Genomic DNA, 56,842 nt, shown 5'->3' on the forward strand with positions numbered 1-56,842 from the left:
CAACGGCACCTGATCGACGGGACGGGCGCGAACCGCCGACTGCGTCGGCGGCCCCTCCTCGGGGTCGGGGCGTGCGGGGCCGGGTCATGCGGTCATGGCGGTCTTCGGGGCTCGGTGTGGTCACGTCGGTGTTCGTCTCTGTCGGTGGGTGTCCCTACACTCATTCGGGTGAGTTCACCGACGACTGCGCAGGCATCGACAACGACCACTGCTCCCGACGGCGAGCGGCCTACGCTGCTGCTCCTGGACGGGCATTCGATCGCCTATCGCGCGTTCTTCGCGCTACCGGCGGAGAACTTCAAGACCGTCACGGGTCAGACCACCAACGCGGTGTACGGGTTCACCTCGATGCTGATCAATCTGCTGCGCGACGAGAAGCCAAGCCATGTGGCCGCGGCATTCGACGTCTCGCGCAAGACCTTCCGCACCGAGGCCTACCCGGAGTACAAGGCCAACCGCAGCGCCACCCCCGACGAATTCCGTGGGCAGGTCGAACTCACCAAGGACGTGCTCGGCGCGATGGGCATCCCGGTGATGGCCATCGACAACTACGAGGCCGACGATGTGATCGCCACCCTCACCACCCAGGCGATGGCCCAGGGTTACCGGGTCCTCATCGTCACCGGTGACCGCGACGCGATCCAGCTGGTCAACGACGACGTCACCGTCCTCTATCCGAAGAAGGGTGTCTCGGATCTGACCCGCTTCACCCCGGCCGAGGTGGAGACCAAATACGGCCTCACCCCCGCGCAGTACCCCGACTATGCGGCCCTGCGCGGCGACCCGAGCGACAATCTGCCCGGCATCCCCGGCGTGGGGGAGAAGACCGCCGCGAAGTGGATCCGCGAATACGGTGACCTCGCCACCCTGGTCGACCGGGTCGATCAGGTGAAGGGCAAGGTCGGCGACTCGCTGCGGGCGAACCTGTCCAGCGTCGTACTGAATCGTCAGCTCACCGAGATGGTGCGCGAAGTGCCGCTGCCGTATACCCCCGATCAGCTGATCAAGGCGCCGTGGGATCGCGACAAGATCCACCAGCTCTTCGACGACCTCGAGTTCCGGGTGCTGCGCGACCGTCTCTTCGACACACTCGGCTCACCCGAACCGGAAGCCGAATCGGGTTTCGAGATCAGCGGTGCCGCCCTCGAACAGGGCGCGGTCGCCGACTGGCTGGCCGAGCACGCCAAAGCTGGTGCGCGCCACGGTCTCTCGATCGCCGGCACCGGCACGCCCGTGCACGGTGACGCGCGCGCCCTGGCGATCGCAGCCGCCGACGGTGAGGGTGGTTACATCGACCTGACCGCGCTCACCCCCGAGGACGAAACGGCGCTGGCCGCCTGGCTGGCCGATCCCGAGGTCCTCAAGGCCCTGCACGAGGCCAAGTCCGCAGGCCACGCACTGCGCGGACGCGGCTTCACCCTCGGCGGTCTGGCCACCGACACCGCCCTGTCGGCCTACCTGGTCCGCCCCGGCCAGCGCAGCTTCAACCTCGACGACCTGTCCCTGCGCTACCTCAAGCGCGAACTGCGCGTCGAAACCGGCGACACCGGCCAGCTCTCCCTGCTCGACGACGAGGACACCGTCGCCGCCGACATCGCCCGCGAGGAAATGCTGCGCGCCCGCGCGGTCGCCGACTTGGCCGTCGCCCTCGACACCGAACTCGAGGCCATCGAATCCACGCCGCTGCTCACCGAGATGGAACTGCCGCTGCTCGGCGTGCTCGGCCAGCTCGAGGAAGCGGGCATCGCGGTCGACGTCGCGCAGCTCGAAAACCTGCAGCAGCAGTTCGCCGACCGTGTTTCCGAGGCCGCGAACTCCGCCTACGAGGTGATCGGCAAGCAGATCAACCTCGGTTCGCCCAAGCAGCTGCAGGTGGTGCTGTTCGACGAACTCGACATGCCCAAGACCAAGCGCACCAAGACCGGCTACACCACCGACGCCGACGCGCTGGAATCGCTGTTCGAGAAGACCGGCCACGCCTTCCTGGAACATCTTCTCGCCCACCGCGACGCGACCCGGCTCAAGGTGACCGTCGACGGCCTGCTCAAGTCGGTCTCCGACGACGGCCGCGTGCACACCACCTTCAACCAGACCATCGCCGCCACCGGTCGCCTGTCCTCGACCGAGCCGAACCTGCAGAACATCCCGATCCGCACCGACACCGGCCGCCAGATCCGCGACACCTTCGTCGTCGGCCCCGGCTACGCCGAACTCATGACCGCCGACTACAGCCAGATCGAAATGCGCATCATGGCCCACCTGTCCGGCGACGCGGGCCTGATCGAGGCGTTCAACTCCGGCGAGGACCTGCACACCTTCGTCGCGTCCAAGGCCTTCGACATCCCGATCGCGGAGGTGAGCCCCGAACTGCGCCGCCGCATCAAGGCCATGTCCTACGGCCTCGCCTACGGCCTGAGCTCCTACGGTCTGAGCGCGCAGCTGAAAATCAGCACCACCGAGGCCAAAGAGCAGATGGACGTCTACTTCGACCGCTTCGGTGGCATCCGCGACTACCTGTCCGACGTCGTCGACCAGGCCCGCAAGGTCGGCTACACCCAAACCCTGTTCGGCCGCCGCCGCTATCTGCCCGACCTGGACTCCAGCAACCGCCAGCGCCGCGAATCCGCCGAACGCATGGCACTCAACGCCCCCATCCAGGGCACCGCCGCCGACATCATCAAGGTCGCGATGATCAACGTGCAGAACGCGATTCGCGAAGCCGGGCTGAAATCCCGCATGCTCCTGCAGATCCACGACGAACTCGTCTTCGAGGTAGTCGACGGCGAACGCGAAGCCCTCGAAACCCTCGCCCGCGAACAGATGTCAGCCGCCATCGAACTGTCGGTCCCGCTCACCGTCTCCGTCGGCACCGGCCGCAGCTGGGACGCGGCCGCTCACTGAGCCTGGCAACAATCGAGCGCGATTAGCTCCGGCCGACCCGCGCAGCACGATGGGCACCATCCCGAGAAGGGTTGGTGCCCATCGTTTGTCAGGTAACGCTGATTTACGCGTTGACCGTCACTGCCACTGCATCGTCGGCGATCGAGTAGCTGATCGAGCCGTTCTGGAAGTGGCTGATCTTGCCGCCTTCGATGTCCTGCTCGTCGGAGGTCGGGTAGCCCAGACGGCCGCCCGCGCCGCCCTCGGCCTCCCAGGCCTGACGGATGGCGCCGTAGACGGTCCAGGTGCCGGTCGGGAGCGAGAAGTAGATCACGCCGCCGGTGAACTCCTGGAACTTGCCGCCGTTGGGGGCGTCCTGCTCCGCCGAGGTCGGTTCACCCAGCGGGCTGGACGCGCCACCGGCTTCGTTGTAGTGATCGCCGATGGTCCCCGTGACTTCAAATGCCATGTCGAACAATTCCTTTCACGCAGTAACAATTGGCCTAGCGGCCGCGACGCTACCGTGTTTCGGCCCGTTCTGGGCGGCGACTCGCGGGAGGTTCACGATATGGTCACATGATGTTAGCCAGAGAGTTGCTCGCATTCAAAAGTGGGACAACCGCACCACTCAGCTATCAACCAGCTGTATTCTCGTGCCGCTCAGGCATTTCGCACGCTCACGATCTCGCCCGCCAATGCCGCGACCGACCCGATGATCTCGCCGACCACCTCGTCCGGCACGCCCGCCGCTGTCAACGCCGCGACCAGATGCCCGGCCACCCGATCGAAGTCGTCCTGCGAAATCCCCAGCCCCGCATGGGCGGCCCGCATCGACTTCCCCGCATACGCCGCAGGCCCCCCGAGCGCTTCGGCGAAGAACGCCATCTGCTGCTCGACGATCCGGTCGCTGTCCACCTCGGCGAAGTACTCCCGCAGCACCTCGTCGGCCAGGATTCGTTCGTACAGATCGTCGACAACGGCCACCAGGGCCGCTTCGCCACCGATCTGCTCGTAGATACTGGTCATCGAAATCTCCTCCCGCAGGACCGATCCCACTCGGTCCCAGACCATTCACGCTAGGGTGCAAGGAGACTCGTGTGCGGCTCGGAGACCTGAACGAGTCCGGGTGGTAATCCGAAAGACGCTGGTCCACGCACAGCGGTGCGCCGGGTCGAAGGGATTCGCGACGGACATCCGATCTGGTGACTTCGCCCGTCGTCGGGTTCTCCAGTCCGGCGGTCTGTGACCTGGACAGGGTTGCGAGCAGATCCCGGCCGATGCGGCGAACTGTGGCAGCATCGGGCGAATGACCGAACCCGTCATCGCGACCCCGCTGCCCGACTGCCTCGATATCGAGCAGGCCTTCGCGAAGTCGTGGCCGGTGCGCCTCGGCGACACCGACGGCGACGATCGGTTGCGCCTGGACGCGGTGGCGCGGTATCTGCAGGACATCGGGTTCGATCATCTCGACGCGGTCGAAGACGGCGACAAGCATCAGGCGTGGATCGTGCGACGCACGGTGATCGATGTGTACGAGCCGATCATGTTCGGCGACCGGGTGCAGTTACGTCGCTGGGCCGACGCGCTCTCGAATCGCTGGTGCGACATGCGAATTCAGTTGCGCGGGGAGAACGGCGGCCATATCGAGGCGGCGACCTTCCTGATCCATATCGACCCGGTCGCGGGTCGCCCGGCGCGGATGAGCGACGCGTTCATGGCGCCGATGCTGGCCAGCACCACCGAACACCGCCTGCGCTGGAAGGCCGCGCTGACCGAACTCGACGACCCGGATGTGGAGACGGTGCCGTTCCCGCTGCGCGTCACCGACGTCGACCGGCTCGGCCACGTCAACAACGCGGTGTACTGGGAGGCGGTCGAGGAAGCGCTCGCCGCGCACCCGGACCGCCACCGACTGCCGTACCGGGCGATCGTCGAACACGTCGGACCGGTGATGATGCGCGACAAGGTGGTCCTGCGCACGAGTTCGCAACCCGACAGCCTGCGCGTCCAACTCGACGTCGACGGATCGGCGCGCGCCCTCGCCTCGGTCGTGCCGCTGCCGGGAGTATGACCCGTCACCAACGGATGCCCCATCGCCGCGCCCGCGCCCGGCGTTACCGATCCTGAGCTGCGGGGATGATACTCACGGGTAGACACTCCGCGCGGTGAACGAGGTTGCGGTTTCGCGACGATCGACCTATCCTCGACAGCGTGCCGAATCCCGCCCGCTGTGCCGCGCTGCTAGTCGCTGACCGCGACCTCGCGGTCGCTGCTGCGCAGACCGCGCAGGTAGCTTCACGGCGAATTCTTCTCGTAGTAACCCGCCGTAGCGGGGTCTGATTCGGACCAGCCCCTACGCTGCGGGCTGCTTTATTCTTTTTTCTGCTGGTCCCACCCTGCCAACGAAGACACTCTTCGGGAAGACCTCAACTGCAATGACGCTGACACTGGACCATGCCCTGTTCGCCGCTGCCCCCAAGGGCCTGCGCGCCGAGCTCACCGACCTCGACCCCGCCGCTTTCCTCGATCGGTACACCCGCGCCGACGGACCCATCACCCTGCGTGAATGGTCTTGCTCCGGAACGGATTTCACCGCAACACTGGAATTCGCCGACCACCTGCGTACCGTCATCGCCACCGGCAGCCCGGTCGCCGCGATGACCTCGGCGCTCTACGACGAGGGCTACCCCCTCGAGATCCTGCACTTCCATCAGCGCCCGACCGCCGACGGCACCGCCACTTTCGTGCAGTGCGAGTTCAACGGTAGGCGCGCTTGGGCCGTGGCCACCGCCGCGGGCAGCGCGGAATCGACCGTGCGCGCCATGATCGCCGGCGTCAACCTGCTCGCGGGCTGACACCACCAGAACGCTTGCACCACCGGAAACACAGTGGGCCCGTTCACCTCGAAAGGTGAACGGGCCCTTTGCTTTTGTTCTCTTACTCCGCGGGAGAGGACTCCTGCTGCTCGGCGATCTGCTTGCGCACCTCGTCCATGTCGAGATCCTTGATCTGGGTCACCAGATCCTCGAGCGCGGCAGGCGGCAGCGCGCCCGGCTGGGCGAACACGAGCACGCCCTCGCGGAAGGCCATGATGGTCGGGATCGACTGGATGTTGGCGGCAGCGGCGAGCCCCTGCTCGGCCTCGGTGTCGACCTTGCCGTAGACGACGTCGGTGTGCTTCTCCGACGAGGTCTCGTAAGTCGGTGCGAAACTCTTGCACGGTCCGCACCAGGAAGCCCAGAAATCGACGAGGACCACGTCGTTTCCGGTGATGACTTCGTCGAAGTTCTGCTGGGTCAGCGTCTGGGTGGCCATGACGTCCTCTCCTTGTCGGTGTCCTCGGCTGTAACGCCGAAGGCTTCCTCTATCTTCCCCCGATCCCGCGACACACAAACTGTCCCTGCCCACCCACGCCGTGAATCCGCACTACAACCGCGAGAAATTCGGCATCGGCCGCGTGTCAGAACGGCCCGCTGGACCACCGCCGATCGGGCAGGCGCGAAGATGACGGGGTGAATGCGACGAAGGCAGGTCTGCGGCTCGGAGTGATCGACGGTGACGGCATCGGCCCCGAGGTGGTGGCCGCGACTCGCGCGGTGGTCGACGAGGCGATCGGCGCGGCCGGGCTCGCACCGGTGGATTGGGTGCCGCTGCTGATCGGCCACGACGCCATCGCCGCCTACGGCAACCCGCTGCCGGAACAGACCCTGGTCGCCCTCGAAGACCTCGACGCCTGGATTCTCGGCCCGCACGACAACGCCTCCTACCCGTCGGACATGCGAGTGGCTCCGGGTGGTGTCATCCGCAAACGCCTCGAGCTCTACGCCAACATCCGTCCCGCCGCCGCGTTCGCCGGGGTGCGCGCGATGGCGGCCGACATCGACCTGGTGATCGTGCGGGAGAACAGCGAGGGTTTCTACGCCGACCGCAATATGTTCGCCGGTTCGGGGGAGTTCCGCCCGACCGAGGACGTGGCGATGGCGGTCGCGGTGATCACCCGCAAGGCCTGCGAGCGGATCGCGCACCAGGCGCTGCGGTTGGCGCAGGGTCGGCGCAAGCGGGTCACCATCGTGCACAAGGCGAACGTCCTGCCCATGACGACGGGGCTGTTCCGTGATGTCTGTTACGAAGTGGCCGCGCAGTATCCGGATGTGACCGTCGACGACGAACACGTCGACGCGATGGCCGCCCACCTGGTCCGCGACGCGAGCGGCTTCGATGTGATCGTCACCGAGAACCTCTTCGGCGACATCCTCTCCGATCTGGCCGGTGAACTCAGCGGTTCCCTCGGCATGGCCGCCTCCCTCAACTGCTCCGACACGCGCGCCATGGCCCAGGCCGTGCACGGCGCGGCGCCCGCCCTGGCCGGCCACAATCGGGCCAATCCCGCCGCCCTGCAATTGTCGGCGGCAATGTTGTTGCGCTGGTTGGCAGTTCGTGACAACGACCGTTCCCTCCGCGATGCCGCCGACCGTATTACCCGCGCGGTGGCAGCCACTCTGGCGGCCGGAATCGCGACCGCCGATCTCGGCGGTCTGGCTTCCACCAGTGAATTCACCGAGCAGGTCAGAGCCCGCGTCCACCGGAGGTGAATAGACCCCTTTCACATCGGCTGATTAATCTTCGGTTACTGTCGCACCACGCTGTGTCCGGTTCGCATACATTGCCAAACAGGCGCTGACACGTGGCCGGCGTCGACGTGAAATGTGGAGGCTCCTTTGTCTGTTCGTATTGTTCTCGGCCGTGGTGCCGTGCGGCTGATGTGTGCCGTCGCCGGCGGTGCCCTCGTGCTCACCGGCTGCGCCGACAACACCGAGGGCGACGGTGCCACGGTGAACAAGGTGTCGGCGGAGAAGGTCGACGCGATCGCGGCGACCCTTCCCGACAAGGTCAAGCAGGCAGGCAAGCTCGTGGTCGGCGTGAACGTGCCGTACCAGCCCAACGAGTACAAGGACGCCAGCGGCAAGATCGTCGGCTTCGATGTCGACCTGCTCGACGCCGTCGCGAGCACGCTCGGGGTGAAGGTCGACTACGTCGAGTCCTCGTTCGAGAAGATCATCCCCGCCATTCAGGCGGGCACCTACGACGTGGGTATGTCGTCGATCACCGACTCGAAGGAACGCGAGCAGCAGGTCGATTTCACGACCTATTTCTCCGCGGGCATCCAGTGGGCCCAGCAAACCGGTAAAGCGATCGATCCGAACAATGCGTGCGGCAAGAAAGTCGCCGTACAGTCCACTACGGTCGAGCACACCGAAGAGATTCCCGCCAAGAGCGCCAAGTGTGTCGCCGAGGGCAAGCCCGCCATCGATATGAAGGCTTTCGATGAGCAGAGCGCCGCGACCAATGCACTCGTGCTCGGTCAGGTCGACGCGATGTCGGCGGATTCGCCGGTGACCGCGTACGCGATCAAGCAGAGCGAAGGCAAGATCGAGTCGGCGGGCCCGCTGTTCGACTCCGCGCCCTACGGCTGGGCCGTGCAGAAGACCTCGCCGCTGGCGGTGGCCCTGCAGAAGGCGCTGCAGCACCTGATCGACAACGGCAAGTACGCCGAGATCACCACCAACTGGGGTGTGCAGGACGGTCAGATCAAGACTTCGGTGATCAACGGCGCAGTGAGCTGACGTGACCGACAAGAAAGACACGGTGGAGGTGCCCGGACCGGGTACCGAACCCGAACCGATCAAAGCGGTCCCGCTGCGCAGGCCGGGCCGCTGGATCGCGGCGGCAATCATCCTGATCCTGGTCGGATTGTTCGTCTACGGCGCTGCCACCAATCCCGCCTACCGGTGGGACACCTACGGCAAGTACCTGTTCGACAGCCGCATCACCCAGGGCGCGATCGTCACCCTCGAACTCACCGTGCTCGCGATGGCGATCGCGGTGGGTCTCGGCACGGTGCTCGCGGTGATGCGCCTGTCGCCGAACCCGGTGCTGCGCACGGCCGCGTGGATCTACCTGTGGATCTTCCGCGGCACCCCCGTGTTCGTGCAGTTGGTGTTCTGGGGCCTGGTGCCCTCGCTGTACAAGCAGATCGACCTCGGGGTGCCGTTCGGTCCGCAGTTCTTCCACTTCGACGTGCAGAACCTGCAGGCCGCGTTCCTGTTCGCGGTGATCGGTCTGGGCCTCAACGAGGCCGCGTACATGGCCGAAATCGTGCGCGCGGGCATCAACTCCGTCGGTGAGGGTCAGCGCGAGGCATCGGTGGCGCTGGGCATGTCGTGGACGCAGACCATGCGCCGCACGGTGTTGCCGCAGGCCATGCGGGTGATCATCCCGCCGACCGGCAACGAGCTGATCGGCATGCTGAAGACGACCTCGCTCGTCACCGCGATCCCGTTGAGCACCGACCTGTTCGGCCGGGCACGTGACATCTACGGCGTGAACTTCCAGCCGATCCCGCTGCTGCTCGTCTGTGCCACCTGGTACCTGGCGATCACCAGCATCCTCATGGTCGGCCAGTACTACTTGGAACGCTATTACTCGCGCGGTGCCACCCGGCAGCTGACGGCCAAGCAGCTGCAGGAACTGGCCACGGCGCAGGCGGCGGTGAAGGCGAAATGACCGAACCAGAAGTCGCAGTTCCGCCGATGGTGCTGGCGGATCGGGTGTGCAAGAACTTCGGCGCGCTGCAGGTGCTCAAAGGCATCTCCCTCGAGGTGAACCGCGGCAAGGTGCTCACGCTGGTCGGGCCCTCGGGCTCGGGCAAGTCGACGTTCCTGCGCTGCATCAACCACCTCGAGCAGGTCAACGCCGGTCGGCTCTACGTCGACGGCGATCTCGTGGGCTACCGGGAGAAGAACGGCAAGCTCTACGAGATGCACGAACGCGACGCCGCGCTGCAGCGTCGCGATATCGGCATGGTGTTCCAGCACTTCAACCTGTTCCCGCACCGCACGGCGCTGGAGAACGTGATCGAGGCGCCGATCCAGGTGCGCGGGATCTCGAAGTCCGAGGCGATCGCGCGGGCCGAGGAACTCCTCGAGCGGGTCGGTCTGTCGGCCAAGCGCAATGCCTACCCGGCGCAGCTGTCGGGCGGTCAGCAGCAGCGGGTGGCCATCGCGCGAGCGTTGGCCATGGATCCCAAGCTGATGCTGTTCGACGAGCCGACCTCGGCGCTCGACCCCGAACTCGTCGGCGAGGTGCTCGCCGTCATGCGGGAGCTGGCCGATTCGGGCATGACGATGCTGGTGGTGACGCACGAGATGGGCTTCGCCCGCGAGGTCGCCGACGAGCTGGTGTTCATGGACGCCGGTGTCGTGATGGAGTCGGGTCCGCCGCGTGAGCTGCTGGCGAATCCGCAGCACGAGCGGACGCAGGCCTTCCTCTCCCGCCTGCTCTGAGATCTCGGCCACGACAAGACGGCCTCGCGAATCGGCGGATTCGCGGGGCCGTCTCGGCGTTCAGGAGGTGGGTTTGAGCCGTTCCATCGAAACCTGTGCCTGGGCGATGCGGCGGATGATGGCCAGCGCGGTGTCGCCGAGGACCGTGAGCACGACGACCGCGTCGACGATATCGTCGCGGTCACCGGCCGACAGCGCGGCCGACACGTCGCTTTCCGCGACCACTCGCGCGCCGTCGAAATAGCTCGGCATCGCGGTGGTGGCCCAGTCTCCGTACCCCAGTTGTGCCAGCCGAGCGACCACACTGGCGAGATTGTCGACGGCCTCGAGGCTGTGGTGCTGGCTCCAGCCGCGCCGGTCCATCTCCGCGCGCACGGCCTGGAGCGCGCGATCCCATTCGGCATCGTGCACGGCGGGCACGGGGGGCGACACGCTGTCCTGTGCCACCCCGAGCACGCGGAACAGCGGGGTCTCGGGGGAGTCGATCGCGTCGAGCACATCGGAGATGGTGGCAACCGGAATTCCGCCCACTTCGATCAACGCGCGGATCAGGCGCAGCCTGCGCAGGTGGTCTTCGCCGTAGCTGGCCTGGTTGGGGCTGGTGCGAACGCCTGGGGGGAGCAGGCCCTCACGCAGGTAGTACTTGATGGTGGCCACCGCGATGCCGCTGCGTTCGCTCAACTCCGAGATCCGCACTGTTACCTCCGATTTCGTTCGTACCCCTTGCCTACGCCTCCCATAGCGGATAGCCTAGCTATCCATAACGGATAGTATAGCTATCTATCTCTGGGAGATTCGCATGTCAGTCCTGACCGCCCCTTCGCTGCCCCGCCCCAAGGCCCCGCTCCATCGACCGCTGATGTATTTCGCCGCCGTCAACGCCGTGCTCGTGGTGGTCGGCGTGATCGGGATGCTGGTCGATGACCGGGTGATCGCCGGGTCGACCGCCTGGTTCAAGCCGACCAAGTTCGCGATCTCGTTCGTGCTCTACAGCGTGGCACTGGCCTGGTTGATGTCGTTGCGGCCCAATCCTTCTCGGCTCGCCTCTCGGATGGCCACAGTGATCGTGATTGTCGGGGTGATCGAACAGGTGATCATCTTCGGGCAGGTGATCCGCGGGACGCGCAGCCACTACAACACGACCACGACCTTCGACGGGGTGCTCTGGGTGATCATGGGATCCAGCATCGTCATCCTGTTTCTGGCAACCCTGGTGATCGGCATCGGGCTGATGCGCACACGTCTCGGCGACGCGTCGATCACCTGGTCGATTCGTCTCGGCATCGCGATCACGCTGGTCGGGTTGGCGCTGGGAAATCTGATGCCGCAGCAGGAATCCGGTGTCGAGGGGATCGTGGGCGCACACACGGTCGGAGCTCCCGACGGCACGCCCGGCATGCCGTTGACCGGGTGGAGCACCACCGACGGCGACCTGCGGATTCCGCACTTCGTCGGCATGCACGCGCTGCAATTGTTGCCGCTGCTCGCCGCTCTGCTGGTCTTCCTGTCACCGCGGATTCCGCTGCTGCGGTCGGTGCGGGTTCGGCTGGGGTTGGTCATCACCGCGTCGGCGGGTTACGCAGCAGTCCTCGCGCTGGTCACCTGGCAGGCATTGCGCGGCCAGCCGCTGATCCACCCCGATCAGGCCACGTTGACCGCCGCGGCGGTGATCGTCACCGGAGTTGTTGTCGGAGTATTGATCTCGGTCGCGAGCGCGGCCGGTGCCCGAAAGGCAGTGACCGCATGAGCACCCTGTTCGATCTGTCCTTCGTTGTCACCGTGCCCTTCTGGGCATTGATGATCTTCGCCCCGAACTGGCGCTGGACCCGCACCATCATCTCGTCCCCGTGGATTGTGCTGGTGCCCTTGGTGATCTGGGCCGTAGTCGCGATCCCGGTCCTCGGGCCGATCTGGTCCCTGGTGACCTCGCCGTCGCTGGCCGCGATCACCGACGCCACTTCCGATCCGGCTGTGCTCACGGCGCTGTGGGCGCAGATCATCGCGTGGGATCTGTTCCTGGGCCGCTGGATCTACCTCGACAGTCGAGAGCGAGCCATTCACCCACTGCTGATGGGACCGGTGCTGGTCGGCACGATTCTGTTGTCGCCCATCATCTTTCCGGTCTACCTGGTGGTGCGTGAGGTAGCCGAGCGCGGAAACGCGGCGGTACCGCGGACGAGTTCGGTCAGCGCGTGAGCCGGACTCCGGCGAGTCCGGCTCACGCGGTTCACCGTCGGCGGGTGAGCACTACCCGATCGGCCAGGCGTTCCGGTTCGCCGGGCGGGGTGAAGTAGAGCTCCATGACCGTCCGGTCCGTGGACTCCAGCTTGATCAGCGTCCGCATCGGCACCGTTTTGCCGACATTGGCCGGGCCGGTGATGCCGGGATCGGTGAACTGTCCCGCCATGGACAGCTCGGGTGCGTCGGCCTTGCCACCGCGGTAGGCCATCGTCAGCGGGGTCACGCTGTCGAACGTCGACCATTCGTAGCGGTCGTCGACCGGCGAGTAGCCGAGCAGGCCGAGCCGGTAGTAGGGACGATCGCCGAAGATGCCGGTGACCTCCTCACGCAGGAAGTTGCCGCCGGTTTCGCCGACCCAACTCCACCGTGAGACGGCGTCCCGGGTGATCAGTGGGTTCTCCGGGGTACCGCCCGCGACGAAGGTCGACTTCTCGGCAGTCCATTCGCCGACCAGTTGATTCAGCCGGGCATGCCCGGCGTCCTGCGGGGCGGTGGCGATCGACGCGGTGGTGGTGGGTGCGGCGGTCGTGCCGACGTCACCGCACGCGGTGGCGAACAGGGTGGCCGCGAGCAGCACTGTCGCGGCAGCGGTGCGTATCGGGCTGGTGCGCATGTCTCAACTCTCGTCGAACGAGGTTGCGCGGGTGACCTTTTCCCACGCCAGAACGTCATCACGGACGGCGTCGAGGTGGGCCAGGACGGCGTCAACGGAATCGCCGCCGAGTGGCAGGCGCAGCGGCGGCTTCTCGGCGGACAGGGCGGCGCGAATGGCGGCGGCTGCCTTGGCCGGGTCGCCGGGCTGGGTGCCGTCGCCGCCCTCGACCATGCGGCGGGTGGCGCCCGCGGTGTCGGCGTAGACGTCGGACTCGGGGCTGAATGCGGCCGCGCCCGGCCCGAACAGGCCCGTGCGGAACGCGCCGGGTTCGACGATCAGCACCTTGATGCCGAACGGCGCCACCTCTTCGGCGAGGGCCTCCGACAACCCCTCCAGGGCGAATTTCGTCGCGCTGTACGCGGAGAAGCCTGCAAAGGACAGTTGGCCGCCCACGCTGCTCATCTGCACGATCGCACCGCCGCGCTGGGCGCGCATGTGGGGCAACACCGCGCGGGTGAGGGCGGCGGGGCCGAACAGGTGCAGGTCGAACAGTGCGCGCAGTTCGTCTTCGGTGGTCTCCTCGACGGCGCCGACGTGGGTGCGGCCCGCATTGTTGACCAGCACGTCGATGCGGCCGTGGCGAGCCACGACATCGGCGACGACCTCGTCGATGCGGGCGATGTCGGTGACGTCGAGGGCGATCGCCTCGAGCTGATCGGGGTGGGCGGCGACCAGATCGTCGAGGGCGGCGGTGCGGCGGGCGACGGCGACGACGATGTCGCCCGCATCGATCGCCGCCTGCGCGATGGCCCGGCCGAAGCCGCTGCTCGCACCGGTGACCAGCCAGATCTGCGGGACGCTCATCAGGTTCTCCTTGTGTCCGTTGATGTTTCGTCCTCGATCCTGCCGTCGCGTCCAGATGGAAGTCCAAGACCCGCTGTGATAACCAATGGTTATGGATGTGCACGGACGCGACCTGCGGTACTTCGTCGCGGTGGCCGACCACCTGAGCTTCACCGCCGCCGCCGAGGCGCTGTACGTCTCGCAGCCCGCCCTCAGCAAACAGATGCGCAAACTCGAAACACAGCTCGGCGCGGAGCTTTTCGTTCGCGATTCCCGCTCCGTCGCGCTCACCCCGGTCGGCGCGGCGTTGCTGCCGCACGCGCTGCGCCTGCTCGCGACCTGGGAAATGGGCGAGGCGGCGGTGGAGTCGGCGAAGGCCACCCAGGGCGCCGCACTGGCGATCGGGATCAGCACCAGCCCGGGCCGTGGCATCCTGCCCGCCGTGCGCTCCCGGTTCACCACCGCGTTTCCGCACGCGAAACCGGTGCTGCGGCTGGTCGGTTGGGACGACCCGACGGCGGGTCTGGCCGAGGGATCCGCCGACGTCGCCTACGTGTGGCTGCCGTTGATCGACAGCGACCGCTACCACTGGCTGGTGGTCGCGAGTGAACCCCGGCTCGTCGCGCTGCCGCAGTCGCATCGCCTCGCCCGGCACGGCGAAATCGACTTCGCCGACCTCTTCGCCGAACCCTTTCTCGCGCTGCCGAAATCAGCGGGGGTGTTACGTGACTACTGGCTCGCACTGGACGCGCGCGCAGGCCGCCCACCGATCATCGGCGCCGAAGTGTCGAGCACCGAGGAAACCTACGAGGCGCTCGTCAACGGCGACGGCGTGGTCCTGCTCGCCACCGGCAACGCGCCGCTGGTCGCGCGCGACGGCGTGGTGACCAGACCGGTGACCGGCATCAGCCCCTGCGAACTCGCGCTGGCCTGGCGCCGCGACGACAAGCGCCCACTGGTCCGTGGCTACGCGCAGGCGTGCGCGCTTGTCGTCGGGGAAAGGCCTACAACGGCATGAGCCGGTGTTTGCGCGGGGCTTGCTCGACATGCTTGTCGCCGAGCAGCCGCATGGCCTTGCGGATCTCCAGGCGAGTGGTCGACGGCTCGATCACCGCGTCGATGTAGCCGCGTTCGGCGGCGATCCACGGGGTGGCGACGGCGGCGTTGTAGAAGTCGACCATCTGCTGGCGCACCACGGGCCGCTCGGCCTCGGGCACGGCGGCGAGCTGCTTGCGCTGGGTCAGGCCCACCGCCGCTTCGGCACCCATCACGGCGATCCGCGCAGTGGGCCAGGCGAGGTTGATATCGCCGCCGAGCTGCTTGCACCCCATCACCGCGTACCCGCCGCCATAGGCCTTGCGCACCACGACGGTGACGATCGGCACCGTCGCCTCGACCACCGCGTAGAAGAACCGGCCACCGCGCTTGATCACGCCGATCTTCTCCTCCTCGACCCCCGGCAGCACGCCCGGAGTGTCGACGACGAACACCAGCGGAATGTCGAACGCATCGCAGAGCCGGATGAAATGGGCGGCCTTGTCCGACCCGCGCGCGTCGATCGCACCGCTGGCCACCAGCGGCTGATTGGCGACGACCCCGACACTGCGCCCGTCGACCCGCGCGAAGCCGGTGATCAGATTGCGGGCCGCACCGTCGCCGACCTCGTGGAACTCACCGTCGTCGAAGATTCGCAGCAGCACCTCGTACATGTCGTAGCCCATGCGGTCGGAATCCGGGATGAGCGAATCGAGTTCGCGATCGGAGTCGGTGATCTCCGGTTCCAGACCGGGGTTGACCACCGGTGCCCGCTCGTAGCAGTTCGACGGCATGAAGCTCAAATACGTTCGCGCCCACTCGAACGCGGCCTTCTCGTCGGTCGCCACGTGGTGGATGTTGCCGTTGTGGGCCTGGTTGAACGCGCCGCCGAGCTCGTCGAGTGTCACTTCCTCGCCGGTGGTCTCGCGGATGATCTCGGGACCGGTGACGAACATGTACGCCGACTCGGTCGCGATCAGCACATCGGTGTTGATCGGCGAATACACCGCGCCCGCAGCGCATTTGCCCAGCATCACCGACACCTGCGGCACCAGCCCGGACAGTCGCCGTTGTCGCCTGCTCATCTCGGCGTACCAGGCCAGCGAGGTGACCGCGTCCTGCACCCGGGCGCCGCCGGAGTCGTTGATCGCCACGAACGGGCACGCGATATCGGCCGCCAGATCCATCGCCATCGCGACCTTGCGCCCGAACATCTCACCCACCGACCCGCCGAACACGGTCTGGTCGTGGGCGATCACCACCACCGGGCGCCCGTCGATCCGGCCGTGCCCGGTGACCACGCCGTCACCGTAGAGGCCGTCGGCCGCGCCTGGTTGCTTCACCAGTGCGCCGATCTCGGTGAAACTGCCCTGGTCGAGAAGTATTTCGATGCGCTCGCGCGGACTGGGAATTCCTTTCGCCGCCCGCTTGGCGACCCCCGCACCCCCCGCCGGTTCCCGCGCCGCCGCCAGATTTGCCCGCAGCTCTTGCAGTTTCGCAGCTGTAGTCGACTCCACCACGCACGCCCTTCCTCGTCCTGGTCGAGCTCTCCTTCATCGGTTAACCGAAGCGTAGCGCTGACGCCCGCGCCGCCGTCAGCGGCACGGCGACAAGACCGCTGACGAGTCACGGGTCAAACGTGCGCGCCACTACCGAAGGCGATGCGCAATTGGCCGAGTAGCACCTTCGCGGCCGGGCTGGGGGCGGGGTCGGTGCGCCAGGCGAGGGCCAAGCGGCCGTGGATGGTGGGGTCGACGATGTCGAGGGTTCGGACGGCGAAGGCGTCGGCTTCGGCAGGGGTGAGGGCGGGCACGATCGCAGTTCCGAGGCCGCGTGCGGCGAGCTGGAGCAGCAGTGGGGGAGCGGCGGCTTCAAAGGCGACGTTCGGTGTGAAACCTGCTGCGGTGCAGGATCGTTCGAAGACGCCGCGCAGGCCGGTGCCTCGGGTGAGGCAGATGAGGCGGTGGTCGGCCAGGGCCGTCAAGGTGATCGTGCCCGCCGGGTCGATCGGGGCCTCGCGTGAGACGGCGGCGACAAGCGGAGTCTCCAGAATCACTTGTAAGTCGATGCCGGAACCTGTTGCCGCGCCGGTCAATCCGGTGAGCGCGATGTCGAGTTCGTCGCGTTCGAGTGCGGCGATCATGCGTTCGGTGGTGTCCTCGGTGAGGCTGATACCGACGTGTGGATGATCGTGGTGGAAATCGGCGAGAACCCCCGCTACGTCGAAGATTTCGGACGCCGCCCCGGAGATCATGCCCAGTCGCACCTGTCCGCGCAGCAACCCCGTGAACTCCTGCACCGTCTGGCTGATGCGGTCGGTGGCGGCCAAGGCGGTGCGCGCATGCGTGAGTACGGCGGCGCCGATCTCGGTCAGTGTCACGCTTCGGGCGCCCCGATCGAGGAGAGGTTGTCCGAGTTCGCGTTCGAGTTGTCGAATCTGGGTGCTGAGCCCGGGCTGTGTGAGGTGCAATCGTTCGGCGGCGCGAGTGAAGCCTCCTTCGTCGACCACTGTCACGAAGTAGCGCAGCTGCCGCAGTTCCATAACTGATGATTATAGTTCTCAGAACAACTATCTGTTGTACTTATCTCAGGGCGCGGAGCACAGTCGAAGCATGACCGATACCGCAACCTTCACTGGTCCCGTGTTCCGCCCTGACGACGCTGGTTATGCCGAGGAGATCGCCGGCTTCCAGACCGCCTATTCGCACGCCCCCGCGCTGGTGGTCGGCGCTGTGCACGCCGAGGACGTGCGTGCTGCGGTGGAATACGCAGCGCGACAAGGCCTTCCGGTGGCCGTGCAGGCGACAGGCCACGGTCTGTCGGTGGCTTCTGACGGTGGGGTACTCATCACGACCAAGCGGATGGATGTCATCACCATCGACCCGCGGGCACGCACCGCCCGCATCGGTGCCGGGGTTCGCGCCGGCGCGCTGGTCGAGGCGGCCGCTCGGTACGGGCTGGCACCGTTGAACGGGTCGTCGCCGTCGGTGGGGATGGTCGGGTACGTACTCGGCGGTGGGCTGGGGCTGTTGGCGCGTGAATTCGGTTATGCCGCAGATCATGTGCGGTCGCTGGACCTGGTGACCGCCGACGGCAGAATGCGCACCCTCACCCCCGCGGACGAACTGTTCGGGGCGGTACTGGGCTCCGGCGGCAACTTCGGGGTGGTGACCGGGCTCGAACTCGATCTCGTGCCGGTCGCCGAAATCTACGGTGGTCAGCTGGTTTTCGATGCGTCACTGGTCGACGCGGCACTCGAAACGTGGCGCGCCTGGACCGCGACCGTGCCGACCGAACTGACCTCCACGATCGCGATGGTGACCTACCCCGACATCGATGCCGTGCCGGAATCCTTGCGTGGCCGCCACGTCGCCTCGATCCGGATCGCCTTCGACGGGCCGCAGGAGGAAGGCGAGCGGTGGGCCGCGCCGCTGCGGCAGATCGGGTCCCGGCTGCGCGACGACCTGCGCATGATGCCCTACGTCGAATCGCACACCATCCACAGTGATCCGCCCTTCCCGCACGCCTATGCCGCGACGAACGCGCTACTTTCGGAGTTGACGCCGGAGGGTCTGTCCGCGCTGCGCGCGTTGACGGCGCCGGGCGGCCAGGTCGACGCGGTCGTCGATATCCGTCACCTCGGCGGCGCCCTCCGGCACGGTGGTCCGGCGTCGATCGACCATCGCGATGCCGACTACATCGTGCGGGTCATCACCGGTCCCGGCGAGGGGGACTCCGCGCCCGAGGGGCTGGCGGCGGTGCGAGAAGCCCTGTCCTCGTGGACGATCGGGCACAGTCTCGCGTTCCTCTACGGCGCGGGCGGCGCGGCGGACTCGGCCCAGACCGCGGCCGGATACTCCGCGGACACCTACCGCTGGCTGGCGGCGGTGAAAGCGAAGTACGACCCGCACAACATGTTCCGCGCCAACCGCAACATCGCCTGACGACCCTTGCCCGTCCTCCCGATATCTACTATCTTGGTGATATCACTCAGATATCGGGAGGATGTCATGGAGCTCCGGTCCGCATTCCGCGTCAACGGATTCGTCGTCTTGCTGGGGTGGCTGGTGCTCACCCTGCTGTTGGGGGTCGCCACCGTCCTCGCGTTCGTCTCCGCCACGAAACACCAGGGTGGCGCGCTCGCCTGGACGGGCGCGGTCGTCGCCGTCGTCGCGATGCTGGTCGTCTCGTTGCTCGCCACCGGGTTGACCATCGTCAACCCCAACGAGGCCAAGGTCGTCACCTTCTTCGGCCGCTACATCGGCTCGGTCAGCGACCCCGGATTCTTCTCGGTGGTCCCCCTGGCCGACCGTAAATCCATCTCCCTGCGGGTACGCAACTTCGAAACCCAGAAGCTCAAGGTCAACGACGCCGACGGCAACCCCGTCGAGATCGCGGCCGTCGTCGTCTACAAGGTCGTCGACAGCTTCAAAGCCGCCTTCGCCGTCGACGACTACGAGGAATACGTCGCCACCCAGTCCGAGGCCGCCGTCCGCCACCTCGCCACCACCCACCCCTACGATGCCCACGACGACTCGCGCACCAGTCTGCGCGACGGTGCCGAAGTAGCCGAGGAGCTCACCGTCGAACTGCGCGAACGCACCCTCACCGCCGGTATCGAGGTCGTCGAGGCCCGCATCACCCACCTCGCCTACGCCCCCGAGATCGCCCAGGCCATGCTCGTGCGCCAGCAGGCCGCCCAGGTCGTCGCCGCCCGCACCCAGATCGTCGAAGGCGCCGTCGGCATGGTCGCCCTGGCACTCGACCGCCTCGCCGAACAGGGCACCGTCGAACTCGACGAGGAACGCAAAGCCAACATGGTCTCCAACCTGCTCGTCGTCCTCTGCGGCGACCGCGCCACCCAACCGGTCGTCAACGCCGGATCCCTCTACTCCTGAGCCCCCATGACCCAGCCGAAGAAGGACCCCAAAAAGATCCTGCTGCGGCTCGACCCGGCCGTCCACGAGGCGATAGCCAAGTGGGCGGCCGACGACCTGCGCAGCGTCAACTCCCAAATCGAATACGCCTTACGCCTGGCCCTCGACCAGGCGGGCCGAAAACCCAAGCGGGAGTAGGCGAATCGCCCGGTGGTCGGATGCACCCCCGCGGCTTTGCCAACCTGCGACCGAAGGCGGTGTGCGCCTGGGGATTCGAGGACGGGTGCACCTGTGGAGACTTCGCACAGTGGGACTTGGGCGGCGCTCGAGGACGGTACTCGACTGCTGGTGGACGATGAGATCTACCGGCTGAGTGTGGTGGATTGCGGCTCGCTGGCGCTGCAGACCGGCCAACTGGTTGTGTGCGACCCGTTCGCTTGCTCGGTACCCGGCGAGCACGTCGTCGCGCGGGTGCGGCCCGGCGAGTACCGGGTTCACGCCACGATCGCCGACGTCAGCGGAAATGAACTCGACGCCGAGTACCAGTTGGCGTACCTGACGCTGCAGCTACCCATAGCGGGGCCTGAGGTGACGCGTCGGGTGCTCACGGTCGAATCCGACGGTTTCGCGGTAGCTGCCGACGACTACCACGGTGTCGTGGTGGATTCGGGCACCGTGTGCTTCGTCGACGCGGGGGCCGTCGTGCGGAATATGTCGGACGGGGAGCACTGGGGCGATCTGTTCGAGCCCGGCGGCCAGGAGCGAATGTGGGCAGGCGGCAGTGAGATCGGAAGCCAAGGGCCTGCTGATGTCGCGAACATCGCCCTTCCCGCGGGGTTCGGCGAGAACATCGTCGTCGCGCGATCCGGCTGGGGCGATGGGTGCGTCCTGTACGGCGGATACGACGACATCGGGATGTTGGCAGCTGTTTCGGGCGAATCGATAGGAATGTTCGCGCGTGCTCTCGCCGAGGTGCGGTCGCGTCCGAGGGTTGCGGCCTGGTGGGTCGTGGGGCTGACCGTGTGCGCGGTGATCGGATACCCGATCGCTGAGCTGCCCGGAAGTGTGGTCTGTGCCGTGCTCGGTGTATTGCTGGTGGTGCGGCGCGGGCGTGGGCGCAAGCCTGTGGTTGAGCGACTCCGCGAGGAGCTGTTGGCCTCGAGTTGGGGTCAAGGCCTGCTGTCGGAGTCCAGATTCGGCGGGGACGCCTTCGATATCCAATGGGGAACTACGAGTTGCCGTCGATGGCACTACCGCGATATCGCGCGGGTGCGGGTCGATCCGCAGCTCGTCTCCTTCACCCACCGCGGCACCCGTCTGTCCCTGCCACGACCGTTGGTGCCGGACTTCGGGGTGGATCTGCTGCGAGGACGGCCGAGCTGCCACCTTCCGCCGCTCCCGCCGCTTCCAGCGCTGCCCGCGCCGACGGCACGATTCGTCGCACGAGCGGACACCGCGCGAAGGTTCGCCCACGCGGAGCGCCGCCCCGGTGTTCGGGACACGCTGATCGCGCTGACGGTGTTCGCACTGCCGTATCTGGGACTGGCATGGCTGGTGCGTGGTGTCGAAGCGCTCCTGTTCGCTGGCGCGATCGTGGCCGTGAGCGCCGCGACTGTGTGGTATATGGCGCATCATCGGCCGTTCCGCGTCGCGCGACGGCAGTGGTCGCGCAATCTGCCGGTCGGTGAGTCGATGTCGATCCAACTGGGCCGCACGGGTTTCGACATCCAGTACACAGACCACCGGTATCAGCTGTCCTACACGCAGGTGGATTCCCCTCGCGGCACCTGCTCAGGGGCTCGACGCTGCGGACCGGTCGTTGCGGTGACCGCATGATTGTGCGACGTCACCCGCTGTGTCAGCTGACGCCGAGCACCCGGGTGAGGAGTCGTTGACGGGTTCGCGTCCCCGATTTGGCGAGGATGGCTTTGACGTGGTCGTTGATCGTGTGTTCGGAGAGGAAGAGTTCGGCGGCCAGTTCGTGGGAGTCGAGGCCGGTTGCCAGGAGGGTCAGGACCTGGGTTTCCCGGGTCGACAGGGCGTGGGCTCGGGCGAACAGGTCGAGGCGTTCGGTGGCGGTGCTCGGCTCGAGGGCTACGGCGATGTCGGTGCCCAGGCGGTCGGCTTTCACCGTGAGCCAACGGTTGCCGCCCAGGTGGACGCGGGAGGTTGCGGGGCCGAGTGGGGTGTCTGCCGCGGTGGCGAGGAGGGCGGCGGCCGCGTTGTAGACCGAGGCGGGGACAGGCGGAATCGGTTCGTCCGGGGGAAGTAGGCGGAGTAGGGAATCCGCGGCGGCCGCGGTCTGGGACCGCACACGCAAGGTGTTGTCGAGCAGGACGACTGCGGGGCCCAATGATGGGAGTTGCGCGTCGGATTCGACGAATGTGGCGCCGACGGCACGGCGCAGGCCCGCGGTCACTGTGGTCTTCAGCGTGCTGAGAGCATCGAGTTCCGCTGTGGTGAAAGGGGATTCGGTGTAGCGGAGCAGTTCGAGAAAGCCCCAGCAGCCGTAGCGGTCGGCGAAGGTGACGATGGCGGAGTCGGTGATGCCGAGATCGCGTTGCGCGGTGCGCCACAACAGGGATCGGTCGGGGTTGCCCTCGGTGGCGCCCAGCAAAGAGTGAGCACCGGTGCCGCGCACGGTATCCCAGCGATTGAGCGTGGTGAGGTAGCGGGCGCGGATCAGGTCCGGCAGGAGGCCGAAGTCGAGGCCGGGAACATCGGCGAGCGGTGCCGTCGCGACCGCGGTGACGGGGTCGGTGAGCGCGAAGACATGACCGGTGAACGGGATCGTCGCCCGGATTTCGACCAGGACGAGTTCGCGCAGTCGTTTGGCGGAGTGCGCGGTCTGGCACACACGGCCGATCCGGTCGGCCACAGTACTCGGCACGCCACCAGCCTACGGCGGAAAACCCCCAGGATCAGGGATGTCGGTGATGCCCGTGACAGGCCGATGATCGAGGTACCCAATCGCACGACGTCGGAGGCCACCATGACCACAACCCTGCACATCGACAACACCGTTCGCGACTACGACGAATGGAAGTCCGCCTTCGACCAGTACGAGCGGTTCCGCGCCGACAACGGCGTGCGCACCTACCGTGTCGGTCGCATCGACGGCACACCGGAACGAGTCCTCGTCGACCTCGATTTCGACGACCGCCCCACCGCTGAGGCGTTCCGCGCCGCCTTGGCCACCGTGCTGGCGACCCCGCGCAGCCGCGCAATGGTGACGAGTCACCAATCGTGGATCGTCGACCTGGTCGAGGAGCGCGTATCCGCCTGACCGACGCGCCGGACCACCCAGCGGGACAACCGAACTCGAAACCGCCGGTAAATTGATCCGGTGCCCATCTCGTTCGACATTCCTGGAATGCAACAGTTGGACGACACGACCTGGGGGAATCCGGCCACTCGTGACGTCGTCGCGCTGAACTATGTCAGCGGCAGGCCCGACCTGCCCGCTCGGCTGGGCGATCTGAAACGGCTGCGCAGGCGGCTGGCCGAGCATCACGCGCGGTCGGGGTGCCTGATCGAGGCGTTCGTGGTGTGGGTCGACCAGTTGCCCGCGTTGCTGCGGGTGGAGAAGACGCAACTGCCGGGGCCGCGGGGTGAACTCGTTTTCGCGGCGTCGATCGTGGTGCCCAAGGACCGGTGCTCGGCGGTGTTCCAGATCATGTGCCCGGAAACCGGGGTGCCCGGTGCGCGGGAGACCACGATCGGCAGGCAGTTCCGTCGCGAGGAGATGTGCCCGCCGCATCCCTACGCGCCCGGCCTGCGCGGTCGGTTGCCCTTTCTCCTGTCCGATGACGTCCGCTTCGACGACGCGTTTCCGCACCACGCCTTGACCAGGGCGCGTCGCTGGGTCGCCGACACGGTGCCGAACGTGCGCGTCGACCCGTCCTTCGCGGCGCTGCCTGAATTCTAGGGCGCCGGAGTTCTAGGGCTTGACGGCGATGAAGATCGCGGTGCCCGGGAAGATCTGCCCGCGCAGCGGCGACCACTGACCCCATTCGCGGTCGAGCCATTCCGGCCAATCCGGTTCGACGATGTCGACCAGGTGCAGGCCGGCGCCGACGATCTCGCGGACCCGGTCGCCGATCGTGCGATGGTGCTCGGCGTAGGTCGGCACGCCGTCGGCGTCTACCTCTACATAGGGAGTGCGGTCGAAGTAGGGGATCGTGGCGGTCAGGCCCGCCTCGCCCGGATCGTCGGGGAAGATCCAGCGCATCGGATGGTTCACCGAGAACACCCAACGCCCACCGGGCCGGAGAACTCGCGCCACCTCGCGCATCACCAACGCCGAGTCGGCTACGAACGGCACCCCGCCGAACGCTGAGCAGGCCAGGTCGAACGACGCGTCCGCGAACGGCAACGCCTCGGCCCCCGCCTGAACCAAGGGGACCCGCGGTCCACCCTGATCCATCGCGGCCACGCCACGCTCGAGCATTCCCATCGACACATCGAGCCCCACCGGGAACGCGCCGTGCCCGGCCAGCCACCGTGAGCACGGCGCCGAACCGCAGCCGATCTCCAAGACGGTCTTGCCGGTGATGTCTCCGAGGAAGCCCATGTCACCCTCGTGCAACCCCTCCGGGCACCACACGAACTCACCGCCGGGGGAGTCCACACCCAGGAAGTCGGCGTGGGTCTGGTGGTACTGCTCGGCGTCGGCGTCCCACCAGCGGCGATTCGCGCGCTCGCTGTCGCGCGAGTCGATCTTGGTTCGGGTGGTCGCTGAGGTACCGAGCAGCGCGTTGGCCTGCGCGTGGCGTTCGTCGTCGGTCACGGCCAACAGGGTATCGGCGTGGGGTGGGGGGTGGTTTGCCCGGCTCCGCGCCGGTCGCGTACGCTGATGCACGCTGTAGAGGGACGCTGAATTCGATCAGCGGCAAGTGCGACGGTCCGTGCGATACTTTAACGGTATCCCTTCGTCGCGTCGTCGCGGTGATTCGCAGCGTACCGAAAGATCCAATGTCCGCAACCGACCACAATCCGTCCGGAGCAAACCCACATATGCCCACCACCGTCACCTCGCCGCAGGTAGCCATTAATGATATTGGCTCCGCCGAGGACTTCCTGGCCGCCATCGACGCAACGATCAAGTACTTCAACGATGGCGACATCGTCGAAGGCACCATCGTCAAGGTCGATCGTGACGAGGTCCTGCTGGACATCGGTTACAAGACCGAAGGCGTCATCCCCTCCCGCGAGCTCTCCATCAAGCACGACGTCGACCCCAACGAGGTCGTTTCCGTGGGCGACGCGGTCGAGGCCCTGGTCCTCACCAAGGAGGACAAGGAAGGCCGCCTGATCCTGTCCAAGAAGCGGGCGCAGTACGAGCGCGCGTGGGGCACGATCGAGGAGCTCAAGGAGAAGGACGAGGCCGTCAAGGGCACCGTCATCGAGGTCGTCAAGGGCGGCCTGATCCTCGACATCGGTCTCCGTGGCTTCCTGCCCGCCTCGCTCGTCGAGATGCGTCGTGTCCGCGACCTCCAGCCGTACGTCGGCAAGGAGATCGAGGCCAAGATCATCGAGCTCGACAAGAACCGCAACAACGTGGTCCTGTCGCGTCGCGCCTGGCTCGAGCAGACCCAGTCCGAGGTCCGCAGCGAATTCCTGCACCAGCTCCAGAAGGGCCAGGTCCGCAAGGGCGTCGTGTCCTCCATCGTCAACTTCGGTGCCTTCGTGGACCTGGGTGGCGTCGACGGCCTGGTGCACGTGTCCGAGCTGTCCTGGAAGCACATCGACCACCCGTCCGAGGTTGTCGAGGTCGGCAACGAGGTCACCGTCGAGGTTCTCGACGTCGATCTGGACCGCGAGCGCGTCTCCCTGTCGCTCAAGGCGACCCAGGAAGACCCGTGGCGTCAGTTCGCCCGGACCCACGCGATCGGTCAGATCGTGCCCGGCAAGGTCACCAAGCTGGTTCCCTTCGGTGCCTTCGTGCGCGTCGAAGAGGGCATCGAGGGCCTGGTCCACATCTCCGAGCTGGCCGAGCGCCACGTCGAGGTCCCGGACCAGGTTGTGGCCGTCGGCGACGACGCCATGGTCAAGGTCATCGACATCGACCTCGAGCGTCGTCGTATCTCGCTGTCGCTGAAGCAGGCGAACGAGGACTACAACGCCGAGTTCGACCCGTCGAAGTACGGCATGGCCGACAGCTACGACGATGCGGGCAACTACATCTTCCCCGAAGGCTTCGACCCCGACACCAACGAGTGGCTCGACGGGTTCGACAAGCAGCGTGAAGAGTGGGAAGGCCGTTACGCCGAGGCCGAGCGTCGCCACAAGATGCACACTGCTCAGATGGAGAAGATGGCAGCCGACGCTGCCGCCGAGGCCGCCGCTGGCGGTCCCGTCGCGGGCAACTACTCCTCCGAGACCGGTGGCGCCGCTCCTGCGTCCACCTCCGGTCCGGCCGAGACCACGGGCGGCTCGCTGGCCAGCGATGCCCAGCTCGCGGCTCTGCGGGAGAAGCTTTCCGGCAACGCCTGATTCAGCGCTGACGCCTGAATCGACAACTGCAGTACCGAAGGCCCTGGTCCACGCGGACCGGGGCCTTCGGCCTTTCCGGGCCGTCGACCTTTTCGCGGACACGACCGCCCTTCGTCGGCTTTCGGACAAAGGGTGGGTTCGACGACGGGTGAATGTCGATAGCGGTGGCTACGTCGGGCGCCGGCGATGGGCCCGCCGCGTTGAGTCACGTCGACGTAGCGAACCTCAGGGCGACGCCGGGCGCTGACCAGTTCATGACCTGGACTCGGCGCGCCGAACGTCCGGTCGAGAGTGAGTGCGCAGTGAGCTCGCGACGGTGCCGGGCGAACCGATCAGTTCGCGGCAGCGGCGGTGGGCGACCAATAAGCGGCGGCCATGCTCGGCCGTTTGCGCATCGCGGCGAAGCTGTGTCTGGCGGGGGAGAGCAGAGTGGCGAACCAGGAGCGCTGGTATTCGGCCAAAGTCGCTGCTACAGCGGGGAATTCGATGCAGTGCACACCGCCGGGCATGCCGAGGCGGTGGCGAGCCGCGCGGTGGTTCCTGGTACCCATGATCATCCTCCGGTGGTCGTGCGGTCTCTCTCGCCTCGGCGAAGATTAGTCCACGCGACGCGCCCGGTTCGGGACCTTCCGCCGTTGTAGGCGTGGGCGTGTCGCGGTAGCTGCCCCGACCCGGCGGCCGGGATGCGAGACTGGGCCCATGTTGCGGATCGGCCTCACCGGAGGCATGGGAGCGGGTAAGTCCACAGTGGCGCGGACACTGGTCGAGCTCGGAGCGGTACTCATCGACTCCGACGCGATCGCCCGCGAGGTCGTCGCGCCCGGTACGCCGGGTCTGGCCGCGCTGGTCGAGGAGTTCGGGGAGGGAATCCTGAGCCCCGACGGGAGTCTGGACCGGCCCGCGCTGGCCGCGATCGCTTTCGCCGATGATGTCTCGCGGGGCAAGCTCAACGCGATCACCCACCCGCTGGTCGGTGCCCGCACCGCGGAGCTGATCGGGGATGCCGCCACGGATGCCGTTGTGGTGCAGGATGTTCCGTTGCTCGTGGAGAACGGGCTGGCGCCGCTGATGCAGCTCGTAGTGGTGGTCGGCGCCGAAGAGGAGACCCGGCTGCGCAGGCTCGTCGAACAGCGTGGAGTGGCCGAGGCCGACGCTCGGGTGCGGATCGCCGCGCAGGCCACCGACGAGCAGCGGCGCGCGGTCGCCGATGTGTGGCTGGACAACAACGATGCGCCAGAAAAGGTGCAGGAGCAGGTTCGTCGGCTGTGGGAGCAGCGGCTGGTGCCATTCGAACGCAATCAGCGCGAGGGCATTCGCGCGCGCGCCGAGTACCGCCTCGTCACCGATCCGGAGTGGGATGTGCAGGCGCGCAGGATCATTGCGCGCTTGCACCTGGCCTGCGGGGCGTCGGCGGTGCGCATCGACCACGTCGGGTCGACCGCGGTGCACGGCCTGCCCGCCAAGGACATCATCGATATCCAGGTGACGGTCGCCGACCTGACGACCGCGGAATCGCTGGCCGACGCGCTGACGGCGGCCGGATTCCCCCTGGCTGAGCAAGTGACGCACGACAATCCGAAGCCGACCCCTGGCGATCCCGACGGCACCGACCTCACCCTGTGGGGAAAACGCCTGCACGGCAACGCCGATCCCGGCCGACCGGCCAATATCCATCTGCGCGTGCAGGATTCGCCAGGTCAGCGATTCGCGCTCGACCTGCGCGACTGGTTGCGAGCCACCGACAGCGCGCGGGCGGAGTACCTGGCCGTCAAGCGTGGGGCCGAGCTGGCCGCGGCGGATCTGACCGTCGACGCTGCCGGAGAGGCCTACTACGGGGTGAAGGAACCGTGGTTCGACGCGGTCTATCCCGTGGTCACCGAGTGGGCCCGCGCCCGCGCGTGAACCGGTTGCCAATCTGTTAAACATCGATGTTTCGGAAACTGTCCGCGCGCCGTAGCGCTCTGTGTAAATTGTGCGAAGTCACTACACGGTGACTCGATTCACAGGGAAGTTGTAGCGCGTATGACAACACATCACCGTCAGTTCGGCCGTGCGGGCTTCGGCATCACCGCACTCGGCGCCGTCGCCGCCACGATTGTGCTCGCCGCTCCGCAGGCCTCGGCCTGGGTCGGCAATTTCGGCGTGGCCGGAACCGACCACAAGGTCGGTTGTAGCTACAAGCTGACCGCCAGTGTCGAGATCGACCGGCTGACCTCGGTGAAGTTCACCGACAACGGCCAGGACATCCCGGGCAGCCCGGTGTCGCCGTCGCTGCTGTCGGGCACGGTGAGCATCACCTGGAAGCCGACCACCGCGGGCCAGCACAAGCTCGAGGCGCGTCAGCTGCTGATCAGCGACTCGATCACGGTCACCGTCGGCGAGGCGGGCAGTACCGGCAGCGCGGCGTGTGGCGGCGGGCTGGCGGATCTGTTCCCGAGCCTGTCGGCCGGCTGATCCAGGCTGTTCGAACCGCCCGTACCCGCGTGGGTGCGGGCGGTTCGTCGTTTCAGCGCCAGGTCGGCGTCATGCCGAGGGTGGCCAGCCAGTCCTCGAAGTTGTAGCCGTTGGCGGCGATGCCGTCGACAGCGACGGTTGCGTTCTCGATCGCGGTCTGGCAGTGCGCGGAATCGAGCAGTCCTGCCGAGTGGGCGGCCATCAGTTCGTCGACATCGACGAGGCGGACATCGCGTCCGGTGCGCACGAGCAGGTCGAGGTAGTGGTCGACCCCTTTGATCAGCGTCGGTGACTCCCAGGTGAACGCGCCGACATCGACATAGACGTCCTGCCATTTCTCGATGCCGGGGTTGTAGTGCAGCTTCGAGGCCCGCAACGACAGCTCGGGCAGAATCCACGACTCGAGGTAGTGGAAGCTCACGTGATCGGAGTGACGCCCCATGTACACCCCCCACGGCTCTTCGCGGTAGATCTCCACCGGCCGCACGAAACCCTTGGGATCGGTGTTCGTCTGAGCCGCGACGTCGAAGTACTCGACCTTGGGTGGATGCACGTGCACGGTGGATGCCTGCGTCATGAGCGCAGAATCTACCGGGTGGGGGCCGTGTCCGCGCTCGAGGACTTTCGCCGGACCCGAATGTGTCAGTGGTCGCGCCTAAGCTGGATCCATGGCATTTGCGACCGAGATCCCGACGGAAGGGTACGAAGACCGGGGGCACCCGCTCGCCCATTCCGAACACCGGCCCGTCGGCACGATCGAGCGAACGGGCGCCCGATTCGAGGTGGTCAGCGAGTACTCGCCCGCCGGCGACCAGCCCGCGGCCATCGCCGAGCTCGAACGCCGGGTGAACGCGGGGGAGAAGGACGTCGTCCTGTTGGGCGCCACCGGTACCGGTAAGTCCGCGACCACCGCGTGGCTGATCGAGAAGTTGCAGCGGCCCACGCTGGTGATGGCCCCGAACAAGACCCTCGCCGCGCAGCTGGCCAACGAACTGCGCGAGATGTTGCCCAACAACGCGGTCGAGTACTTCGTCTCGTACTACGACTACTACCAACCCGAGGCCTACATCGCCCAGACCGATACCTATATCGAGAAGGACAGCTCGATCAACGACGACGTCGAGCGGTTGCGGCACTCGGCGACCTCGAGTCTGCTCTCGCGCCGCGATGTCGTGGTGGTCGCCTCGGTGTCGTGCATCTACGGCCTCGGCACCCCGCAGTCGTACCTGGATCGGTCGGTGCAGCTCGAGGTCGGCGGCGAGATCGACCGCGACGCGTTGCTGCGGTTGCTGGTCGACGTGCAGTACACCCGCAACGACATGGCGTTCACCCGTGGCTCGTTCCGGGTGCGCGGCGACACCGTCGAGATCATCCCGTCCTATGAGGAGCTGGCGATCCGCATCGAGTTCTTCGGTGACGAGATCGAGGCGCTCTACTACCTGCACCCCCTCACCGGTGATGTTGTGCGACAGGTCGATTCGGCCCGCATCTTCCCGGCCACCCACTATGTGGCGGGGCCGGAGCGGATGGAGCGCGCGGTCGGCGACATCGAGGCCGAGCTGGCCGCCAGGCTCGAGGAATTCGAGCGCCAGGGCAAGCTCCTGGAAGCGCAGCGGTTGCGGATGCGCACCGAATACGACCTGGAGATGATCCGGCAGGTCGGGTTCTGCTCGGGTATCGAGAACTATTCGCGGCACATCGACGGGCGTCCGGCCGGTTCGGCGCCTGCCACGCTGCTCGACTACTTCCCCGACGATTTCCTGCTGGTGATCGACGAATCGCACGTCACGGTGCCGCAGATCGGCGGCATGTTCGAAGGTGACATGTCGCGCAAGCGCAACCTGGTCGACTTCGGCTTCCGCTTGCCCTCGGCCGTCGACAACCGTCCGCTGACCTGGGAGGAGTTCGCCGGGCGCATCGGTCAGGCGGTGTATCTGTCGGCGACGCCGGGCAACTACGAGCTGGGTCAGGTCGGCGGTGAGGTGGTCGAGCAGGTCATCCGCCCGACCGGCCTGGTCGATCCGAAAGTCGTGGTCAAGCCCACCAAGGGCCAGATCGACGACCTGGTGCACGAGATCCGAGAACGCTCCGAGCGCAACGAGCGGGTCCTGGTCACCACGCTCACCAAGAAGATGTCCGAAGACCTCACCGACTACCTGCTCGGCCTCGGCGTGAAGGTCCGCTACCTGCACTCCGAGATCGACACGCTGCGCCGCGTCGAACTGCTCCGGCAGCTGCGCCTCGGCGAATACGACGTGCTGGTCGGCATCAACCTGCTGCGCGAGGGTCTCGACCTGCCCGAAGTGTCCCTGGTCGCGATTCTCGACGCCGACAAGGAAGGCTTCCTGCGGTCGAGCACCAGCCTCATCCAGACCATCGGTCGCGCGGCGCGCAACGTGTCCGGTGAGGTGCACATGTACGCGGACAAGATCACCGACTCGATGAAGCACGCGATCGAGGAGACCGATCGTCGCCGGGCCAAGCAGGTCGCCTACAACACCGAACACGGCCTCGATCCGCAGCCACTGCGCAAGAAGATCGCCGACATCCTGGATCAGGTGTACACCGAGGCCGAGGACGAGGTGGCCGTCGGCGGTTCAGGGCGCAATGCCAGCCGCGGCAGGCGCGCGCAAGGTGAGCCGGGCCGGGCCAGTGCGGGCATCTACGCCGAACGTGACGTGAAGTCGATGCCACGGGCCGAATTGGCGGCCCTGGTCACCGAGCTCACCGCGCAGATGATGAACGCGGCCAGGGAACTGCAGTTCGAGCTGGCGGGCCGATTACGTGACGAGATCGCCGATCTGAAGAAGGAGCTGCGCGGTATGGACGCCGCAGGGCTGTCCTGACCATGCCGATCGCACGGGGCTACAACGGCCTCGCGCCCGAGCTGTGCGACGGATCGCGCACGCTGTGCTCGGAGGCGAGGCCGCTGCGGTCGAGAACCCAGCGCGGTGCGTCGCTAAGCCTGCTCGGCCATCCAGACGGCGACGCGGCGGTCGGCTTCCTCTCTGGAGACGTCCTCGACGCGGGTGATCACCGCCCAGCGGTGGCCGAACGGGTCGATCACCACGCCGAAGCGGTCGCCGGTGACGAAGGTCTGCGGCTCCTCGGCGCTGCGGGCACCGTGTTCGAGCGCGCGGGCGATCACCGCGTCCACATCGGCGCAGTAGTGCACCACCGAGGTGTGCACCCAGTCCTGTGGTGCGCGAACGTTGTTGTCGGGGATGGGCATTCCGAGCTGCAGGGTGGAATCACCGATGAGCAGTTCGGCGTGCGCGGCCTGGCCGTCGGGCAGGTCGGCTCGGCTGAGCAGCTTCGCGTCGAAGACCGCGGTGTAGAAGTCGATGGCCGCGTTGGCGTCCGGGACGGCCAGGAAGCAGGTGATGGAGTGGTAGCCCTCCGGAACGGGCGCAACGGGATTGGTCATGACTATGATCCTGCGCGGTCGTGGACTGCCGGTCTTGTAAGAACGCGACAGATCGGCCGACGATGACGGCGGCGCCGGAACTCGATGATGTGAAAGGCATTCTGCACCCGGACGAGCAGGCCAGGCACCGGTCGCTGACCAGGCTGGGGGTCGGGCCCGCGCTGGCCGAGTTCGCGGACCGGTATTGGGCGGTGCGGTGGGATCTGCGCGGTCGGCCCAGCTATTCGGCCGAGGTGCTGTCGTTTCCGTGCGTGAATGTCACCTTCGAACGCAGCACCACCCGCACCGGCGGGTTCGTCAACGGTGTGTGCACGACGAAATATGTGCGCGAGCTCGCCGAAGACGGCGAGACCTTCGGAATCCGGTTCACTCCAGGCGGTTTCGGTGCCTTCACCGGCATGGATGTCGGTGCGCTGCGCGATGACTCGGCCCCGCTGACGGCGGTGCTGCCCGAGGCGCAGGGACTGGCCGAACGGGTGCTGGCCGAACCTTCCGACGAGCGAAGGCGCGACGTCGTCGAAGAGTTCTTCGCAGGCCGGGGTCGCACCGACGACCCGCAGTACGCACTGGTGACGCGCATCGTCACCGCGATGGCCGACGACCCGGACCTGACCAGGGTCGACCAGGTGACCGATCGTTTCGCGATCCCGATCCGCACCCTGCAACGCCTGTTCCGCCGCTACGTCGGGGCAGGCCCGAAATGGGTGCTGTGCCGGTTCCGGCTGCAGGACGCCGCTGACCTGCTCGCCCACGGACGCCCCGACCTCGCCGTCCTGGCCGCCGATCTCGGCTATTTCGACCAGGCCCATTTCAGTCGCGAATTCACCGCCGAGATCGGGATGTCACCGACGGAATACGCCCGCACCGCGCAGGCGGTCCCCACCGCACGGTGATCGCTCGGACGGATTCCGCGGGCAGGGTGAATTCTGCGGCCGATGTGATCAAAGTCCTAGTCGCGCTGCGTTGTTGATTGTGTTGTGATAGGCCACAGTTTCTTTGACCTGCGATCTTATCGCCGCAGGTAGATGTTCTCGGCTGTCGCGAAGACCACCGTGATAGCAAGTGCGGGGGTCAACACTCCCGGTGTGATCTATTGCGATTCTTCGATAAATCGGCGTGATTTGGCGTTAGGGTCGAGCCAATTGCCGCGCTGACGCTCGATTCCCGAGTGGTTCGGTGCTGGCACCGACCAAGTTGGAGGAGAGATGACCGCCTACCGGACCATTGTCGTCGGTACTGATGGCTCGGATTCGTCGTACGTGGCAGTGGAGAAGGCCGCGGCGCTCGCCGGGGACGCGGAGGCAACTCTCGTGCTGGCCTGCGCCTACTTCCCGACCGACGACCGCGATGTCGCCGCCGCCGCCGATGTGCTCAAGGACGAGGCCTACCAGGTCCGTGGCTCGGCCCCGACCAACGAGATCCTGATCGTCGCCCGGGAGAAGGCCATTGCCGCCGGTGCGAAGAACATCGTCGACCGCGCGATCGTCGGCGAGCCCGTCGAATCGCTGCTCGACCTCGTCAGGGAGGTGGACGCGGACCTGCTCGTCGTCGGTAACCGAGGCCTCAACACCCTCACCGGCCGACTGCTCGGCTCCGTCCCCTCGGACGTTGCCCGCAAGTCCCGTTCGGACGTGCTGATCGTGCACACCGTGCGCTAGTAGGACACGACGAAGGCCCCGGATCGCGTTGGTTCAGACGCGATCCGGGGCCTTCGTGCTTTTCGGGTCTGTGCTCAGGCCTGTTCCAGCGAGGACAGCACTGCGGGCAGCTCCTCGGTGTGCACCACGGACAGCCGCTGGGTCGCGCGGGTCAGGGCGACGTACAGGTCGTTGAGGCCGCGCGGGGACTCGTCCAGGATCGCCTGCGGTTCCACCAGGTACACGCGGTCGAACTCGAGGCCCTTCGCATCGTGCACCGTGAGCACCTGCACGGATTCGCCTGCCAGCGAGGACAATTCGGGCACAAGGGCCGCCGGTGCGAGGACCGCTGAGGTGCCCGGACCGTTCTCGGCTTCGAGCAACCGCGCGACCTCGCCCGCGACGGCGGCGGGCGACACCCGGTAGGCACGTGGGGGATTGCCGGTCTCACGCACCGAACGAGGAACCTTCGTACCAGGATCGATCGCCGCGAGCACATCGGCCGCGACGGCCATGATCTCGGCGGGGGTGCGGTAGTTGACCGTGAGCTCGGTGAGCTTCCAGCGTTTGGCCACATACGGTTCCAGCACCCGCTGCCACGACGACGCGCCTGCCGGATCACCGGTCTGGGCCACATCGCCGACGACGGTGATCCAGCGATTCGGGATGCGCCGCATCACCATTCGCCAGGCCATCTCCGAAAGTTCCTGTGCCTCATCGACGATCACGTGCCCGTAGGTCCAGGTGCGGTCGCCCGCGGCGCGTTCGGCGGTGGTCTGGCGGTTGGTGAATTCCTGGCGCTGGGCCAGTTGGGAGGCGTCGATCAGGTCGTAGGCCATCAGGATCTCGGGGTCGAGTTCGTCCTCGATGTCTTGGGGCGCGGAACCGGTGAGGATGTCGAGGGCGTCCTGTGCCTCCTCGATCTGGGCTCGCCAGCGGCGCCGTGAGCGTTCGCGTTCCTCGGTGTCGTCCACGCCGAGCAGTTCGGCCAGCTCGTCGAGCAGCGGGGCGTCGGCCGCGCCGAAGGTGCCGTCATCGGAGCGCACCAGTTCGGCGCGGTCCTCGGGGCTCAGTGTCTTGGCGGCGCGGTCGAGGCGGGCCGGGTCGGCGAGCAGGTCGGCGAGCACTTCCTGGGGCGAGAGCACCGGCCACAGCGCGCTGATCGCGGCCTGGACGTGCGGGTCGGCGCGCATCTCGTCGCCGATCTCGGTGAGGTCGGCGGAGCTGAGCAGGCTCGTGCCACCGGACAGGTCCGAGCCCATCGTGGCGGCGAGCTGATCGGTGAGCGCGTCGATCACCGACGATGCGAAGATCGGCCTGGCCAGGTTGTGCGGGCGCCGTGAGGAACGGGCCCGGCCGCGCGCGCGGGTCGCGATCTTGCGGTCCAGGATCACCGGGTAGCCGTCGAAAGCCAGGCGGACCGGCTCGGACGGCACTTCCTGACGGTCGCGCACCGCCTGCTTGAGCACCTCGAGCATGTCCAGGGAGCCCTTGATCTCCCCGGCGCGCAGCGAATCCTCGCGCACCGCCTTCACACCCGGGTACAGGTCGCCGATGGTCGACAGCAGCACACCGGTCTCACCGAGCGAGGGCAGCACCTGGCCGATGTAGTCGAGGAAGGTGGCGTTCGGGCCGATGATCAACACACCGGCCTTGGCCAGCTGCTGACGGTAGGTGTAGAGCAGGAACGCCGCGCGATGCAGCGCGACCGCGGTCTTGCCGGTGCCGGGCCCACCCTGCACCACGAGCACGCTCTTGTGCTCGGAGCGGATGATCGCGTCCTGCTCACTCTGGATCGTCTCGACGATGTCGTTCATGTGCCCGGTGCGGGCGGCATTGAGTGCCGCCAGCAGCGCGCTCTCGCCGCCGACGCCATCGTCGGTGCCGACCACGCCGTCGCGGCGCGCGGTGTCGAGGTCGAGGTACTCGTCGTTGATCGCGGTCACCGCGCGGTTGCGCGAGCGGATGTGCCTGCGGCGGGTGACGTCCTCGGGGTTGGCGGTGGTGGCCAGATAGAACGGCCGGGCCATCGGAGCGCGCCAGTCCAGCAGCAGCGGCTCGTAGTCGTTGTCCTCGTCGAGGATGCCGAGCCTGCCGATGTAGCGCGGCTGTTCCTCGGTGGGGTCGAGGTCGATCCGGCCGAAGCACAGACCGTGCTCGGCGGCGTCGTATTTCGACAGGTCCTCGCTGTAGAGCTGGGTGAACGACTCGCGCTCACTGCGTGCCTGCGGTGTGCCGTCGGCTTCGAGCAGCACGGTCTTGAGCCGGTTCTGCGCGTAGTCGCGCATGCCGTCGAGCCGGTCGTAGAGCACCGAGAGGTACTTCTGCTCCAGTTCGATCTCGCTGTTGTGCGCGGCCGGCGAGACATCGGTGAGGCGGTCGGGCAAAACAGGACTCCTTTTTTCGCCGGCTGGTCACCGCGTTGAGAACAAGGTTGTCGAGTCTACGTGTCCGCGGGCCGGGTCGCCGCGAGCGGGAAGACTTCGTCGCCGAGAACCGGGGCGAAGTGTTCGACCACCGGAAACGGCTCATAGAAGTGATGCAACAGCGCACGCCAGCGCTGATATTCCGGCGACTCACGGAATCCCACGGTGTGGTCGTCCAGTCGCTCCCAGCGCACCAGTAACAGAAAGTGATCCGGCCGCTCGACGCACCGCGACAACGACAACCCGCCGAAACCGGGCATCCCCGCGATGATCGGATACGCCTGCGCGAAGGCCGCTTCGAAGGCGGCGGCGGCACCGGGGCGAACGGGTAACAGCGCGTGCTCGACTATCACGCCGACCAGTGTGTCAGGAGGCGTGGGTGTTGTTCGAGCGTCGATTCTGACCGAGACCGAGGTCACGATGGGCCGACGGCTTGTCGCGGTACATCGCCAGGTCGGCGTCGTGCAGCACGGCCTCGGGCGTGCGGTGTTCGTGCGGGCCGAGTTCGGTGATGCCCACCGAGGCGCTCACTTCCAGGCGGTGACCGCTGGCGATGATCGGTTCCGACATCGTGACCCGCAGCCGCTCCACCAGCGCGGGCAGGTCCGCGCGCTGCGGATGCCCGGCCAGCAGCACCAGGAACTCGTCGCCACCGAGTCGCCCCACCAGGTCTTCGCTGCGCAGCGCCTGCTGCAAACGCTGGGCGACGATCTGCAGCACGGTGTCGCCGATGGCGTGTCCGAGGGTGTCGTTGATCGCCTTGAACCCGTCGAGGTCGATGAACAGCACCGTGGTGACCAGGGTGCCGCCCTCGTCGGCCAGCGCTGCGGACAGTTGCGACAGGATCAGCGAACGATTCGCCAGCCCGGTCAGCGCGTCGTGGGTGGCCTGGTATTCGAGCTGGCGCTTGCTGGCCCGGAACGCGGTGATATCGGCGAAGGACGACACTCCGGCCGAATCCGGGCTGCCGGGGTTGAGCAGCCGACAATTGCAGGACAGCCACACCTGCTGCCCGTCGGCGCGGTCGATACCGAACACGAACTGGGTGATCGCTTTGCCGGTCGCGAGCGTGTGCGCCATCGGATGCTCGCCGGGTGGCAGCGGCTGTCCGTCGCGGTCGACCATCGCCATCGGCAGATCGTCGATGAGACGCCCGAGCACCTGCTCGGTGTCGTCGAGGCCGAGGATCCGTTTGCCCGCCGGGTTGATCGATTCCAGGCGACCACGCCGATCGACGACGAGCACCCCCTCTTCCAGCTGTGACACCACGGTCGTGAAATACGCCTCGGCCTGGCGCGCGGACGCCTCGGCGGCGCGCTGGGCGGTGAGATCGTGCACCACCACCTGGAACGCGAGTTTCTCCTGCCACACCGTCAGCACCGAGACGGTCTGCACCGGCACCGTGCGCCCGTCGACCCGGACGAGATCCATCTCGGTGGGCGGGGAGGCCGAGCCCTCTTCGATGAGCTGGTCGATCCGTTCGAGCATCGGCGCCACGGAGTCGGGGTGCACGAAGGTGGTGATCGACAATCCGAGCAGTTCCTCGGCAGAGCGGGCGCCGAGCAGGCGCACCATGGCCGGATTGACGTAGACGATGGTCCCGGACTCGTGCACGCAGATGGCATCGGGAGTGTGTTCGACCAGCGACCGGTAGCGCTGCGCGAGCTGCTCGGCGCTCGCCGCGTCGGTCTGTCCTTCTCCCACTGCGAAAACCCCCGATCTGGGCCTGGTCTGCGATCGGCATACCGGACTAGTCTGGTGATCCTTCATGAAGATCCGCAAGGAGCGATGTGACACCGGATGTGCTCACGGGCGGCATGGCCCACCCCCTCGATTCTATGTCGATAGCCGGGCTCGGTGTCGTCTCCGGTTACGGGTGGGGCCGCGAGTCTTTGTGGCAGGGACTCATGGGGGGCAAACCGGCTGCTCGTTTGTACCCCGGTTACGGGCCCGGACGCGACGAACACGCGTGGGTCGGCCGGATCCCGAACGGCGGTGACCCGGCGCACGGAACCGGTCTGTTCGGGCGTGCCGTGCATGCCGCGGCCACCGAGGCGATCGTCGACGCACGGGCGCGTGGCTGGCGTCAGGCGGGTCGCACCGTCGGTCTCGTCCATGCGTTCACCTTGGGCGATGTCGCCGATTGGCGAGACTTCTACGTGCTCGACGACGGTCATCGGCGCTCGCGCGACTATCTGCGAATGCTCCCGTCGACGCCCATTTCGGTGGTGATGCAGGAGTTCGGTTTCCACGGCCCCGCGATGAACGTGTCGGCGGCCTGCAGTTCGGGCAATGTCGGGTTGTTGACAGCGAAAATGTGGCGTGATGCGGGTCTGGTCGATGACGTGTTGTGCATCACCACCGACCTCTCGGCGACCCCGGAGATGCTCGAACATTTCGTCGGCCTCGGCGCCGCGGTCGCCGACGCCGACCCGTTCACGGCCTGCCGACCCTTCCAAGCGGACACGCTCGGTTTCACCATGGCCGAAGCCTCGGTGGCGATGCTGCTGACCGACGCCGTCGAGCTGCCGTACGCGCGGGTCCTCGGCGGGGCGATGACCAACGACGCTTTCCATGTCGTCTCGATGGACCCCACGCACGCCCAGATCATCGCCTGCGTGGAGCGCGCACTGACGAACGCCGGGATCGACGCGGGCGACGTGGCGTACTTCAACGCGCACGGCACCGGCACCCGGCAATGTGACGCCGCCGAACGTGATGTGGTCACCACCGTCTTCGACGACCGCCCCGCCATCACCGCGCTCAAACCGCTCACCGGACACTGCCAGGGTGCCTGCGCGGCGATCGAGGTCGCGACGATCGCCCTGTCCTATGAGCGCGGCATCGCCGCCTCGGCGCCGATCGTGGCACCCGCGCATCCGCGCCTGCTCAACGGCCCGACCCCGATGATCGACGGCCCGACGCTGAAATTGTCGATGGGAATGGGTGGCAACAACGCCGCGGTGGTCCTGGACAAGTTCTGACCCTGTTTCTTGAATGGGTGGCAACAACGCCGTGGGCTAGGGGGGTCAGTCCTCGCCGGTTTCGGGTCCGCCGGCGAGGGCGAACCCGCCGGTCGTCGGTGCATCCTGGGGGAGCGGGACCGCCCAGCGCAGCTGTGTGCCCGACATCTCGGGATGGTTGCCGTCGGCGTCGGGACGCTTGGCCGGCCCGATCTCGAAGCGCCCGCCCGCCTCCTGCGCGCGCTGTTCGAGATTGCGCAGCCCGCTGCGGATGACGTGGTTCGGGATGCCCCACCCGTTGTCGGACACCGTGATCACCAGATCGTCGGCCACCTCGATCACGATGGCGACGGTGTCGGCCCCGGAGTGGCGCACCGCGTTGCTCACCGCTTCGCGCACCACCGCCTCGGCGTGGTCGGCCAGTTGCGGATCGAGCACCGACAGCGGGCCCGACACCTGGATCGTCGCGCGCAGGGCGATGTCGGCGGTCTGGCGCCGGATCGCCACCTCGAGACGTTGCTGCAGCCCCTCACTGTGCCCGGAGCCGCTGGCGTGCAGATCGAAAATGGAGGTGCGGATCTCCTGCACCACCTCCTGCAGATCCATGATCACCGTCGAAAGCCGTTGCCGCACTTCCGGAACCACCGCTTTGGGCATGGTCGCCTGCACGGTGAGACCGATCGCGAACAGGCGCTGGATCACGTGATCGTGCAGGTCGCGGGCGATCCGATCGCGGTCGGCGACCAGGTCGAGTTCGCGCATGCGCTGCTGCGCGTCGGCCAACCGCACCGCCAGCGCCGCCTGATCACAGAATGCTGCTGTGAGCTCGAGCATCTCGTCGGAATACGGTGCGAAACCCGGCGGCCGGAACGTCACCAGCACGCCGAGAGTGGCATCGGGTGTGCACAACGGGAGCACGAGAGCCGGTCCGGCACCGGGCAATTCGGCCACCGGGAACTCCACGCCCAGCGTCACCTGCGACACATCGTCGAACCGCAACGGCGTGCGCCTGCTGAACGCGTCGCCCACCACCGTGCCCGCGATCGGAATGGTCTGCCAGTCCTGCCCGGCATCGGGGCCGGTCCACTGAGTGACCACCAATTCGGTGATCTCGCCCGGTAATTCGTCGGGCACCGGCACCGAGGCGAGAAACGCCTGATGCGATCCGGTCAGCCCGCGCGCGTGATCGACCACGTGGCCCAGCACCCGATCGGATTCGGTGCCGGCCAGGAACTCCGTGGCGATATCGCGGGTGGCCTCGATCCACGCCTGCCTGGTGCGCGCCTGCTCGTAGAGCCGCGCGTTGTCGACCGCGATGCCCGCCGCGGCCGCCAGCGCCAGCACCAGGACCTCGTCTTCCTCGGTGAACGGCTGGCCGTCGGACTTCTCGGTCAGATAGAGACTGCCGAACACCTCGTCCCGAATGCGCACGGGCACACCGAGAAACGTGTGCATCGGCGGGTGTCCCGCCGGAAAACCGATCGAGGACTCGTGCTGGGTGAGATCGGCCAGCCGCAGCGGCGCCTTGTGCGCGAACACCGCGCCGAGCACGCCGTGGCCGGCGGGTAATCGTGCGATCCGGTCGCGGATGTGTTCCGGCATGCCCTCGTCGATGAACTGCGCGACCTGCTGATCGTGGCCGCGCACCGCCAGCGCGCCGTAGCGGGCGTCGACGAGGTTCATCGCGGTCCGCACGATGGTGCGCAGGGTTTCGTCCAGATCGAGGCCAGCGGTGACCGTGAGCATGGCCTCGACGAGGCCGTCCATCCGATCGCGCGACCCGATCATCACTTCCACCCGATCGGCGACCTCGCCGAGCAGGGTGCGCAACATCTGCCGCGAGGCCGTCTGGTCAGCCGAATAGCGGCCGCCCGGACCGTCATTCGCCATCGCAGTATCCCGTCGTCGCAGCTCCCCGAGTGAGTCGAAACAAAGTCTAGTCCGCAATGAGGGGACTTTCGGCCCTTCACTCGCACCGACGGTAGTGGTGGCATAGGGCACCGGGAAATGGGATCGAGAAGTGGGGCACATGATGAATTCGTTGTCGAGCACCCAGCACTGGACGACCGCAGCGGACCCGGAGCTCGCCGTGACGACGTGCGGTGAAGTGCCGGCCCAGGACGTCACCCGCGCTGTCCGCGCCATCACCCGCGTCATGCGCAGGCATCACCTCGACAGTCCGGCCAGGGTGCGCGTCACCGCGCCACAGGGTTACGACGAACCGACCCTGGTGCAGGCCAACATTCGTACCAACGACACCCTCACCCGAGTGCAGGTCACCGGCCCCGGCGGTTTCGCGGTCACCTTCGCTGCCGAGCGGCTCGACCGTCAGCTCGCCCGTCGCGCGGGCAAGGAAGCGCGCGGTGCGTGGCCGGATCCGGCCCGTCGCCCGCTGGCCCAGATCACCGAGACGCGCCCGATCATCCGTCGCAAGGACTGTGCCCTGATGACCGGCACTCCGCTGGAAGCCAGCACCGTCCTGGACGCGATGGACTACGACGCCTACCTGTTCACCGATGCCGACACCGGCGAGGACGCCATCGTCACCTGGGCCGACCCGCACGGCGTCGCCCTGGCCAGGCAGCGGCTCACCGCCGCGGCGGGTGCGTCGGCCGAGCTGCCGCTGACCGCGAGCGCGATGCCGGTGCGAGTGGTGCAGGATGCCGCTCCCGTCTTCGCCGAGGACGAAGCCTCCGACGCGTTGTGCACCGCCGGGCTGCCCTACCTGTTCTTCACCGACAGCCACACCGGCCGCGGGAACCTGCTCTACCGCCGCTACGACGGGGACCTCACCATCGTCGTCCCGTCCTGAGTCCTCACGGCTCGCGCAGTTTCGTCGCCAGGACGGCGGCCTGGGTGCGACGCTCGACACCCAGTTTCGCCAGCAGTCGCGACACATAGTTCTTGACCGTTTTCTCCGCGAGGAACATGCGCGCGGCGATCTGCCGGTTGGTCAGGCCCTCGCCGAGCAGTTCGAGCAGTCGGCGTTCCTGGTCGGTGAGCCCGGCCAGCGGCCCGGAGGGTTCGGCGCTGCGGCGCAGCCGGGCGCGCAGGGCGTCGGCGGCGCGGGTGTCGAGCAGCGAATGGCCCGCGCCGACCTGTTTGATCGCGTCGGCCAGTTTCATTCCGTCGATGTTCTTCACGACATATCCGCTGGCACCGGCCAGGATGGCGTCGAGCATGGCGTGCTCGTCGGAGAACGAGGTCAGGATCAGGCAGTGCAGGTCGTCGAACTCGGCCAGGAGGTTGCGGCACAGTTCGATGCCGTTGCCGTCGGGTAACCGCACGTCGAGGACCGCGACGTCGGGCCGGGCCTCCCTGATGCGCACCATTGCCTCGGCGACGCCGCCTGCCTGACCGATCACAGTGAGTTCTGGATCACCTTCCAGGAGGTCGATCAGCCCGCGCCGGACGATTTCGTGGTCATCGACCAGGAACACCTCGAGCACGTCGGCTCCTTCATCATGTCGAACGATTCCCACCTGCCGTCAAACATAATCCGCATACGTGAAATCGCGGGCGTAGAACGAAAACTCGACTACAACGACCCGACCACGAGGAGGGTCCGCCGCGCAGCGGCGGTTCGCGGCCGTCCCGCTGTTGCGGCGCCGTTGCGAGGCGACGAAGGAGCAAGCAACGGTGCCGCAACAGCGGGACACAAGGGGCCGCGAACTCGAGCGCGCCAGCGCTCCAAGATTTCTGTCGGACCCCACGCCTAGCATTGTCAGCGGGGGAATATGTCCGGTCGGCGGATGACGATGGAGAAGGGATTCACCAGGTGGCGGAACGCCTCACTGTGCGCGGAGCTCGGGAACACAACCTGAAAGGTGTAGACCTGGATTTGCCGCGCGACAGCCTGATCGTGTTCACCGGTCTGTCCGGTTCAGGGAAGTCGAGCTTGGCGTTCGACACGATCTTCGCCGAGGGGCAGCGCCGCTACGTCGAATCGCTGTCGGCCTACGCGCGACAGTTCCTCGGACAGATGGACAAGCCCGATGTCGACTTCATCGAGGGCCTCTCGCCCGCGGTGTCGATCGACCAGAAGTCGACCAACCGCAACCCGCGGTCCACGGTCGGCACCATCACCGAGGTCTACGACTACCTGCGCCTGCTCTACGCCCGCGCCGGTACGCCGCACTGCCCGGTGTGTCACGAGCTGATCGAGAAGCAGAGCCCGCAGCAGATCGTCGACCAGGTGCTCGCCATGGACGACGGCCTCAAGTTCCAGGTGCTCGCGCCGGTGGTGCGCACCCGCAAGGGCGAGTTCGTCGACCTGTTCGACCAGCTCAAGACCCAGGGTTACTCGCGCGTGCGGGTCGACGGCGTGGTGTATCCGCTCACCGATCCGCCGAAGCTGAAGAAGCAGGAGAAGCACGACGTCGAGGTGGTCGTCGACCGTCTCTCGGTGAAGGCCGCCTCCAAACAGCGCCTCACCGACTCGATCGAAACCGCGCTGCGCCTGGCCGACGGCATCGTCGTGCTCGATTTCGTCGACCGCGACGAGCATGCCCACGACCGGGAGCGCCGCTTCTCCGAGCGCCTGGCCTGCCCCAACGGCCACCCCCTCGACATCGAAGACCTCGAGCCCCGCTCGTTCTCCTTCAACTCGCCTTACGGCGCGTGCCCCGACTGCACGGGCCTCGGCATCCGCAAGGAAGTCGACCCGGAACTGGTGGTGCCCGACCCGGACTTGAGCCTGGCCGACGGCGCCATCGCCCCGTGGTCGCGCGGGCAGACCGCCGAGTACTTCAACCGGTTGCTGTCGGGCCTGGCCGCGGCGGTCGGCTTCTCCATGGACACCCCGTGGCGCGAGCTGCCCGCGAAGGCCCGCAAGGCGGTGCTGGAAGGCAGCTCCGACCAGGTCCACGTGTCCTACACCAACCGCTACGGCCGCAAGCGCTCCTATTACGCTGATTTCGAAGGCGTGATGCCGTTCCTGCAGCGGCGCATGGACAACACCGAGTCCGAGCAGATGAAAGAGCACTACGACGGGTACATGCGCGATGTGGCGTGCCCGGTCTGCAACGGCTCCCGGCTGCGCCCGGAGATCCTGGCCGTCACCCTGGCCTCGGACGGCACCGACAAGTCGATCGCCGAGGTCAGCGAGCTGTCCATCGGCGACTGCGCGCACTTCCTGAACTCGCTCACCCTGGGCGAGCGCGAGACCGCGATCGCCGGTCAGGTACTCAAGGAGATCCAGGCACGCCTTGGCTTCCTGCTCGACGTCGGCCTGGAATACCTGACGCTCTCGCGCGCCGCCGCGACCCTGTCCGGCGGTGAGGCCCAACGTATTCGGCTGGCCACCCAGATCGGTTCGGGCCTGGTCGGTGTCCTCTATGTCCTCGACGAGCCGTCGATCGGCCTGCACCAGCGCGACAACCGCAGGCTCATCGAGACACTGCTGCGCTTGAAGAAGCTGGGCAACACCCTGATCGTCGTCGAGCACGACGAGGACACCATCCGCGCCTCGGACTGGGTGGTCGACATCGGCCCCCTCGCCGGCGAGCACGGTGGTCGCGTGGTGCACAGCGGCACCTACGCTGACCTGCTGAAAGAACCTGAATCCCTCACCGGCGCTTACCTTTCCGGCCGCGAGCAGATCGAGTTGCCGCTGGTGCGCCGCGCGATCGACAAGAAGCGCAAGCTCACCGTCGTCGGCGCCACCGAACACAATCTGCAGAACGTCGACGTGGCGTTCCCGCTGGGTGTGCTCACCGCGGTCACCGGCGTCTCGGGTTCGGGCAAGTCGACCCTGGTCAACGACATCCTGGCCACCGTCCTGGCGAACAAGCTCAACGGCGCCCGCCAGGTGCCCGGTCGGCACACCAGGATCAACGGCCTCGACAACCTCGACAAGCTGGTCCAGGTCGACCAGTCGCCGATCGGTCGCACTCCGCGCTCGAACCCGGCCACCTACACCGGCGTCTTCGACAAGATCCGCACCCTGTTCGCCTCCACCACCGAGGCCAAGGTGCGCGGTTACCAACCCGGCAGGTTCTCCTTCAACGTGAAGGGCGGCCGCTGCGAGGCCTGCTCGGGTGACGGCACGCTCAAGATCGAGATGAACTTCCTCCCGGACGTCTACGTCCCCTGCGAGGTCTGCCACGGCGCCCGCTACAACCGGGAAACCCTCGAGGTGCACTACAAGGGCAAAACCATCGCCGAAGTCCTCGACATGCCGATCGATGAAGCCGCCGATTTCTTCGAGCCGGTCACCTCGATCCATCGTTATCTCAAGACGCTCGTCGAGGTCGGTCTCGGCTATGTGCGGCTCGGGCAGAGCGCCCCGACGCTGTCCGGCGGTGAGGCCCAGCGCGTGAAACTGGCCGCCGAGCTGCAGAAGCGATCCGTGGGCCGGACGGTCTACATCCTCGACGAGCCGACCACGGGGCTGCATTTCGAGGACATCCGCAAGCTGCTCAAGGTGATCAACGGGCTGGTCGACAAGGGCAACACGGTGATCGTCATCGAGCACAACCTCGATGTCATCAAGACCGCCGACTGGGTCATCGACATGGGCCCCGAGGGCGGCTCCGGCGGCGGCACCGTGGTCGCCACCGGCACCCCCGAGGACATCGCCGCGGTGTCGGACAGCTACACCGGCCAGTTCCTCAAAGAAGTCCTGGCAGCGCCCGCACCGAAGAAGCCCGCCGCCAAGAAGGCAGCCAAGAAAGCCGCCCCCGCGGCGAACAAGGCGCCCGCCGAAACCCCGGCGGCCAAGCGGTTGGCGCGAAAGGCGGCCGCGCTGCGCTGATTCGGATACCTTTCCTTCGAGATCGCGGGCGGGACTTCCCGAATCCTCCACGAAGTGAAACAGTCGTAGGTAACATTCGCCTCACCGTCCCCGGACCACCGGGTAGTAGCGGTTTGTCGACGGCTCGATCGTCGTGTAGTTCGAAAGGAACGTCCTCATGGATGAAGCCACCACGGCGCTCATCGCCCAGATTCTCGGTTTCCTGTCAGGCGGGTCGTCGTTGGCTTACGAGCCCACCAAGCCGACCGCCTGATCCGGAAACTTCGAAAGGAACGCCTGTAATGGATACCGGAAGCGCGGCTCTGTTCACCGCACTCGCCAACATGATCTCCTCCGGCTCGGCCGTCTCGGTCACCCCCGGTGGTCCGACTCCGACCCCGTAGTCGGTAGTCGCGACGTTCGTTCGCAGCACACAAAAAAGATCCGCCGACGCACACGCGTCGGCGGATCTTTTCGCTGAACGGGGAGTCAGTGCACGGGACCGGTGTACTTCTCGCCCGGACCCATGCCCGGCGCGTCGGGGGTCGAGGACGCTTCGCGGAACGCGCGCTGCAGCGACTGCAGCCCCTCGCGAATAGGTCCGGCGTGCGGCCCGAGATATTCCACCGACGCGGTGACCAGCCCGGCCAGTGCGGTGATCACCCGGCGCGCCTCGTCGAGATCGACGCCCGCACCCGAATTCGGGGTCTCCTCGGCCAGGCCCAGCTTCTCCGCGGCCGAACTCATCAGCATCACCGCGGCCCGGCTGATCACCTCGACAGCGGGGATGTCGGCCAGGTCGCGCACAGGAGGATCGAGCTCGTCAGTCATGCTGATCAGGCTATAGCGAGCCGGTTTCGGGATGCTCGCGCCCGGCCGATTCGGTGATAGCCCAACGCCATGCTAGACTTTTCGCTGACGACCGCCCCTGGATGTGTCATGCATCCGTGGGGCAGATAAGTGGAGCCCGACTCCCACCGTTACCGGCGAGCAATCGTTCGGATAAACGGTCCCGGTCACCCGTTCATTGTGATGGGTTTCCCGCGCGCCTCGGCATGCGGGGGTCGACAACCGTGCCCGCGAGGGCGTCGGCTGTGGGCGATCGGTCGACATCGGGCCCCGTAGTGGAGAAATCCGCGGCGGGGCTTTCGTGTTGAAACAGGGGTTGCAGTTATTGCGTGCGGTCGTTAAGACGACACCGCTTGACCTAGGAGGCCCCATCAGCACTGAGACCCGCATCAACGATCGCATCCGTGTTCCCGAGGTTCGACTCATCGGACCCGGCGGCGAACAGGTTGGGATCGTGCGTGTTGAAGATGCACTACGCGTCGCGCTCGAAGCCGATCTCGACCTCGTCGAGGTAGCACCCGATGCCCGTCCGCCGGTCTGCAAGATCATGGACTACGGCAAGTTCAAGTACGAGACCGCGCAGAAGGCGCGCGAGTCCCGTAAGAACCAGGTCCAGACCGTGATCAAGGAGCAGAAGCTCCGTCCGAAGATCGACGACCACGACTACGAGACCAAGAAGCGCAACGTTGTTCGCTTCCTCGAAGCCGGGTCCAAGGTCAAGGTCACGATCATGTTCCGCGGTCGTGAGCAGTCGCGTCCCGAACTCGGCTTCCGGTTGCTCCAGCGTCTGGGCTCCGACGTGGCCGAACTCGGCTTCGTCGAGACCTCGGCCAAGCAGGACGGCCGCAACATGACCATGGTCCTCGCTCCCCACAAGGGTGCGAAGACGCGGGTGAAGGCCCAGCAGGACTCCTCGGCTCCCGCGGCGACACGTGCGCCGCTGCCGACCGGTCCCGCGAGTGCCGAACCGGCCGCGCTGGTCGAGACGGCAGCACCGGTCGAGCAGGCCGCGCCTGCCGAGCAGGCTGCGCCGGCCGACCCGCAGTAAAACGATTTCAACGACTAGATAGAGGAATCCATGCCGAAGAACAAGACCCACAGCGGCGCCAAGAAGCGATTCAAGGTGACCGGCCGGGGCAAGCTGCTTCGCGAGCAGGCGAACCGTCGCCACCTCCTGGAGCACAAGTCCTCTCGCCGGACTCGTCGTCTGGAAGGCACGGAGTCCGTCGCTTCCGTCGACGTCCCCCGCGTGAAGCGGCTGCTCGGTCTCGCCTGATCTCAGGCATGTAGACCGTCGCAACCCGACGACTACGCGGCCGGGATAACCGGACGCCGACAACTACCGAATTCGGGCGCCGCCGCGCCCCCAGATGATCAAGGACTACCAAAGTGGCACGCGTCAAAAGAGCCGTCAACGCTCAGAAGAAGCGCCGTTCCATCCTCGAGGCCTCCAAGGGCTACCGGGGCCAGCGTTCGCGCCTGTACCGCAAGGCCAAGGAACAGCAGCTCCACTCGCTGACCTACGCCTACCGTGACCGCAAGGCGCGCAAGGGTGACTTCCGCAAGCTGTGGATTGCTCGTATCAACGCCGCCGCGCGTCTGAACGACATCACCTACAACCGCTTCATCCAGGGCCTCAAGGCCGCTGGTGTCGAGGTGGACCGCAAGATCCTCGCCGAGCTCGCAGTCTCCGACGCCGAGGCCTTCGCCGGCCTGGTGGCTGTCGCCAAGGCCGCGCTGCCTGCCGACGTCAACGCCCCGGCCACCGCTGCCTGAGCTTGACAACACACAGCGATCTGTCGGAACGACCCGTGGACGCGCTCTCCGAGCGCAATCCGCGGGTCGTTTCCGCTGTCAAGCTCCAGCGCGCGGCCCAGCGCCGCAAGTCCGGCCTTTTCCTCGCCGAGGGCGCCAACGCCGTGTCCGCCGCGCTGGAGACCGGCCGCGTGCGCGAGATCTTCTACTCGCTCGCCGCCGCGGGCCGGGATAACGCGCTGATCGCCGGCGCGACCGCCGACGGCATCCGTACCACCCTGGTCACCGATCGCGCCGCCGAACACCTCGGCGAAACCGTGACGGCACCGGGTCTGGTCGCCGTGTGCGAGACCCTCGACGTTCCCCTCGGCGAAATCCTCGACCGCGGTCCGCGCATGCTCGCCGTCCCCGTCGAAATCGCCGAACCGGGCAACGCGGGCACGCTGATCCGGGTGGCCGACGCGGTCGGCGCCGACGGAGTGGTGCTCGCGGGCGACACCGTCGACCCGCACAACGGCAAATGCGTGCGCGCCAGCGCGGGCTCGCTGTTCCACGTCCCGGTCGCGCGCAGTCGCGACATCGCCGCGACCCTCGACGCGATCTCCGCCGCGGGCGTGACGATCCTCGCGACCGCCGCCACCGGCGAAGTAGACCTCGATGAGGCCGACGACATCCTCCGCGGCCACGTCGCCTGGCTCTTCGGCAACGAGGCCCACGGCCTCGACCCCGCCGTCGCCGCCCGCGCCGACCACCGCATCCGCATCCCCATCCACGGCCGCGCCGAAAGCCTGAATCTCGCTGCGGCAGCGGCTATCTGCCTCTACGCCAGCGCGCGGGTCCAGCACGCGAAATAGTGCGTCGTCTCGGCCTGCGCCGACCGGTTCATCAGTCGGGTGTGGTGGCGGTGCGCAGGTCGGCGAGGATTTCGGTAGCCCAGGGGAGTGGGATCGCGTTGCTGCCCGCGACCTGCATCGCGGTCATGATCGTCAGCAGCATGCCGGTGGCGACGAAGTGGCGGGATTGCGCGGTGTCGGCGCCGGTGAGTTCGCCGATCAGCTGGTACATGCGGCCGAATCGCTCGCGCATGTGGTCGCCGATGATCGGATCCGCGCTGGCGGCGACGCCGTGCAGCAGAACCAGGGGGAGTTCGCGTTCGGCCAGGAAGACCTCGAAGCCCTTGCCGAGGGCGTGCAGCCCCTGCTCGGCATCGGCGCCGGGGGCGATCTCCGCGCCGCGGAACACCTCTTCGATGCGGGCGCAGACCTCGAGCAGACAGGCGATGAACAGCTGCTGCTTGGTGCCGAACAGCCGGATCACATAGGGCTGCGAGACCCCCGCGAGCCGGGCGATCTCATCGGTTTTCGTTGCGGCGTAACCGGATTCGGAAAACGCGCGGATCGCCGCTTCGAGCACTTGCGCGCTGCGTTCGGACGCGGTCATCCGGGTTCTCGTCACGCGGTCTCTACCTCCTCGATCGATCGCCTCTTGACATGTTATCAGTCGATGCATAACCATGGACGGAGTAGTTATCAGTCAATAACAACTTAGGGCTGGGCATGACGCAAACACTCGAATCCGCCGAAACACCGCCGATCCCCGGCGTGAAGAACAAGCCGCTGGGTGCTGTCATCGCCGCCGTCGGCATCCCGATGTTCATGGTGACGCTGGACAATCTCGTGGTCACGAACGCGCTACCGGTGATCAAAGCCGAACTAGGAGCGTCACTTTCGGACCTGCAGTGGTTCATCAACGCCTACACGCTGTCCTTCGCCGCGCTCCTGCTCTCGGCGTCGGCGCTGGGCGACCGGATCGGTCGTCGCCGCGTGTTCCTCGCCGGGATCGGCCTGTTCGTCGTCGCCTCCGCGGCCTGCGCGCTGGCCACCGAACCGTGGCAGCTGATCGCGGCCCGCGCGGTGCAGGGCGTCGGTGGTGCGGCCGTGATGCCGCTGTCGCTCACCCTGCTCGCCGCCGCGGTTCCCGCGAAGATGCGCAGTGCCGCGATCGGGATCTGGGGTGGCATCGCCGGCCTGGGTGTCGCGCTCGGTCCGGTGGTCGGTGGCGCGGTGGTCGACGGTCTGAACTGGCAGTGGATCTTCTGGCTCAATGTCCCCATCGGCCTGCTGGCGCTGCCGTTCGCCGCCCGCATGCTGTCCGAATCACGGGGCATCGCAAGGAAACTCGACTACCTCGGGGTGCTGCTCTCGGCCGGTGGGGTGCTCGCGCTGGTCTGGGGTGTCATCCACGGCGCCGAAGACGGCTGGACTGCCCCGCAGGTGCTCACCGCCCTCATCGGTGGCACCGCTCTGCTGGTCGCGTTCGTCGCCTGGGAAAACCACGTCGTCGACCCGATGCTCCCGCTGCGCCTGTTCCGGTCTCGCGGGCTGAGCCTGAGCTTCATCGTGTCCTTCGGCTTCTCGTCCGGCGTCTTCGGCTCGATCTTCCTGCTCGCCCAGTTCTTCCAGGTCGTCCAGGGATATACGCCGCTGGAATCCGGCATCCGCACGTTGCCGTGGACGCTGGTTCCGATGGTCGCCGCCCCCTTGGCCGGTCTGATCGTCGACCGTGTCGGCGCCCGAACGCTGATCGCGCTCGGCCAGCTCTGCCTGGCGATCTCGTTGGCCTGGATGGCGATGATCACCACTGCCGACGTCCCCTACGTCGCGTTTGTCGCCCCGTTCATCCTCGGCGGCGTCGGCATGGGCCTCACCTTCGCGCCCTCTTCGACCATCGTCATGGCCAGCGCTTCCCCCGCAGACCAGGGCATGGCTTCGGGCATCAGCAGCACGGTCCGCGAGGTGGGCGTCGCCATGGGTATCGCCGTCCTGGCCTCAGTCTTCGCCTCCTACGGCTCCTACACCGATCCCCAGGCTTACGTCGACGGCCTGGTTCCCGCGGTGTGGGTGGGCGCCGCGTTGGTCGCCTGCGCGGCGGTGGTGGCAGCGTTCCTTCCCGGTCGCAACCGTCCCGCGGAATAGTCGCCGGCCCGTTCTCGGAGCAGGTGGTTGTCGCCGAACGGCACGACAACCACCTGCTCGGCATCGTCATAGATGACTTCCCCGGGCGCCGTCGATTCCAGCCGCTCCCACGCGACCCCGTGCGCATCGAGAATCGCGAGATATCCCGCGACCCGCTCGATCATCGTCACCGCATCTGCCTTGAACCATGAGGCCGCACCCGGATGCAATTCACGGTCGTACACCCGCGGATCCACGTCGCCCGGATTCGTCAAATGCTCACTGAACCAATCATTTCCGATCCGCCGAAACCGCACCTCCTCGGCACTCAAACATCCCGCCGCCCACAACCCGTTCACCAATCCGAACACACCGGGAAATCGACCGTTCGATTGGGCAGCCCCGCCTGGAACCGAACAAACATCCGGTCGGTACCGCCGACCCCCGTCATCCGACACTGTCTGGATGCTGCCCCGGCTCCGGCGTTGCCTGCTGCTCAGGCCGCTGCGCGCACAACCCCACCGCCCGAACGAACGGCCGCCGCCCCACCGGCCGAATCCCGAACCCACACAACGCAAGTCCGCTCCCCGCAGCGGTAACCCGACCACGCCGCCCCTGCGGCGACGCCGGATCGCAAGTCTGTTCAGCCATCGAGTCATCCTGTTCTCGAGTCGAACACGCCGGTGTATTTGCTCATTTGGACGCACCCCAACCCCATTCGGTTCCCTCGATCCCGAAAACCTTTCCGATTCCCCTGAGAACCAGGCGATTTCGGGCACAACGGCGGGCTGGACCGTCGCGGTAGGGTGCACACGAGTTACCTGCCGGGTGTATCGGGCCGGGATCGAGGCGGTGCCACGTCGCCGGTCCGGGGCAGCCGATCCCTGGATTGACAAGGTCGCGGTATCGTTGACCACGGCAGTCCGCACGAACGGAGCGAGGCATATGCCGCTTCCAGCGATGCATCCTCGACCCGGCAATCTCCGTGAGGTCGCCGAGGAGATCGACCGCGCGACGGGTCTGCGCGTAGAGATTCTGGGCGGAGCGCTCGTGATGTCACCGCCCCGGCGTGGGAAACACGCGGGTTCTCTCCGCCGATTGCGTCAGCAGTTGGCGGCGTCGATGCCGGATGGGCCGGCCGCGTACGAGGTCACCTCGATCGCGATGCCGGATGATTCCGACGACTACTGCACCCCCGACCTGGTCATCCTTCCGGACACCTGGGACACCGCCGACGACTGGCTCGCCGACCCGCTCGACGTCGAACTCGCCGTCGAGGTGATCTCCAAGTCGGAGCGGGCGGCTCAGATCAACGGCAAGAACGGCTGGTACGCGGCGGCGGCGTACGCGCTCTCCTCGTCATCGACCACCGGTAGTCGCCCCGCCACTGCGGACGAACTGCCCACGGACGCCGGACCACGACGAAGCCCGTCGATCACCTCCCTGACCTGGACTGGTCGGTCCACATGGAGACCCCGCCCACCAGCGCTGATCCCCTCGCGAGTAATCCGGATGAATCGTGTCAGCCGCATCCCATAGGATTTACCCAGCACCGATGCGGGATGGCAATGACGCGCCCGCGAACCGATCCCCAGGGGAGAGTCGAACAATCGTGGCCGACGACAACAGTGGAGTCGAGCAGAGCGCCAGTGGAGTCGAGCACAGCGCCAGTGGAGTCGAGCACAGCGCCTTGCTGAGCGAGGAGGCGCTCGCAGCAGCGGCGGCCGAGGCCGAGAAGGCGTTCGCGGCGGCGGGCGACCTGGATGCGCTGGCGGTCGCCAAGACCGACTACATCGGCGGCAAGTCGCCGATCGCGCTCGCGCAGCGTGGGCTGGGCAGTGTGCCCAAGGAGGAGAAGGCCGAGGCCGGTAAGCGGGTCAACGTCGCGCGCAAGCGGGTCTCCGATGCGTTCGAGGCACGCCGTGCCGCGCTCCTGGAAGAGCGCGACCAGGCCGTGCTGGTCTCCGAGAAGATCGACGTCACGCTGCCCGCTCGTCGTCAGCCGGTCGGCGCCCGGCACCCCATCACCGTCATCTCCGAGCAGATCGCCGACTTCTTCGTCGGCATGGGCTGGGAGGTCGCCGAGGGTCCCGAGGTCGAGACCGAGCACTTCAACTTCGACGCGCTGAACTTCCTGCCCGACCACCCCGCACGCACCATGCAGGACACCTTCCACATCGCCCCGGAGGGTTCGCGCCAGGTGCTGCGCACCCACACCTCCCCGGTGCAGGTGCGCTCCATGCTCTCGCGCGAGGTGCCGATCTACATCGCGTGCCCCGGCCGCACCTTCCGCACCGACGAGCTCGACGCCACTCACACCCCGGTGTTCTCCCAGGTGGAGGGTCTGGCGATCGACAAGGGTCTCACAATGGCCCACCTGCGCGGCACCCTGGACGCGTTCGCGCGCGCCATGTTCGGCCCCGAGACGCGAACTCGCATGCGCCCCAACTACTTCCCCTTCACCGAACCGTCGGCCGAGGTCGACGTGTGGTTCCCGAACAAGAAGGGCGGCGCGGGCTGGATCGAGTGGGGTGGCTGCGGCATGGTCAACCCGAAGGTCCTCATCGCCAGCGGCATCGACCCCGAGGTGTATTCCGGGTTCGCGTTCGGCATGGGTATGGAGCGCACCCTGCAGTTCCAGACCACCATCCCCGATATGCGCGACATCGTCGAGGGTGACGTGCGGTTCACCCTGCCCTTCGGTATCCGGTCTTAAGAGAGAGCGAAACGTCAAGTGCGAGTAGCGCAGTCCTGGCTGACCGAGATCCTGCAGCGCACCACCCCCGAGTGGTCGGTGTCGGCGGAAGAGCTCGACGCGGGCTTCGTCCGGGTGGGTCTGGAAGTCGAAGAGGTCGACAAGCTCGAGCCGATCGGCGGCAGTATCGACAAGCCCCTGGTGGTCGGCCGCGTCGCCGAGATCACCGAGCTGACCGAGTTCAAGAAGCCGATCCGCTTCTGCAAGGTCGACGTCGGCAACCCCGAGCTGCAGGAAATCGTCTGCGGCGCACGCAATTTCGCGGTCGGTGACCTCGTGGTCGTCGTGCTGCCCGGTGGTGAGCTGCCCGGCGGTTTCAAGATCTCGTCGCGCAAGACCTACGGCCACACCTCCAACGGCATGATCTGCTCGGTCGCCGAACTCGGCATCGGCAAGGATCACGACGGCATCCTGGTGCTCGAGCCCGGTTCCGCGCAGCCCGGCGACGACGCGAATGTGCTGCTGGGCACCGATGACACGATCATCGAGCTCAACATCACTCCCGATCGCGGCTACTGCTTCTCGGTGCGCGGCCTGGCTCGCGAGCTGGCCTGCGGTTTCGATCTCGAATACGCCGATCCGGCTGTGCGCACGCTGCCCGAGGCCGACGCCGAGGCGTGGTCTGTGCGCCTGGAAGAGGATTCGGACTGCACCCGCTTCGGCGTGCGTCGCGTCACCGGGATGAACCCGAACGCGGTGAGCCCGCTGTGGTTGCAGCGCAGGCTGATGCTGTCGGGCATGCGCCCGATCTCCCCGGCCGTCGACGTCACCAACTACGTGATGCTCGAACTCGGTCAGCCGCTGCACGCCTTCGACGCGGCAAAGCTCAACGGCGCCTTGGTGGTTCGCTCCGCGCACAAGGGCGAGACCCTGCGCACCCTCGACGACACCGAGCGCACCCTCGACGCCGAGGACGTGGTGATCGCCGACAACTCCGGGGTCATCTCCCTCGCCGGTGTGATGGGTGGGGCGAGCACCGAGGTCGGCGCCGAGACCACCGATGTGGTCCTGGAAGCCGCCGTCTGGAACCCGTTGCGGGTCTACCGGACCTCGCGCCGCCACAAGCTCTCCTCGGAGGCGGGCAAGCGCTACGAACGCGTCGTCGATCCCGAGATCAACATCGCCGCGCTCGACCGCGCCGCGACCCTGCTCGCCGATATCACCGGTGGCACCATCGAATCCGCGCTCACCGACATCCGGGTGCCACTGGCGGCGGTCGCGCCGATCGCGATGGACATCGACCTGCCCGACCGTGTCGCCGGCGTCACCTACGCCGCCGGAACCTCGGTGCGCAGGCTCGCCCAGATCGGCGCCGGTGTCGAGATCGAGGTCAACGACGCGGGCAAGACCCAGCTGCTCGTCACCCCGCCGAGCTGGCGTCCCGACCTCGCGCAGCCCGCTGACCTGGTCGAAGAGGTGCTGCGGCTGGAAGGCCTCGAGCAGATCCCGTCGATCCTGCCGACCGCGCCGGGTGGTCGTGGCCTGACCGCGCAGCAGTCGCGTCGCCGTGCGGTCAGCCGGGCGCTGGCCTTCGCCGGTGCCGTCGAGGTGCCGCCGCCCGCCTTCCTGCCCGGCGGTGTGTTCGAGGTGTGGGGTCTGGACGCCGACGACCCGCGCCGCAACACCACCCGCGTGCTGAACCCCCTCGACAGCGACCGCCCCGAACTGGCGACCACGTTGCTGCCGGGTCTGCTGGAAGTGGCCGCCCGCAACATCTCTCGCGGCGCGCGCGATCTCACCATCTACGGCATCGCCCAGGTGGTGCAGCCCGGCACCGAGACCCACGCGGTCGAGGCGCTGCCGGTGGATCGTCGACCCACCGACGAGCAGATCGCCGAACTGAACGCGTCGCTGCCCGCCCAGCCGGTGAATGTGGCCGCGGTGCTCAGCGGCAAGCACGACCCGCGCGGGCCGTGGGGTCCCGGCCGTCCGGCCGAGGCCGCTGACGCCTTCGCGCTGGTCGACGACATCGCCGACGCGGCCGGTGTCACTATCGAACGCCGCTCCGCCGCCTATCTCCCGTGGCACCCCGGTCGCTGCGCGGAACTGCTCGTCGACGGCGTGGTCGTCGGCCACGCGGGCGAACTGCACCCCGCAGTCCTCGAGCGCGCCGGTCTGCCCCCGCGCACCTGCGCACTGGAAGTCGACCTCGACGCCCTCCCGCTGAACGAATCCCTGCCCGCACCAACGATTTCGGCGTTCCCCGCAGTTCTGCAGGACGTGTCGATCAGCGTCGAGAAGACCGTCCCCGCCGCCCAGGTGGAGACCGCTCTGCGCACCGGCGGCGGCGACCTCCTCGAAAGCATCACCCTGTTCGATGTCTACGAAGGCGCCCAAGCAGGCGAGGGCCGCAAATCCCTCACCTACGCCCTGCGCTTCCGCGCCCCCGACCGCACCCTCACCGAAGACGAAGCCAGCGCCGCCCGCGACGCCGCCGTCGCCTCGGCCACCACCGCAGTCGGCGCCGAACTGCGCGGATAGTTCACCCTCGACACCAAAGGCCGCCCGGTCCCGCCGGGCGGCCTTCGTCGTACAGCGGTTGAGGTCCGTTTGGTGTGCGCGGGTTGGGCTCGGTGGGGG

General features: G+C 67.1%; 53 protein-coding genes. 33 read left to right on the forward strand and 20 right to left on the reverse strand.

All coding sequences use genetic code 11. The features are described from left to right. Nucleotides 1-168: 168 nt before the first annotated feature. Entirely contained in the window at nt 169-2,901 is a 2,733-nt protein-coding gene (gene polA / locus ACFW6D_RS18355) for a DNA polymerase I (RefSeq protein ID WP_379329588.1), read from the forward strand. 103 nt (nt 2,902-3,004) lie between these two features. Here polA and ACFW6D_RS18360 read toward each other — a convergent pair whose 3' ends face one another. Beyond that, nucleotides 3,005-3,349 carry an LGFP repeat-containing protein gene (locus ACFW6D_RS18360; protein ID WP_379329590.1) on the reverse strand — a complete coding sequence of 115 codons (345 nt, stop codon included), beginning with the start codon at nt 3,347-3,349 and terminating at the stop codon, nt 3,005-3,007. A 191-nt stretch (nt 3,350-3,540) separates the two neighbouring features. Continuing rightward, a complete protein-coding gene (locus ACFW6D_RS18365) occupies nt 3,541-3,906 on the reverse strand; it encodes a group 1 truncated hemoglobin (RefSeq protein ID WP_379329592.1) in 366 nt (121 codons plus the stop codon). Nucleotides 3,907-4,186: 280 nt separating this feature from the next. Between ACFW6D_RS18365 and ACFW6D_RS18370 the strand changes: the two genes are divergently transcribed. Next, complete coding sequence (locus ACFW6D_RS18370) at nt 4,187-4,951, forward strand: acyl-[acyl-carrier-protein] thioesterase (RefSeq protein WP_379329594.1); 765 nt, start codon at nt 4,187-4,189, stop codon at nt 4,949-4,951. A 364-nt stretch (nt 4,952-5,315) separates the two neighbouring features. Further along, a complete protein-coding gene (locus ACFW6D_RS18375) occupies nt 5,316-5,735 on the forward strand; it encodes a 2-keto-3-deoxygluconate kinase (RefSeq protein ID WP_379329596.1) in 420 nt (139 codons plus the stop codon). An 82-nt stretch (nt 5,736-5,817) separates the two neighbouring features. Here ACFW6D_RS18375 and trxA read toward each other — a convergent pair whose 3' ends face one another. Further along, nucleotides 5,818-6,195 (reverse strand): thioredoxin, encoded by a 378-nt coding sequence (gene trxA, locus ACFW6D_RS18380; protein WP_379329598.1) that lies wholly within the window; start codon nt 6,193-6,195, stop codon nt 5,818-5,820. A gap of 197 nt (nt 6,196-6,392) precedes the next feature. Between trxA and ACFW6D_RS18385 the strand changes: the two genes are divergently transcribed. The 4 genes from ACFW6D_RS18385 to ACFW6D_RS18400 all read left to right on the forward strand — a co-directional run bounded on the left by ACFW6D_RS18385 (nt 6,393) and on the right by ACFW6D_RS18400 (nt 10,223). After that, on the forward strand, nt 6,393-7,472 hold the full coding sequence (locus ACFW6D_RS18385; RefSeq protein ID WP_379329600.1) for an isocitrate/isopropylmalate dehydrogenase family protein: 1,080 nt from the start codon (nt 6,393-6,395) through the stop codon (nt 7,470-7,472). 168 nt (nt 7,473-7,640) lie between these two features. Continuing rightward, nucleotides 7,641-8,504: an ABC transporter substrate-binding protein gene (locus ACFW6D_RS18390; RefSeq protein ID WP_379329817.1), complete on the forward strand. Its 864-nt coding sequence runs from the start codon at nt 7,641-7,643 to the stop codon at nt 8,502-8,504. 1 nt (nt 8,505) lies between these two features. Further along, complete coding sequence (locus tag ACFW6D_RS18395) at nt 8,506-9,444, forward strand: ABC transporter permease subunit (protein WP_379329602.1); 939 nt, start codon at nt 8,506-8,508, stop codon at nt 9,442-9,444. 26 nt (nt 9,445-9,470) lie between these two features. Next, entirely contained in the window at nt 9,471-10,223 is a 753-nt protein-coding gene (locus tag ACFW6D_RS18400; protein ID WP_379329819.1) for an amino acid ABC transporter ATP-binding protein, read from the forward strand. A gap of 60 nt (nt 10,224-10,283) precedes the next feature. On the opposite strand, the gene ACFW6D_RS18405 is transcribed toward ACFW6D_RS18400, so the two are convergent. Further along, nucleotides 10,284-10,919 (reverse strand): MerR family transcriptional regulator, encoded by a 636-nt coding sequence (locus ACFW6D_RS18405; protein ID WP_379329604.1) that lies wholly within the window; start codon nt 10,917-10,919, stop codon nt 10,284-10,286. 103 nt (nt 10,920-11,022) lie between these two features. On the opposite strand from ACFW6D_RS18405, the gene ACFW6D_RS18410 reads away from it, so the two are divergent. Next, on the forward strand, nt 11,023-11,970 hold the full coding sequence (locus tag ACFW6D_RS18410; protein WP_379329606.1) for a hypothetical protein: 948 nt from the start codon (nt 11,023-11,025) through the stop codon (nt 11,968-11,970). Further along, complete coding sequence (locus tag ACFW6D_RS18415; RefSeq protein WP_379329608.1) at nt 11,967-12,419, forward strand: ABA4-like family protein; 453 nt, start codon at nt 11,967-11,969, stop codon at nt 12,417-12,419. The genes ACFW6D_RS18410 and ACFW6D_RS18415 overlap by 4 nt, the downstream gene beginning before the upstream one ends. 31 nt (nt 12,420-12,450) lie before the next feature. Here the strand turns inward: ACFW6D_RS18415 and ACFW6D_RS18420 are convergent, their stop codons facing one another. Both ACFW6D_RS18420 and ACFW6D_RS18425 read right to left on the reverse strand, forming a co-directional pair. After that, nucleotides 12,451-13,077 (reverse strand): DUF1579 family protein, encoded by a 627-nt coding sequence (locus ACFW6D_RS18420; protein WP_379329610.1) that lies wholly within the window; start codon nt 13,075-13,077, stop codon nt 12,451-12,453. A 3-nt stretch (nt 13,078-13,080) separates the two neighbouring features. Next, nucleotides 13,081-13,923, reverse strand: a complete 843-nt coding sequence (locus ACFW6D_RS18425; protein ID WP_379329612.1) for an oxidoreductase — start codon at nt 13,921-13,923, stop codon at nt 13,081-13,083. Nucleotides 13,924-14,014: 91 nt separating this feature from the next. Between ACFW6D_RS18425 and ACFW6D_RS18430 the strand changes: the two genes are divergently transcribed. Beyond that, a complete protein-coding gene (locus ACFW6D_RS18430) occupies nt 14,015-14,920 on the forward strand; it encodes a LysR family transcriptional regulator (RefSeq protein ID WP_379329614.1) in 906 nt (301 codons plus the stop codon). Here ACFW6D_RS18430 and ACFW6D_RS18435 read toward each other — a convergent pair. Both ACFW6D_RS18435 and ACFW6D_RS18440 read right to left on the reverse strand, forming a co-directional pair. Then, a complete protein-coding gene (locus tag ACFW6D_RS18435; RefSeq protein ID WP_379329616.1) occupies nt 14,907-16,454 on the reverse strand; it encodes an acyl-CoA carboxylase subunit beta in 1,548 nt (515 codons plus the stop codon). The two genes, ACFW6D_RS18430 and ACFW6D_RS18435, sit on opposite strands and share 14 nt — an antisense overlap. A 116-nt stretch (nt 16,455-16,570) precedes the next feature. Further along, complete coding sequence (locus ACFW6D_RS18440) at nt 16,571-17,479, reverse strand: LysR family transcriptional regulator (protein WP_379329618.1); 909 nt, start codon at nt 17,477-17,479, stop codon at nt 16,571-16,573. A 70-nt stretch (nt 17,480-17,549) separates the two neighbouring features. Here ACFW6D_RS18440 and ACFW6D_RS18445 point away from each other — a divergent pair, with 70 nt between their 5' ends. The 4 genes from ACFW6D_RS18445 (at nt 17,550) to ACFW6D_RS18460 (ending at nt 21,650) form a co-directional block, all read left to right on the forward strand. Then, on the forward strand, nt 17,550-18,881 hold the full coding sequence (locus ACFW6D_RS18445; protein ID WP_379329620.1) for an FAD-binding oxidoreductase: 1,332 nt from the start codon (nt 17,550-17,552) through the stop codon (nt 18,879-18,881). Nucleotides 18,882-18,947: 66 nt separating this feature from the next. Next, the gene (locus ACFW6D_RS18450; RefSeq protein ID WP_379329622.1) at nt 18,948-19,835 is read left to right on the forward strand and encodes an SPFH domain-containing protein; all 888 of its coding nucleotides are present in this window, start codon (nt 18,948-18,950) and stop codon (nt 19,833-19,835) included. A gap of 6 nt (nt 19,836-19,841) precedes the next feature. After that, nucleotides 19,842-20,012: a toxin-antitoxin system HicB family antitoxin gene (locus ACFW6D_RS18455; RefSeq protein WP_379329624.1), complete on the forward strand. Its 171-nt coding sequence runs from the start codon at nt 19,842-19,844 to the stop codon at nt 20,010-20,012. Between the two features lie 93 nt (nt 20,013-20,105). Further along, a complete protein-coding gene (locus tag ACFW6D_RS18460) occupies nt 20,106-21,650 on the forward strand; it encodes a DUF4241 domain-containing protein (RefSeq protein WP_379329626.1) in 1,545 nt (514 codons plus the stop codon). Between the two features lie 22 nt (nt 21,651-21,672). Here the strand turns inward: ACFW6D_RS18460 and ACFW6D_RS18465 are convergent, their stop codons facing one another. Beyond that, nucleotides 21,673-22,704, reverse strand: a complete 1,032-nt coding sequence (locus ACFW6D_RS18465) for a LuxR C-terminal-related transcriptional regulator (RefSeq protein WP_379329628.1) — start codon at nt 22,702-22,704, stop codon at nt 21,673-21,675. Nucleotides 22,705-22,806: 102 nt separating this feature from the next. Between ACFW6D_RS18465 and ACFW6D_RS18470 the strand changes: the two genes are divergently transcribed. Beyond that, nucleotides 22,807-23,100: a hypothetical protein gene (locus tag ACFW6D_RS18470; RefSeq protein WP_379329630.1), complete on the forward strand. Its 294-nt coding sequence runs from the start codon at nt 22,807-22,809 to the stop codon at nt 23,098-23,100. Between the two features lie 87 nt (nt 23,101-23,187). After that, nucleotides 23,188-23,742, forward strand: coding sequence for a hypothetical protein (locus ACFW6D_RS18475; protein ID WP_379329632.1), 555 nt, complete (start codon nt 23,188-23,190; stop codon nt 23,740-23,742). A gap of 12 nt (nt 23,743-23,754) precedes the next feature. On the opposite strand, the gene ACFW6D_RS18480 is transcribed toward ACFW6D_RS18475, so the two are convergent. Next, nucleotides 23,755-24,603, reverse strand: a complete 849-nt coding sequence (locus tag ACFW6D_RS18480; protein WP_379329634.1) for a class I SAM-dependent methyltransferase — start codon at nt 24,601-24,603, stop codon at nt 23,755-23,757. Between the two features lie 227 nt (nt 24,604-24,830). Here ACFW6D_RS18480 and rpsA point away from each other — a divergent pair, with 227 nt between their 5' ends. Beyond that, nucleotides 24,831-26,309, forward strand: a complete 1,479-nt coding sequence (gene rpsA, locus ACFW6D_RS18485) for a 30S ribosomal protein S1 (RefSeq protein WP_379235224.1) — start codon at nt 24,831-24,833, stop codon at nt 26,307-26,309. A 332-nt stretch (nt 26,310-26,641) separates the two neighbouring features. Here rpsA and ACFW6D_RS18490 read toward each other — a convergent pair whose 3' ends face one another. Further along, entirely contained in the window at nt 26,642-26,860 is a 219-nt protein-coding gene (locus tag ACFW6D_RS18490) for a hypothetical protein (protein ID WP_379235226.1), read from the reverse strand. A gap of 148 nt (nt 26,861-27,008) precedes the next feature. On the opposite strand from ACFW6D_RS18490, the gene coaE reads away from it, so the two are divergent. Both coaE and ACFW6D_RS18500 read left to right on the forward strand, forming a co-directional pair. Next, nucleotides 27,009-28,211 carry a dephospho-CoA kinase gene (gene coaE, locus ACFW6D_RS18495; protein WP_379329636.1) on the forward strand — a complete coding sequence of 401 codons (1,203 nt, stop codon included), beginning with the start codon at nt 27,009-27,011 and terminating at the stop codon, nt 28,209-28,211. Nucleotides 28,212-28,331: 120 nt separating this feature from the next. Then, nucleotides 28,332-28,763, forward strand: a complete 432-nt coding sequence (locus ACFW6D_RS18500; RefSeq protein ID WP_379329638.1) for a hypothetical protein — start codon at nt 28,332-28,334, stop codon at nt 28,761-28,763. 52 nt (nt 28,764-28,815) lie between these two features. Here the strand turns inward: ACFW6D_RS18500 and ACFW6D_RS18505 are convergent, their stop codons facing one another. Then, on the reverse strand, nt 28,816-29,340 hold the full coding sequence (locus ACFW6D_RS18505) for a DUF402 domain-containing protein (RefSeq protein WP_379329640.1): 525 nt from the start codon (nt 29,338-29,340) through the stop codon (nt 28,816-28,818). 91 nt (nt 29,341-29,431) lie between these two features. On the opposite strand from ACFW6D_RS18505, the gene uvrB reads away from it, so the two are divergent. Next, on the forward strand, nt 29,432-31,609 hold the full coding sequence (uvrB, locus tag ACFW6D_RS18510; protein WP_379329641.1) for an excinuclease ABC subunit UvrB: 2,178 nt from the start codon (nt 29,432-29,434) through the stop codon (nt 31,607-31,609). A 113-nt stretch (nt 31,610-31,722) separates the two neighbouring features. Here uvrB and ACFW6D_RS18515 read toward each other — a convergent pair whose 3' ends face one another. Then, a complete protein-coding gene (locus ACFW6D_RS18515) occupies nt 31,723-32,190 on the reverse strand; it encodes a VOC family protein (RefSeq protein WP_379329643.1) in 468 nt (155 codons plus the stop codon). Nucleotides 32,191-32,252: 62 nt separating this feature from the next. Between ACFW6D_RS18515 and ACFW6D_RS18520 the strand changes: the two genes are divergently transcribed. Both ACFW6D_RS18520 and ACFW6D_RS18525 read left to right on the forward strand, forming a co-directional pair. Then, nucleotides 32,253-33,083 carry a helix-turn-helix domain-containing protein gene (locus ACFW6D_RS18520; protein ID WP_379329645.1) on the forward strand — a complete coding sequence of 277 codons (831 nt, stop codon included), beginning with the start codon at nt 32,253-32,255 and terminating at the stop codon, nt 33,081-33,083. Between the two features lie 312 nt (nt 33,084-33,395). After that, nucleotides 33,396-33,848 (forward strand): universal stress protein, encoded by a 453-nt coding sequence (locus tag ACFW6D_RS18525; protein ID WP_379329647.1) that lies wholly within the window; start codon nt 33,396-33,398, stop codon nt 33,846-33,848. Between the two features lie 74 nt (nt 33,849-33,922). Here the strand turns inward: ACFW6D_RS18525 and ACFW6D_RS18530 are convergent, their stop codons facing one another. Genes ACFW6D_RS18530 through ACFW6D_RS18540 form a run of 3 tightly spaced genes read right to left on the reverse strand, consistent with a single transcriptional unit; the run spans nt 33,923 to nt 37,957 of the window. Continuing rightward, complete coding sequence (locus ACFW6D_RS18530; protein ID WP_379329649.1) at nt 33,923-36,214, reverse strand: HelD family protein; 2,292 nt, start codon at nt 36,212-36,214, stop codon at nt 33,923-33,925. Between the two features lie 56 nt (nt 36,215-36,270). Then, nucleotides 36,271-36,606: an antibiotic biosynthesis monooxygenase family protein gene (locus tag ACFW6D_RS18535; RefSeq protein ID WP_379329651.1), complete on the reverse strand. Its 336-nt coding sequence runs from the start codon at nt 36,604-36,606 to the stop codon at nt 36,271-36,273. A gap of 13 nt (nt 36,607-36,619) precedes the next feature. Then, nucleotides 36,620-37,957 carry a diguanylate cyclase domain-containing protein gene (locus ACFW6D_RS18540; protein ID WP_379329653.1) on the reverse strand — a complete coding sequence of 446 codons (1,338 nt, stop codon included), beginning with the start codon at nt 37,955-37,957 and terminating at the stop codon, nt 36,620-36,622. Nucleotides 37,958-38,043: 86 nt separating this feature from the next. On the opposite strand from ACFW6D_RS18540, the gene ACFW6D_RS18545 reads away from it, so the two are divergent. After that, the gene (locus ACFW6D_RS18545; protein ID WP_379329655.1) at nt 38,044-39,237 is read left to right on the forward strand and encodes a beta-ketoacyl synthase N-terminal-like domain-containing protein; all 1,194 of its coding nucleotides are present in this window, start codon (nt 38,044-38,046) and stop codon (nt 39,235-39,237) included. Nucleotides 39,238-39,282: 45 nt separating this feature from the next. On the opposite strand, the gene ACFW6D_RS18550 is transcribed toward ACFW6D_RS18545, so the two are convergent. Then, entirely contained in the window at nt 39,283-41,106 is a 1,824-nt protein-coding gene (locus ACFW6D_RS18550; protein WP_379329657.1) for a GAF domain-containing protein, read from the reverse strand. A gap of 139 nt (nt 41,107-41,245) precedes the next feature. Here ACFW6D_RS18550 and ACFW6D_RS18555 point away from each other — a divergent pair, with 139 nt between their 5' ends. Next, entirely contained in the window at nt 41,246-42,028 is a 783-nt protein-coding gene (locus ACFW6D_RS18555; RefSeq protein ID WP_379329659.1) for a sigma 54 modulation/S30EA ribosomal C-terminal domain-containing protein, read from the forward strand. A 4-nt stretch (nt 42,029-42,032) separates the two neighbouring features. Here ACFW6D_RS18555 and ACFW6D_RS18560 read toward each other — a convergent pair whose 3' ends face one another. Next, nucleotides 42,033-42,665 carry a response regulator transcription factor gene (locus ACFW6D_RS18560; RefSeq protein WP_056824462.1) on the reverse strand — a complete coding sequence of 211 codons (633 nt, stop codon included), beginning with the start codon at nt 42,663-42,665 and terminating at the stop codon, nt 42,033-42,035. A gap of 329 nt (nt 42,666-42,994) precedes the next feature. Here ACFW6D_RS18560 and uvrA point away from each other — a divergent pair, with 329 nt between their 5' ends. Beyond that, nucleotides 42,995-45,970, forward strand: a complete 2,976-nt coding sequence (uvrA, locus tag ACFW6D_RS18565; protein ID WP_379329661.1) for an excinuclease ABC subunit UvrA — start codon at nt 42,995-42,997, stop codon at nt 45,968-45,970. Nucleotides 45,971-46,438: 468 nt separating this feature from the next. Here the strand turns inward: uvrA and ACFW6D_RS18570 are convergent, their stop codons facing one another. After that, nucleotides 46,439-46,780, reverse strand: coding sequence for a DUF1844 domain-containing protein (locus ACFW6D_RS18570; RefSeq protein ID WP_379329663.1), 342 nt, complete (start codon nt 46,778-46,780; stop codon nt 46,439-46,441). Between the two features lie 334 nt (nt 46,781-47,114). Here ACFW6D_RS18570 and infC point away from each other — a divergent pair, with 334 nt between their 5' ends. The 4 genes from infC to ACFW6D_RS18590 all read left to right on the forward strand — a co-directional run bounded on the left by infC (nt 47,115) and on the right by ACFW6D_RS18590 (nt 49,407). After that, the gene (gene infC, locus ACFW6D_RS18575; RefSeq protein WP_379235425.1) at nt 47,115-47,846 is read left to right on the forward strand and encodes a translation initiation factor IF-3; all 732 of its coding nucleotides are present in this window, start codon (nt 47,115-47,117) and stop codon (nt 47,844-47,846) included. 30 nt (nt 47,847-47,876) lie between these two features. After that, entirely contained in the window at nt 47,877-48,074 is a 198-nt protein-coding gene (rpmI, locus tag ACFW6D_RS18580) for a 50S ribosomal protein L35 (protein ID WP_056824456.1), read from the forward strand. 113 nt (nt 48,075-48,187) lie between these two features. Then, nucleotides 48,188-48,574, forward strand: a complete 387-nt coding sequence (gene rplT / locus ACFW6D_RS18585) for a 50S ribosomal protein L20 (RefSeq protein ID WP_019046423.1) — start codon at nt 48,188-48,190, stop codon at nt 48,572-48,574. Nucleotides 48,575-48,609: 35 nt separating this feature from the next. Continuing rightward, on the forward strand, nt 48,610-49,407 hold the full coding sequence (locus ACFW6D_RS18590) for a TrmH family RNA methyltransferase (RefSeq protein WP_379329665.1): 798 nt from the start codon (nt 48,610-48,612) through the stop codon (nt 49,405-49,407). 31 nt (nt 49,408-49,438) lie between these two features. Here the strand turns inward: ACFW6D_RS18590 and ACFW6D_RS18595 are convergent, their stop codons facing one another. Continuing rightward, complete coding sequence (locus ACFW6D_RS18595) at nt 49,439-50,008, reverse strand: TetR/AcrR family transcriptional regulator (protein WP_379329667.1); 570 nt, start codon at nt 50,006-50,008, stop codon at nt 49,439-49,441. A gap of 101 nt (nt 50,009-50,109) precedes the next feature. On the opposite strand from ACFW6D_RS18595, the gene ACFW6D_RS18600 reads away from it, so the two are divergent. The 4 genes from ACFW6D_RS18600 to pheT all read left to right on the forward strand — a co-directional run bounded on the left by ACFW6D_RS18600 (nt 50,110) and on the right by pheT (nt 56,743). Then, nucleotides 50,110-51,528 (forward strand): DHA2 family efflux MFS transporter permease subunit, encoded by a 1,419-nt coding sequence (locus ACFW6D_RS18600; RefSeq protein ID WP_379329669.1) that lies wholly within the window; start codon nt 50,110-50,112, stop codon nt 51,526-51,528. Nucleotides 51,529-52,452: 924 nt separating this feature from the next. After that, nucleotides 52,453-53,046: a Uma2 family endonuclease gene (locus ACFW6D_RS18605; RefSeq protein ID WP_379329671.1), complete on the forward strand. Its 594-nt coding sequence runs from the start codon at nt 52,453-52,455 to the stop codon at nt 53,044-53,046. 73 nt (nt 53,047-53,119) lie between these two features. Further along, a complete protein-coding gene (gene pheS / locus ACFW6D_RS18610; protein ID WP_379329673.1) occupies nt 53,120-54,223 on the forward strand; it encodes a phenylalanine--tRNA ligase subunit alpha in 1,104 nt (367 codons plus the stop codon). A gap of 18 nt (nt 54,224-54,241) precedes the next feature. Next, the gene (gene pheT, locus ACFW6D_RS18615; RefSeq protein ID WP_379329675.1) at nt 54,242-56,743 is read left to right on the forward strand and encodes a phenylalanine--tRNA ligase subunit beta; all 2,502 of its coding nucleotides are present in this window, start codon (nt 54,242-54,244) and stop codon (nt 56,741-56,743) included. The last annotated feature ends 99 nt before the right edge of the window (nt 56,744-56,842 follow it).

The organism is Nocardia sp. NPDC058705 (genome assembly GCF_042749305.1).
Classification (GTDB): Bacteria; Actinomycetota; Actinomycetes; order Mycobacteriales; family Mycobacteriaceae; genus Nocardia.

What these genes read in the sequence shown, in the direction of transcription:
- ACFW6D_RS18440 (WP_379329618.1), bottom strand. Translation starts at nt 17,479, where the DNA reads ATGGAACTGCGGCAGCTGCGCTACTTCGTGACAGTGGTCGACGAAGGA.
- ACFW6D_RS18605 (WP_379329671.1), top strand. Translation starts at nt 52,453, where the DNA reads ATGCCGCTTCCAGCGATGCATCCTCGACCCGGCAATCTCCGTGAGGTC.
- ACFW6D_RS18470 (WP_379329630.1), top strand. Translation starts at nt 22,807, where the DNA reads ATGACCACAACCCTGCACATCGACAACACCGTTCGCGACTACGACGAA.
- ACFW6D_RS18415 (WP_379329608.1), top strand. Translation starts at nt 11,967, where the DNA reads ATGAGCACCCTGTTCGATCTGTCCTTCGTTGTCACCGTGCCCTTCTGG.
- coaE (WP_379329636.1), top strand. Translation starts at nt 27,009, where the DNA reads ATGTTGCGGATCGGCCTCACCGGAGGCATGGGAGCGGGTAAGTCCACA.
- ACFW6D_RS18455 (WP_379329624.1), top strand. Translation starts at nt 19,842, where the DNA reads ATGACCCAGCCGAAGAAGGACCCCAAAAAGATCCTGCTGCGGCTCGAC.
- ACFW6D_RS18375 (WP_379329596.1), top strand. Translation starts at nt 5,316, where the DNA reads ATGACGCTGACACTGGACCATGCCCTGTTCGCCGCTGCCCCCAAGGGC.
- ACFW6D_RS18370 (WP_379329594.1), top strand. Translation starts at nt 4,187, where the DNA reads ATGACCGAACCCGTCATCGCGACCCCGCTGCCCGACTGCCTCGATATC.
- ACFW6D_RS18390 (WP_379329817.1), top strand. Translation starts at nt 7,641, where the DNA reads ATGTGTGCCGTCGCCGGCGGTGCCCTCGTGCTCACCGGCTGCGCCGAC.
- ACFW6D_RS18425 (WP_379329612.1), bottom strand. Translation starts at nt 13,923, where the DNA reads ATGAGCGTCCCGCAGATCTGGCTGGTCACCGGTGCGAGCAGCGGCTTC.
- ACFW6D_RS18400 (WP_379329819.1), top strand. Translation starts at nt 9,471, where the DNA reads ATGGTGCTGGCGGATCGGGTGTGCAAGAACTTCGGCGCGCTGCAGGTG.
- ACFW6D_RS18445 (WP_379329620.1), top strand. Translation starts at nt 17,550, where the DNA reads ATGACCGATACCGCAACCTTCACTGGTCCCGTGTTCCGCCCTGACGAC.
- uvrB (WP_379329641.1), top strand. Translation starts at nt 29,432, where the DNA reads ATGGCATTTGCGACCGAGATCCCGACGGAAGGGTACGAAGACCGGGGG.
- rpmI (WP_056824456.1), top strand. Translation starts at nt 47,877, where the DNA reads ATGCCGAAGAACAAGACCCACAGCGGCGCCAAGAAGCGATTCAAGGTG.
- trxA (WP_379329598.1), bottom strand. Translation starts at nt 6,195, where the DNA reads ATGGCCACCCAGACGCTGACCCAGCAGAACTTCGACGAAGTCATCACC.
- ACFW6D_RS18550 (WP_379329657.1), bottom strand. Translation starts at nt 41,106, where the DNA reads ATGGCGAATGACGGTCCGGGCGGCCGCTATTCGGCTGACCAGACGGCC.
- ACFW6D_RS18365 (WP_379329592.1), bottom strand. Translation starts at nt 3,906, where the DNA reads ATGACCAGTATCTACGAGCAGATCGGTGGCGAAGCGGCCCTGGTGGCC.
- ACFW6D_RS18420 (WP_379329610.1), bottom strand. Translation starts at nt 13,077, where the DNA reads ATGCGCACCAGCCCGATACGCACCGCTGCCGCGACAGTGCTGCTCGCG.
- ACFW6D_RS18475 (WP_379329632.1), top strand. Translation starts at nt 23,188, where the DNA reads ATGCAACAGTTGGACGACACGACCTGGGGGAATCCGGCCACTCGTGAC.
- ACFW6D_RS18500 (WP_379329638.1), top strand. Translation starts at nt 28,332, where the DNA reads ATGACAACACATCACCGTCAGTTCGGCCGTGCGGGCTTCGGCATCACC.
- ACFW6D_RS18600 (WP_379329669.1), top strand. Translation starts at nt 50,110, where the DNA reads ATGACGCAAACACTCGAATCCGCCGAAACACCGCCGATCCCCGGCGTG.
- ACFW6D_RS18360 (WP_379329590.1), bottom strand. Translation starts at nt 3,349, where the DNA reads ATGGCATTTGAAGTCACGGGGACCATCGGCGATCACTACAACGAAGCC.
- ACFW6D_RS18570 (WP_379329663.1), bottom strand. Translation starts at nt 46,780, where the DNA reads ATGACTGACGAGCTCGATCCTCCTGTGCGCGACCTGGCCGACATCCCC.
- ACFW6D_RS18430 (WP_379329614.1), top strand. Translation starts at nt 14,015, where the DNA reads ATGGATGTGCACGGACGCGACCTGCGGTACTTCGTCGCGGTGGCCGAC.
- ACFW6D_RS18505 (WP_379329640.1), bottom strand. Translation starts at nt 29,340, where the DNA reads ATGACGCAGGCATCCACCGTGCACGTGCATCCACCCAAGGTCGAGTAC.
- ACFW6D_RS18490 (WP_379235226.1), bottom strand. Translation starts at nt 26,860, where the DNA reads ATGGGTACCAGGAACCACCGCGCGGCTCGCCACCGCCTCGGCATGCCC.
- ACFW6D_RS18520 (WP_379329645.1), top strand. Translation starts at nt 32,253, where the DNA reads ATGACGGCGGCGCCGGAACTCGATGATGTGAAAGGCATTCTGCACCCG.
- ACFW6D_RS18515 (WP_379329643.1), bottom strand. Translation starts at nt 32,190, where the DNA reads ATGACCAATCCCGTTGCGCCCGTTCCGGAGGGCTACCACTCCATCACC.
- ACFW6D_RS18555 (WP_379329659.1), top strand. Translation starts at nt 41,246, where the DNA reads ATGATGAATTCGTTGTCGAGCACCCAGCACTGGACGACCGCAGCGGAC.
- ACFW6D_RS18525 (WP_379329647.1), top strand. Translation starts at nt 33,396, where the DNA reads ATGACCGCCTACCGGACCATTGTCGTCGGTACTGATGGCTCGGATTCG.
- rpsA (WP_379235224.1), top strand. Translation starts at nt 24,831, where the DNA reads ATGCCCACCACCGTCACCTCGCCGCAGGTAGCCATTAATGATATTGGC.
- ACFW6D_RS18410 (WP_379329606.1), top strand. Translation starts at nt 11,023, where the DNA reads ATGTCAGTCCTGACCGCCCCTTCGCTGCCCCGCCCCAAGGCCCCGCTC.
- ACFW6D_RS18450 (WP_379329622.1), top strand. Translation starts at nt 18,948, where the DNA reads ATGGAGCTCCGGTCCGCATTCCGCGTCAACGGATTCGTCGTCTTGCTG.